The 50,414-nt window shown below is 42.9% G+C and carries 43 protein-coding genes, 1 tRNA gene and 2 pseudogenes (1 of these 46 only partly in view); 21 read left to right on the top strand and 25 right to left on the bottom strand.

Annotated elements, in window-relative coordinates:
• The 6 genes from B1A85_RS24870 to B1A85_RS19285 all read left to right on the top strand — a co-directional run.
• The coding region (locus B1A85_RS24870) for a hypothetical protein (RefSeq protein ID WP_210404595.1) at positions 1-225 on the top strand (225 nt) is incomplete at its 5' end.
• Between the two features lie 6 nt (positions 226-231).
• A complete protein-coding gene (glyQ, locus tag B1A85_RS19305; RefSeq protein WP_104548361.1) occupies positions 232-1,125 on the top strand; it encodes a glycine--tRNA ligase subunit alpha in 894 nt (297 codons plus the stop codon).
• Positions 1,118-1,597, top strand: a complete 480-nt coding sequence (locus B1A85_RS19300; RefSeq protein WP_104548360.1) for a DUF4079 domain-containing protein — start codon at positions 1,118-1,120, stop codon at positions 1,595-1,597. Before glyQ ends, B1A85_RS19300 begins: the two co-directional genes overlap by 8 nt.
• On the top strand, positions 1,597-3,741 hold the full coding sequence (locus B1A85_RS19295; RefSeq protein WP_371681691.1) for a ComEC/Rec2 family competence protein: 2,145 nt from the start codon (positions 1,597-1,599) through the stop codon (positions 3,739-3,741). The genes B1A85_RS19300 and B1A85_RS19295 overlap by 1 nt, the downstream gene beginning before the upstream one ends.
• A 54-nt stretch (positions 3,742-3,795) precedes the next feature.
• Positions 3,796-3,882, top strand: a tRNA-Ser gene (locus B1A85_RS19290).
• A gap of 63 nt (positions 3,883-3,945) precedes the next feature.
• Positions 3,946-4,383, top strand: a complete 438-nt coding sequence (locus tag B1A85_RS19285) for a secondary thiamine-phosphate synthase enzyme YjbQ (RefSeq protein WP_104548358.1) — start codon at positions 3,946-3,948, stop codon at positions 4,381-4,383.
• Position 4,384: 1 nt separating this feature from the next.
• Here the strand turns inward: B1A85_RS19285 and B1A85_RS19280 are convergent, their stop codons facing one another.
• From B1A85_RS19280 to B1A85_RS19250, 7 genes and pseudogenes are all read right to left on the bottom strand, one after another.
• Positions 4,385-4,846, bottom strand: coding sequence for a DUF4174 domain-containing protein (locus B1A85_RS19280; protein ID WP_104548357.1), 462 nt, complete (start codon positions 4,844-4,846; stop codon positions 4,385-4,387).
• 81 nt (positions 4,847-4,927) lie between these two features.
• Positions 4,928-5,674 carry an ABC transporter ATP-binding protein gene (locus tag B1A85_RS19275; RefSeq protein ID WP_104548356.1) on the bottom strand — a complete coding sequence of 249 codons (747 nt, stop codon included), beginning with the start codon at positions 5,672-5,674 and terminating at the stop codon, positions 4,928-4,930.
• Positions 5,674-6,447, bottom strand: coding sequence for an ABC transporter ATP-binding protein (locus B1A85_RS19270; RefSeq protein WP_104548355.1), 774 nt, complete (start codon positions 6,445-6,447; stop codon positions 5,674-5,676). Before B1A85_RS19270 ends, B1A85_RS19275 begins: the two co-directional genes overlap by 1 nt.
• Positions 6,447-7,409 (bottom strand): branched-chain amino acid ABC transporter permease, encoded by a 963-nt coding sequence (locus tag B1A85_RS19265; protein WP_104548354.1) that lies wholly within the window; start codon positions 7,407-7,409, stop codon positions 6,447-6,449. The genes B1A85_RS19270 and B1A85_RS19265 overlap by 1 nt, the downstream gene beginning before the upstream one ends.
• 190 nt (positions 7,410-7,599) lie before the next feature.
• Positions 7,600-8,961, bottom strand: coding sequence for a (Fe-S)-binding protein (locus B1A85_RS19260; RefSeq protein WP_104548353.1), 1,362 nt, complete (start codon positions 8,959-8,961; stop codon positions 7,600-7,602).
• Between the two features lie 22 nt (positions 8,962-8,983).
• A pseudogene (locus B1A85_RS19255) lies at positions 8,984-9,566 on the bottom strand (Uma2 family endonuclease).
• Between the two features lie 51 nt (positions 9,567-9,617).
• Positions 9,618-10,913, bottom strand: a complete 1,296-nt coding sequence (locus tag B1A85_RS19250; RefSeq protein ID WP_104548352.1) for an FAD-binding oxidoreductase — start codon at positions 10,911-10,913, stop codon at positions 9,618-9,620.
• Positions 10,914-11,399: 486 nt separating this feature from the next.
• On the opposite strand from B1A85_RS19250, the gene B1A85_RS19245 reads away from it, so the two are divergent.
• Positions 11,400-12,770 (top strand): PAS domain-containing sensor histidine kinase, encoded by a 1,371-nt coding sequence (locus B1A85_RS19245; protein WP_104548351.1) that lies wholly within the window; start codon positions 11,400-11,402, stop codon positions 12,768-12,770.
• Positions 12,771-12,790: 20 nt separating this feature from the next.
• On the opposite strand, the gene glcD is transcribed toward B1A85_RS19245, so the two are convergent.
• A complete protein-coding gene (gene glcD, locus B1A85_RS19240; RefSeq protein ID WP_104548350.1) occupies positions 12,791-14,263 on the bottom strand; it encodes a glycolate oxidase subunit GlcD in 1,473 nt (490 codons plus the stop codon).
• 126 nt (positions 14,264-14,389) lie between these two features.
• Here glcD and B1A85_RS19235 point away from each other — a divergent pair, with 126 nt between their 5' ends.
• Positions 14,390-15,091: a Uma2 family endonuclease gene (locus tag B1A85_RS19235; RefSeq protein ID WP_104548349.1), complete on the top strand. Its 702-nt coding sequence runs from the start codon at positions 14,390-14,392 to the stop codon at positions 15,089-15,091.
• 48 nt (positions 15,092-15,139) lie between these two features.
• On the opposite strand, the gene miaA is transcribed toward B1A85_RS19235, so the two are convergent.
• Positions 15,140-16,075, bottom strand: coding sequence for a tRNA (adenosine(37)-N6)-dimethylallyltransferase MiaA (gene miaA / locus B1A85_RS19230; RefSeq protein WP_104548348.1), 936 nt, complete (start codon positions 16,073-16,075; stop codon positions 15,140-15,142).
• Between the two features lie 132 nt (positions 16,076-16,207).
• On the opposite strand from miaA, the gene gyrB reads away from it, so the two are divergent.
• A complete protein-coding gene (gene gyrB, locus B1A85_RS19225) occupies positions 16,208-18,148 on the top strand; it encodes a DNA topoisomerase (ATP-hydrolyzing) subunit B (RefSeq protein ID WP_104548347.1) in 1,941 nt (646 codons plus the stop codon).
• Positions 18,149-18,258: 110 nt separating this feature from the next.
• Here gyrB and B1A85_RS19220 read toward each other — a convergent pair whose 3' ends face one another.
• From B1A85_RS19220 to B1A85_RS19210, 3 genes are all read right to left on the bottom strand, one after another.
• Entirely contained in the window at positions 18,259-18,846 is a 588-nt protein-coding gene (locus B1A85_RS19220) for a Uma2 family endonuclease (RefSeq protein WP_104548346.1), read from the bottom strand.
• A gap of 69 nt (positions 18,847-18,915) precedes the next feature.
• Positions 18,916-19,677, bottom strand: coding sequence for an amino acid ABC transporter ATP-binding protein (locus tag B1A85_RS19215; RefSeq protein WP_104548345.1), 762 nt, complete (start codon positions 19,675-19,677; stop codon positions 18,916-18,918).
• On the bottom strand, positions 19,643-21,103 hold the full coding sequence (locus B1A85_RS19210) for an ABC transporter substrate-binding protein/permease (protein ID WP_104548344.1): 1,461 nt from the start codon (positions 21,101-21,103) through the stop codon (positions 19,643-19,645). Before B1A85_RS19210 ends, B1A85_RS19215 begins: the two co-directional genes overlap by 35 nt.
• A gap of 170 nt (positions 21,104-21,273) precedes the next feature.
• On the opposite strand from B1A85_RS19210, the gene B1A85_RS19205 reads away from it, so the two are divergent.
• Complete coding sequence (locus B1A85_RS19205; RefSeq protein ID WP_104548343.1) at positions 21,274-22,317, top strand: ABC transporter substrate-binding protein; 1,044 nt, start codon at positions 21,274-21,276, stop codon at positions 22,315-22,317.
• 219 nt (positions 22,318-22,536) lie between these two features.
• Here the strand turns inward: B1A85_RS19205 and B1A85_RS19200 are convergent, their stop codons facing one another.
• The 3 genes from B1A85_RS19200 to B1A85_RS19190 all read right to left on the bottom strand — a co-directional run bounded on the left by B1A85_RS19200 (position 22,537) and on the right by B1A85_RS19190 (position 24,629).
• Positions 22,537-23,127: a cysteine hydrolase family protein gene (locus B1A85_RS19200; protein ID WP_104548342.1), complete on the bottom strand. Its 591-nt coding sequence runs from the start codon at positions 23,125-23,127 to the stop codon at positions 22,537-22,539.
• 305 nt (positions 23,128-23,432) lie between these two features.
• Positions 23,433-24,017, bottom strand: a complete 585-nt coding sequence (locus B1A85_RS19195) for a cupin domain-containing protein (protein WP_104548341.1) — start codon at positions 24,015-24,017, stop codon at positions 23,433-23,435.
• A gap of 36 nt (positions 24,018-24,053) precedes the next feature.
• Positions 24,054-24,629 carry a sigma-70 family RNA polymerase sigma factor gene (locus B1A85_RS19190; RefSeq protein ID WP_104548340.1) on the bottom strand — a complete coding sequence of 192 codons (576 nt, stop codon included), beginning with the start codon at positions 24,627-24,629 and terminating at the stop codon, positions 24,054-24,056.
• 323 nt (positions 24,630-24,952) lie between these two features.
• Between B1A85_RS19190 and B1A85_RS19185 the strand changes: the two genes are divergently transcribed.
• The 4 genes from B1A85_RS19185 to B1A85_RS19170 all read left to right on the top strand — a co-directional run bounded on the left by B1A85_RS19185 (position 24,953) and on the right by B1A85_RS19170 (position 29,848).
• Positions 24,953-25,762 carry a DUF4394 domain-containing protein gene (locus B1A85_RS19185; protein ID WP_104548339.1) on the top strand — a complete coding sequence of 270 codons (810 nt, stop codon included), beginning with the start codon at positions 24,953-24,955 and terminating at the stop codon, positions 25,760-25,762.
• 211 nt (positions 25,763-25,973) lie between these two features.
• Complete coding sequence (locus tag B1A85_RS19180) at positions 25,974-27,140, top strand: DUF4331 domain-containing protein (protein ID WP_210404594.1); 1,167 nt, start codon at positions 25,974-25,976, stop codon at positions 27,138-27,140.
• Between the two features lie 105 nt (positions 27,141-27,245).
• A complete protein-coding gene (locus B1A85_RS19175; RefSeq protein ID WP_210404593.1) occupies positions 27,246-28,583 on the top strand; it encodes a tetratricopeptide repeat protein in 1,338 nt (445 codons plus the stop codon).
• 20 nt (positions 28,584-28,603) lie between these two features.
• Positions 28,604-29,848, top strand: coding sequence for a nickel/cobalt transporter (locus tag B1A85_RS19170; protein WP_104548336.1), 1,245 nt, complete (start codon positions 28,604-28,606; stop codon positions 29,846-29,848).
• Here the strand turns inward: B1A85_RS19170 and B1A85_RS19165 are convergent.
• Positions 29,845-30,681, bottom strand: coding sequence for an ABC transporter permease (locus B1A85_RS19165; protein WP_104548335.1), 837 nt, complete (start codon positions 30,679-30,681; stop codon positions 29,845-29,847). The genes B1A85_RS19170 and B1A85_RS19165 overlap by 4 nt on opposite strands.
• 150 nt (positions 30,682-30,831) lie before the next feature.
• On the opposite strand from B1A85_RS19165, the gene B1A85_RS19160 reads away from it, so the two are divergent.
• The gene (locus tag B1A85_RS19160; RefSeq protein WP_104548334.1) at positions 30,832-31,641 is read left to right on the top strand and encodes an ABC transporter ATP-binding protein; all 810 of its coding nucleotides are present in this window, start codon (positions 30,832-30,834) and stop codon (positions 31,639-31,641) included.
• Between the two features lie 3 nt (positions 31,642-31,644).
• Here the strand turns inward: B1A85_RS19160 and B1A85_RS19155 are convergent, their stop codons facing one another.
• From B1A85_RS19155 to B1A85_RS19125, 7 genes are all read right to left on the bottom strand, one after another.
• Positions 31,645-32,169, bottom strand: a complete 525-nt coding sequence (locus B1A85_RS19155) for a GAF domain-containing protein (RefSeq protein ID WP_104548333.1) — start codon at positions 32,167-32,169, stop codon at positions 31,645-31,647.
• 4 nt (positions 32,170-32,173) lie between these two features.
• Positions 32,174-33,208, bottom strand: a complete 1,035-nt coding sequence (locus B1A85_RS19150) for a fatty acid desaturase (protein ID WP_104548332.1) — start codon at positions 33,206-33,208, stop codon at positions 32,174-32,176.
• A 102-nt stretch (positions 33,209-33,310) separates the two neighbouring features.
• The gene (locus tag B1A85_RS19145; protein WP_104548331.1) at positions 33,311-34,090 is read right to left on the bottom strand and encodes an MBL fold metallo-hydrolase; all 780 of its coding nucleotides are present in this window, start codon (positions 34,088-34,090) and stop codon (positions 33,311-33,313) included.
• A 92-nt stretch (positions 34,091-34,182) separates the two neighbouring features.
• On the bottom strand, positions 34,183-35,886 hold the full coding sequence (locus tag B1A85_RS19140) for an iron uptake porin (RefSeq protein WP_104548330.1): 1,704 nt from the start codon (positions 35,884-35,886) through the stop codon (positions 34,183-34,185).
• A 109-nt stretch (positions 35,887-35,995) separates the two neighbouring features.
• Entirely contained in the window at positions 35,996-36,889 is an 894-nt protein-coding gene (locus tag B1A85_RS19135; RefSeq protein ID WP_104548329.1) for a hypothetical protein, read from the bottom strand.
• Positions 36,890-37,669: an ABC transporter ATP-binding protein gene (locus tag B1A85_RS19130; RefSeq protein ID WP_104548328.1), complete on the bottom strand. Its 780-nt coding sequence runs from the start codon at positions 37,667-37,669 to the stop codon at positions 36,890-36,892.
• On the bottom strand, positions 37,659-38,816 hold the full coding sequence (locus B1A85_RS19125) for a branched-chain amino acid ABC transporter permease (protein ID WP_104548327.1): 1,158 nt from the start codon (positions 38,814-38,816) through the stop codon (positions 37,659-37,661). The genes B1A85_RS19130 and B1A85_RS19125 overlap by 11 nt, the downstream gene beginning before the upstream one ends.
• A gap of 312 nt (positions 38,817-39,128) precedes the next feature.
• On the opposite strand from B1A85_RS19125, the gene B1A85_RS19120 reads away from it, so the two are divergent.
• The 3 genes from B1A85_RS19120 (at position 39,129) to sfsA (ending at position 42,391) form a co-directional block, all read left to right on the top strand.
• A complete protein-coding gene (locus tag B1A85_RS19120) occupies positions 39,129-40,715 on the top strand; it encodes a glucose-6-phosphate isomerase (protein WP_104548326.1) in 1,587 nt (528 codons plus the stop codon).
• Between the two features lie 322 nt (positions 40,716-41,037).
• Positions 41,038-41,484: a cupin gene (locus B1A85_RS19115; RefSeq protein WP_104548369.1), complete on the top strand. Its 447-nt coding sequence runs from the start codon at positions 41,038-41,040 to the stop codon at positions 41,482-41,484.
• Between the two features lie 196 nt (positions 41,485-41,680).
• The gene (sfsA, locus tag B1A85_RS19110; protein ID WP_104548325.1) at positions 41,681-42,391 is read left to right on the top strand and encodes a DNA/RNA nuclease SfsA; all 711 of its coding nucleotides are present in this window, start codon (positions 41,681-41,683) and stop codon (positions 42,389-42,391) included.
• Positions 42,392-42,445: 54 nt separating this feature from the next.
• Here the strand turns inward: sfsA and B1A85_RS19105 are convergent, their stop codons facing one another.
• Positions 42,446-43,606, bottom strand: coding sequence for a serine/threonine-protein kinase (locus B1A85_RS19105; RefSeq protein ID WP_104548324.1), 1,161 nt, complete (start codon positions 43,604-43,606; stop codon positions 42,446-42,448).
• Between the two features lie 165 nt (positions 43,607-43,771).
• Between B1A85_RS19105 and B1A85_RS19100 the strand changes: the two genes are divergently transcribed.
• Positions 43,772-44,266: a cupin domain-containing protein gene (locus B1A85_RS19100; RefSeq protein WP_104548323.1), complete on the top strand. Its 495-nt coding sequence runs from the start codon at positions 43,772-43,774 to the stop codon at positions 44,264-44,266.
• A gap of 78 nt (positions 44,267-44,344) precedes the next feature.
• Positions 44,345-44,863 (top strand): annotated as a pseudogene (locus tag B1A85_RS25345) (Uma2 family endonuclease).
• Between the two features lie 7 nt (positions 44,864-44,870).
• Here B1A85_RS25345 and B1A85_RS19090 read toward each other — a convergent pair.
• Entirely contained in the window at positions 44,871-47,747 is a 2,877-nt protein-coding gene (locus B1A85_RS19090) for an EAL domain-containing protein (protein ID WP_104548322.1), read from the bottom strand.
• Between the two features lie 544 nt (positions 47,748-48,291).
• Here B1A85_RS19090 and B1A85_RS19085 point away from each other — a divergent pair.
• Positions 48,292-50,414 carry the 5' portion of a sucrose synthase gene (locus B1A85_RS19085; protein WP_104548321.1) on the top strand. Its footprint extends 283 nt past the window's final position, so 2,123 of the gene's 2,406 nt are visible here — the first part of the coding sequence; the start codon lies at positions 48,292-48,294; its stop codon lies beyond the right edge, outside the window.

The raw sequence follows: 50,414 nt of genomic DNA, 5'->3' as shown, positions 1-50,414 counted from the left end.
GCTTTCTTTGGCTTTCAAACTATCTTCTTTTCTTGGTTCGGTCGCCGCGCTGGAAGCCTTGTCGCTTGCCTCCCTCACCGGCGCTTTACTAATATATCTAACCTAAATCAATATTGTCAACCGGTTGGAGATTTTTTTTTGAAATTCCTGAAGACTTGGTTTTACAAGGCATTTGAGGGCAACAATAAGGCAAACTTTGAAAAGGAGTTATCAAAAAAGGTTTGAATACAGGTGAATTTTCAGTCAATCATTGCTGTGTTGCACCAGTTTTGGAGCGATCGCGGTTGCTTGATCGCCCAGCCTTACGATATCGAAAAAGGCGCAGGAACAAAAAATCCACATACTTTTCTTAGGGCTCTAGGTCCTGAACCTTGGGCAGTTGCATATGTTGAGCCGTGTCGCCGCCCTACTGATGGGCGTTACGGCGAAAATCCGAACCGCTTTCAGTATTACTATCAGTACCAAGTTTTGATTAAGCCTTCACCAGACTACATTCAAGAAACTTACCTTGATTCTCTCAGGGCATTGGGAATTTACCCAGAAGATCACGATGTGCGGTTTGTTGAGGATAACTGGGAAGATGCGACTGTTGGCGCTTGGGGTACTGGTTGGGAAGTTTGGCTAGACGGAATGGAAATTACACAGTTCACTTACTTTCAACAGTGTGGAGGACTTGATTGCCGTCCAGTTTCGATTGAAATAACTTACGGACTAGAAAGACTAGCAATGTATCTTCAGGAAGTAGAGGCGATTACAAAGATTCAGTGGACGGATGACATTACTTACGGAGATGTTCACTTGCAAGGGGAAATAGAACAATGTACGTACAACTTTGAAGCATCAAATCCAGAATTATTGTTTACTTTATTTAGTTTGTACGAACAAGAAGCGCAGCAACTTACTGAAAGAGGGTTAGTTTTACCGAGTTTGGATTATGTATTGAAGTGTTCGCATACATTCAACTTATTAGATGCGCGAGGAGTGATCGCTGTCACGGAACGAACTCGATATATTGCTAGAATCCGTAGCTTAGCAAGAAAAGTTGCGCAGCTTTATGTACAGCAAAGAGAAACCCTCGGTTTCCCTCTATTGAAAGGAAAAGGAGGCGTTGCAGCTCATGTTTAACTTGATGGAAGTGCTAGAAGCGATCGCCAGCTGGTTTCGTGGTTTAGGCATACCAGAACCGATTGTGCATTGGGGACATCCAGCAATGATGGCAATTGTCATATTTGTTATGGGTAGTTTTGTCGGCTATGCTGGATGGCGGGGACGAGTCGCGACAAATCGAGTTGTGGCAAGCAAAAGTTTAGCAGACCACCGCACATTAGCACCGTGGATGTTTTTATTTATGGCGCTTGGTTATACGGGTGGTGTACTGTCTTTAGTCATGCAACGTCAGCCGATTATGGAAAGCCCGCATTTTTGGACAGGTTCGAGTTTGCTGCTGTTGTTGCTAGTCAATGCGGCGATCGCGCTGTTTGGCTTTGGACGCGATAAAGGTACGCTACGCACAATCCATGCATATTTAGGAAGTACCGCCCTCGGTCTAATGGTACTTCATGCTCTTTTCGGATTGAAATTAGGGTTAGCAATTTAATAACGCAAATGAATGCAGCTATTCTGTGCTTAGCTTTTATTGCAGGCTTGCTATCTACAGCTTTTGTGGGAGGAGGATATGCAATATTAGCACTCGGGATAGTTGCTTCGGTTTTCGCTAAACGTCTCTGGCGTGGTAGTCCTAAATCACAGGTTTGGTTAATTGCAGGACTTGTTGGCTTGTTAGCAAGTTTTTACTTTCAAGCACGAACGCCACAGCCAGCAGCAAATGATATTAGTCAATTCTTTGCAAATGAACAGCAAGTAGTCACTGTTCAGGGGAAAATTACAAGTATGCCGCGTTTGACTCGAAGTCAGCGAGGACAATTTTGGTTAACCGCGAGTTGGTTAGACGGAAATAGAGTTACGGGAAAGGTTTACGTCACTGTCCCGCTGCTACAAGCAACCGGGCTGTATCCTGGACAAAAAATTGCAGTTACTGGTGTTCTATATCAACCTGCAACGGCAGTAAATCCAGGAGGTTTTGATTTTCGGGCGTATTTAGCAAGAGAAGGTACGTTTGCAGGTTTGAGTGGGCGACAAGTAGAAGCCCAAGAACAAGAAACTCCTCGATGGGGATGGTGGAAAATTCGCCAAAAGATTGTGCGATCGCAAGTACGATGGCTGGGTAGTCCTTCTGGACCACTCGTCAGTTCAATGGTCATGGGTGGAAGAGCGGTTGATTTACCTTATGATATCCGCGATCGCTTCGTACAAGTGGGGTTAGCCCATGCTTTAGCTGCATCAGGATTTCAAACTTCGTTGATTTTAGGTGCGATCCTGGCACTGTTAAGGCGGTTTTCAGTAATGGTGCAAGTGGGTTTTGCAGGAGGTGCGTTAATACTCTTTTTAGGGTTAACGGGCTTACAGCCATCGGTAATCCGCGCTGTTGTTATGGGATTTGCGGTACTTGTAGCGATTGGGACGAAGCGGAAAGTCAAACCTTTAGGTTCATTGCTGGCTGCTGCAACATTATTATTGCTCTTCAATCCGTTGTGGATTTGGGATTTAGGATTTCAGTTGAGTTTTTTAGCTACTTTAGGATTAATAGTTACAGTACCGCCAATAGTCAAACATCTAGATAGGCTACCTGTTACGATCGCAACTCTCATAGCAGTTCCTGCTGCGGCGACTTTGTGGACTTTACCCTTACAACTGCAAGTTTTTGGTGTAGTTCCGCTTTACAGCTTGATTGTTAACATTTTAAGTACACCACTGATAGCGATCGTTAGTGTTGGTGGGATCGTTAGCGCGATCGCATCGCTCATTTATCCACTAGCAGGTAGTGCTTTAGCTTGGTTGTTATATTACCCGACTCATTTTTTGATTAAGCTAGTAGAATTTTTTACGCAATTACCTGGGAACTCAATTGCGGTAGGTAAAATTTCTGTTTTGCAGTTGCTCATCGTTTATAGCTTAATTGTCTTAGCTTGGTTACAACCTTGGTGGCAAAAGCGCTCTTGGTTAGTTGGCATCATGGCAATTGGTATCGTTTTGATCCCGATGTGGCACGCAAAATATACAGTATTTCGAGTAACAGTGCTAGCAACAAGCGAACCTGTGTTAGTACTGCAAGACCGAGGTCAAGTTTTACTTGTGAATAGTTGCAATTCCAACACTGTGCAATTTAGTATATTGCCATTTTTACAACAGCAGGGTGTCAATCATATAGATTGGGCGATCGCGACTAATAGCCAGACAAGTCGCCGTTGTTGGGAAGAACTTAATCAGCGCTTGTCAGTTAAGAATTTTTACACTTCAACTGAAAAACAAACATTAGTTGCAGGTGATACAAAGGTACAAATTGATGATGACTTGTTGCAACTAGAGATAAAAGAACAAACATGGTTATTACTTAATAATGTTGCCCCTGAGAAGCAAAAGCAGCTCGCGTCTACAAAACAACTGCCACGCGCGCAGGTTCTGTGGTGGTCTGGAGAAGTTTTAGAAGAAGTGGTTGAAGTGGTGAAACCAAAAGTTGCGATCGCTTCTGCTGCTGATGTAGATTCGCCCATTATATCGCTACTCAACCAAAGCAAAATCCCACTTTCGCGAACGCTTAACGATGGCGCAATGCAGTGGACACCCACTGAAGGATTTAAAACGACAGTGGATGAAGTGGAAAATAGTGCTGCGTTGCTGTAAAAAGACCTTGGTTCGTGATATTGTTATTTATAATAAGGCACAAGTCTGCCTATTGGAGAGGTGGCAGAGTGGTTGAATGCGACGCACTCGAAATGCGTTATGGCGGCAACGTCATCGTGGGTTCAAATCCCACCCTCTCCGTTCGATAATAACTTGATGTGAGTTATTGAATTATGACACCACAAAGTTAGGTGGTGTGAAATTATGCTGATTAAGAACGAGCTAATTGAAGTCGAAACGTCTGAGGGCATTAGTATATACAACATTACGCCTCAGATTGAAAAGATCCTCGCTGCTACCGCGATTGAAAATGGTCAAGTTTTAGTTTTTTCGCGACACACAACCACAGCTTTAGCAATTAATGAGAATGAGGAGAGATTGCTGCACGATGTCAAGGTGCATCTAGAAAAGTTAGTGCCTCCTTCTGGAAAATATCTACATAATGACTTGCATTTGCGGGTTGTACCGCCGGACGAACCGATGAATGCACACTCGCATTTGATGGCAATGATGCTCAGTAGTAGCGAAGTCATTCCTGTTGTGGATGGAAAACTTGCACTCGGAACGTGGCAATCAGTGTTATTTTTTGATTTGGATGGTCCGCGGAGAAGAAGTGTCATGGTACAAGTTAGCGGCGAGTAATTCATTGCGATCGCATTTCTCGTTGGCGCATAGGCATAGCATCGATCTGCTGAAAGATGGCTGTGGGCTCGACAGGAGTCATTTCGCGGCGCTTGGCTGTACCGTCTTTGCCGACGAGAATTACGCTGAATTCGTCGCCGATATTGAATTGTTGTTTGATTGAAGTGACGTCTTCTGGGTTGATTGGCTTGCCGTTGATGCGGCTTGTACCGTTGGAGAAAAGTTCGATCAAAAGCAAGTCTCGGTCTACAAATTCTGCGGTTTGATTTGAAAACAGTTGCATCTGCTGTTGATATTCAGGGGTATTTTCTGAGGGGGCAAATACAAGCAGTAGGCGATTTTTCCATTGGTAAGATTGAAGATTGAGCATAAGTGTATTGGGTGTAGTGGGTGTTGTAGAGGTGACAGATAAGTTGGCAGAAATAGTCAGGAGGGTTAGTAAAAAGGGAATGAGTTGGGTCATGCGTTTGAGATAACGAACCACATTGGCGCAGATTTTCCGCGGGGTCGACGTAAAATGAAGAATTAGGGAGGTGTTGCGATCTTACCCTAGGTAAGCTTTTTTGACTTGTTCGTTGTTGAGGAGGTTGGCGGCTTTGTCGGTGAGGGTGATGCAGCCCGCTTCTAAGACGTAGCCGCGATCGGCAACTTGCAGGGCGAGGTTGGCGTTTTGTTCGACAAGGAGAATCGTAACGCCGGTAGTACGAAGGTTTTGGACGATCGAGAAGATTTCGCGGACAACCGCAGGAGCAAGTCCAAGGCTAGGCTCGTCTAAGAGGAGTAGTTTGGGTTTACTCATGAGGGCGCGCGCGATCGCCAGCATTTGTTGTTCGCCACCGCTGAGGGTTCCTGCTAGTTGATTGCGGCGTTCAGCTAGGCGCGGGAAGATCTCGAATTGACGGTCGATATCGGCTTTGACGGTTGCAAAGTTAGGGCGGATATATGCACCTAGTTTCAAATTATCAAGCACTGTTTGTCGGGCGAGTATTCGTCTTCCTTCGGGACAGTGCGCAATTCCGCTTTGCACAACTTTGTATGCAGGATAACGAGTAATGTCGCATTTTTCGTAATAGATTTGTCCGCTGTGACATTTGATTAGTCGAGAGATTGCACGTAGTGTAGTAGTTTTTCCTGCACCGTTTGCTCCAATTAGGGTAACAACTTCACCTGACTTAACAACAATATCGATGTTTTTTAGTGCTTGAATACTGCCGTAGCTAACTGACAAGTTTTTGATTTCTAGCAAGTAATCAGTAGGATATATTATTTCTTTGGAATAACTCAAGCTCATTATCCTGCTCCTAGGTAAGCTTCGATGACAGCAGGATCAGTTCTAACTTTTTCTGGTTGACCTAGCGCAATTAACTGACCAAAATCTAAGACAGCGATGCGATCGCATAATCCCATCACCAGTGGGACGTGATGCTCGATTAAGATAATAGTTAAATTAAAATCTGTAGCAATTTGCCGAATAAATTTGCTTAAGGCTTGTTTTTCGTAGGGGTTCATTCCCGCTGCAGGTTCGTCAAGAAGTAAAATTTGCGGTTCTATGGCTAGGGCACGAGCAATTTCTAATCTGCGCTGATCGCCGTAAGGTAAATTACGGGCTTTTTCTGTGGCACGATCGCTTAAACCAACTAAGGCGAGTAACTCCAAGGCTTTTTGTTTGTTTTTCTGCTCTTCTTTTGGTGCAGGTGGTAGTCCCAAAACTCCAGTCAATATATTACTATTGATATGAATATGTCGAGCAACGATAATATTTTCTATTGCGGTAAGTTCGCCAAATAAACGAATATTTTGAAATGTTCTAGCGATTCCTTGCGAGGCGATTTGGTGCGGGCGGAGTTTAATAATTTCTTTACCTGAATACAGTAACTTTCCACTTGAAGGTTGTAGCAAACCTGTCATTAAATTAAACAGTGTTGTTTTGCCAGCTCCATTAGGACCAATTAAACCAAAAATTTCATTTTTATTAACAGCAAAAGAAACGTTGTTGACGGCAACTAAACCACCAAAACGCCGCGTTAGCTGCTGTGCTTCTAAAATAGTAATTATCTCATTCATTACTTTATTCCTCGCCCCACTCTCCGAGAAGGGCTTTGTCCACCCTTCGCTTTTCGCCTCTTAAATAATTCTGGCGTGACTAAGCCTTGAGGAAAAAATATTGTCCCTAGGACAATCAACAAGCCGAATATAATTAAACGACTGTCTCGGAGAAATTGTGCCAGTGCAAGTGGTAATCCAGGGGTATCGGCGATCGCTCTTAAGACTTCGGGAAGTGCTGTGAATACCATACCGCCCAACACAGGTCCAATAAAGCTTCTCGAACCACCAATCAAAACGAACGTTAAGTAGATAATACTTGCATCAAATGTTCCCTGACGTGCATTCCAAGTATTGAGAAAATGCGCGCTAACTGCACCTACCATTCCTGCTAGAATTGCGCCCAGAGTAAACGCTAGCACTTTGTAGTAAGTCGGGTTTATTGCCATTGCATCAGCGGCGAGTTCATCTTCACGAATCGCAGCGAAAGCCCTGCCAATGCGAATCTTTTCTAAACGATAGAGAAAAAACATACTCACTACGAGTAAAGGGAGGGTAATCCACAGGTACTCAATCGCGGTTCGAAACGGTTGCGGAATACCAAAAATACCGACTGCACCGCCAGTAATTTCCAGATTTAAAGAAATAACCCGTAATATTTCCACAAAAGCAATCGTCGCGATCGCTAAATAAATTCCGCGTAGCCGCAGCGCAGGAATTCCAACAATAACGCTCAATATCCCACAAACTACCCCAGCAATGAGCATTTCTAAAAGTAACAAGGGAACGGGAAATAAGCTTGCGGAACTAGAAAAGACTTGCGTTGATAAAATTGCGGCAATATAACCACCTAAAGCATAAAAGCCAGGACTTGCTAAAGATAGTTGTCCTGCCATCAAGGGTAAATATAATGATAACCCTAGCATTGCCCCAATCATCATTGAGACAATTAAAAACCCATAGGTATCAAAGAAACCAACCATGAGTATTTGTACAGTTGTTATTTAAACGAGAAATGGATGTTGTTTCTTCTGAAAGTCGATCCATTTCTCATAGATTCTATAGCAATTGGAGGAATGCTTAGGACATGAGAGAAGCTTAAAATCATTGGCTTTTCTAGATTCTAACCCTGACTTCTGACCTCTAATCCCTGTCTCTTGCTATATGTAAAAACTACAACTGCTCTAATTGAATTCCACGAATTGAGTAATCTAATAACTCCATTGGGTGCATCACTGCTATCTTTTTATTCTGTTGTTGCATGTGTTTGGTAATTTGCAGCGTACAGCCAGGATTTGCCGAAGCAATCAACTGTGCACCTGTATTTAAGAGATTATGGACTTTCTGCTTACCTAACTCCTCAGCAACGTCGGGTTGCAGCATATTGTAGACGCCCGCGCTACCACAGCACAATGCTGCATCAAGGGGTTCTCTTAGTTGTACTCCAGGAATTTGTCGCAGTAACTGGCGTGGCTGGATGCTAATTTTTTGCCCGTGTAGTAAGTGACACGCATCCTGATAAACCAAGGTTAGCGGTTTTTCGCACAAGGGCGAAAGCTTTACTGTTAAACCAATAGTAGCCAAAAACTCTTGGGCATCTTTGACACTTGCGGCAAAGGCTTTGGCGCGATCGCGGTATTCTGGATCGTCTTGCAGTAAATGTCCGTACTCTTTCAAGGTATGACCGCAGCCAGCTGCGTTGATAATGACTGCATCTACACCAGTATCAGCAAAGCTATCGATCATTTGACGTGCTAGGGCTTTAGCTTGTTCTTCTTGTCCTTGGTGATGCGGTAAAGCAGCACAACAGCCTTGCGTTTTGGGAATCACAACTTCGCAGCCATTTGCAGTTAAGACTCTTACAGTAGCTTCGTTAACTGGAGAGAAAAATAGTCGCTGTACGCAACCCAAAATGACACCTACGCGATAGCGTTTTTCGCCTTGGGCAGGAATAATTGTTGGTAATTTGTCTTGAAAGGAGCTAATAGTAATTTTTGGTAAGATGGATTCCATCGCGGCGAGGCGAGGTGAAACGCGTTGAAGTAACTTAGTGGAACGTACAAGTTTTTGCACGCCCAACTTTTGATAGAGAAGTAGAGGTGCAAGTAACACCCGCAGGCGGTTGGGATAGGGAAATAAGGAAAAAATGAGTTGACGATATAAGCGATCGCCTAAAGAGCGCGGATAGTTGCGTTCGACTTGGGGACGTGTCGCAGAAATTAATTTGTCGTATTGCACGCCTGAAGGACACGTTGTCACGCACGCGAGACATCCTAAACACGAGTCAAAATGCTGTACAGTAGCTTTACTAAGTGGAATTTCACCTTCGTTGACAGCATCCATTAGATAGATGCGTCCGCGTGGAGAATCCATTTCTTTACCAATGACACGGTAACTTGGACACGTTGATAGGCAAAATCCGCAATGAACGCATGTATCAATTAACTTCGGATCGGGTGGATGTTGGGCGTCAAAGCTAGTTAAATGACTTAAACTAGCAGGTATTGCATCTTTTGAAGGATCTGAAGTTTGCATTATATTCTTGTTTCCTCAAAAACTAATTCCAAATTTCTGCGAAATCTAAAATAAATTCTGGTAAAGTTTCTCCACCTGAAAGCGTTTGTGGAGACGTTATTATTTCTACGTCTTGATGTTGTTTATATATTTCTACTTGTTGGTTTTGTGGATCAATTAACTAACCAGCCTAAAGCCATACCTTTTTTAAGGTATTCTTGCATCTTAGCGCGTAAATCTTTAAGGCTATCTGATTCTGATTTTAGCTCAATGATAAAATCTGGACAGAGTGGCGGAAACTTTTTTTTGGCTTCGTCACTAAGCGATCGCCAGCGTTCTAGTTTGACCCATGCAGCATTTGGAGAGCGATCGCTGCCTAAGGGTAACTTAAACTCGGTTGAAGAGTCAAAGACAACGCCTAGTTTCTTTTTTTTATTCCAAGCAACTAGTTGGTAATTAATATCTGAGTTTTTTCTTCCTGTTTCTCCTCCTGTAGGTGGCAGAATAATCAGTTGACCTGCTCGATTTCTTTCTAATTTTAAATCAGGATGTTTTCGACATAATTCATAATATTGATCGTCAGTTAAAGAAAGAAAAGGTTGTAAATCTAAAATAATGGCATTCATTTTAACGAACCACTTTAGACACAGAGCTTACAGAGGAAAGAGAAGCGTTGATTAAATTCCTCCGACAAAACGAGATGGACTTAAAATCTTATTTGGATCAAACTGTTGTTTAATTCGCTGCATTATCTCTAAAGCACTACCTTGATAACCCCAAACATCAATTGTTTCTTTTATTGTTTTTGGTGCTGCTAAAACTGCGAGAAAACCTCCTTGAGACTGACAAAAATCTCGCATTTTTAGAATACTTTGCTTGTCCGCATTCGTATCTAACCGCAATAACCCTAAACCACTACCTGTGTGAATTAAACCCATGTGTGGCTCAAAGTGCGTAAGCGTTGCAACAGCCTTTGTTGGTAATACCCCTATTTTGCAAGTAATTTCAGTAGGTTGAGCAGGCGATCGCATTTGTTGTTGTAATGTCTGCCATAACTTAGTCTCATTATCGGTTGTATAGACTGCGCCTTGTAAATTTAACTGTTGTCCTAGTTCTAAAAGTGATTTAGCTTGTTGTTGAACGCTTGCACTGAGGCTTTGAAACTGCACAACTAAGCCCAAGCCTTTACCAAGATCTAAACTTGTGACTAATTGCGGTGAGAGTAAATCCGACGCTACTGGAGTTAAAGCTGATGCGCGTAGATTTGTAACAGAAGAGGCAATTGCATCTGCACTTCCAGTTAGTACTACTGTACTTGAAGTTTCTGGAATAGGATAGACGCGGAAGGTAACGGATGTAATGATTCCTAGCGTGCCATACGAGCCAGTAAATAACTTCATCAAGTCGTAACCAGCAACATTTTTAACAACTCTACCTCCAGCTTTAGCAATTTTCCCATCCGCACGGACAAAACTAATTCCTAGAAGTTGATCGCGCACTCCTCCATAACGTTGGCGCAGCGAACCAGTATCCGCAGTGGCGACAATTCCTCCTAATGTAGCGAATTCAGGGGTGGTAGGATCGAGGGCGAGAAATTGTCTTGCAGCTGCTAAAGTTGCTTGCAAGTCGGCAAAGCAAATTCCTGCTTCTGCTGTTACGGTTAAATCTCCTACGGCGTGTTCAATTAATTGATGAATGCGTTCGGTACTGATGACAATTTGTACGTCTTGGGCTAAGCCACCCCAATGTAGTTTAGTTGTGTTTCCACAGGGTAATATTTTCCATTGATTTTGGTAAGCACAACTAACAACTTCTGCGAGTTCTGCTTGCGTTTGGGGATAAACAAGACACGGATAATTTTCTGTGGCGATCGCTTGTTGGATCTGTTCGCGACGCACAGCTTCAATAGCATCCCATGCTATGACTTTAGAATTTCCAACAATGGTTTTTAATTTTTGGGCGATCGCACTCATAATGTCAACTAAATCTAATTGGTATTACTTTTAACGTGGATTTCTTATCCTCTGCTTATTTTCACATTGTTATTTATATTCAACTTTATACTTTACATATAGCATTTTATCGATTGCAGTACTTACTTTAAGTAGCTTTTGCTTGAATAAAAAGCTTTGATATGTTGTATATACGAATAAACTTGAAAGCCCAACTACCAGTTTCAGTATTAATACTGGTAATTGTAAAATCTATTTGTATTATATTTAACTAAGACACGTTACGAGCTTACTATTATGATTCTCAATCAATACTGAAAAATATTACATTTACTTAAAAAATCTATTGGTACATGCAAGAAAGTAAAAAAAACTATGATACACAAACACCAAGTAACAGCAAGTAGAGTGAGCCTAAAAATCAAAAGCTAAAAAAGTTGCAAAGTTTTCTAGCAAACAATATATATCTGTGTTTATCCATAAGAAAAGAGCTTCAATTATTTTAATATGAATAATGTTATTTTACTATGCTTAACTACAACAATTTTGCTAGGATTTTTTATAGTCTTGTATAATAGTTTTGTTAAGCTGTCACGCAACTTAGTATTTTTTTGTACTAATATATTAAATCAACTTAAGAAGAATTTAGTAAGCGCTTGGCAGGCAGCTAGAATTCAGCAAGTTAATCAAACTTTAGAGCAACAACTTCAAGAACAGGCTCAACAACTATTACAAACTAATCAAAAGCTAGCTAATAAAATTCTCGAGCAACAGCAAACAGAAATAGCCTTGCGCGAGAGTGAAGAAAGGTATAGAGACTTATTTGAAAATGCAAACGATTTAATTCAGTGTGTTACACCAGACGGAAAATTTGTTTATGTAAACCAAGCTTGGAAAAATACTTTAGAATATAACGATAGCGAGCTAGAAAATCTGACAATATTCAATATTATTCATCCTGATTGCCTAGAACATTGCTTAGAAATCTTTCAAAGAATAATGTCAGGAGAAAATATTAATGAAGTTGAAGCTAAGTTTATTTCTAAAAGTGGTAAAGAAATTACAGTTGCTGGAAGCATTAATTGTAAATTTGACCAAGGTCAACCAGTTTCAACAAGAGGAATTTTTCGTAATATAACTGAACGCAAGCAAGCAGAAGCTGAGATCTACTATGCTTTAGCAAAAGAAAGAGAACTTGTTGAACTTAAATCGCGGTTTGTGACTACAGTGTCGCACGAGTTTCGCACGCCACTTACCGTTATTATGATGTCAATTAAATTACTCGAAAAGTTTGGCGATCAAATACCAAAAGAAAAAAAGCAGCTTTATTTTGAACGCATTCAGGTTGCAGGTAACCACATAACAAACTTACTCGACGATCTTTTAACAGCGAGCAGGATCGAATCTGGAAAGTTACATTTTTCTCCAACTTATTTAGATTTGGAAAAAACTTGTCAAGAAATTATAGAGCAATTACAACTTAGTACTACTAGCAAACATACAATTAACTTTACTTGCATAGGTCAAGTAAGTCAAACTTACTTAGACGAACAATTAATCCGTCATATTCTTATAAATTTGCTATCTAATGCTATCAAGTATTCACCTCAGGGTGGAGATATTACTTTTTACTTGACGTACAATCCACAAGAAATTATTTTCACAATTCAAGATCGAGGCATTGGCATTCCTGAAGAAGAACAAAAATACTTATTCGATTCTTTCTATCGTGCTAGTAACACAAGTACAATTCCTGGAACAGGGTTAGGAATGTCTATTGTAAAACAGTGTGTAGAGTTACATAAAGGTAGCATTTATGTAGAAAGTCAGGTCGGAGTTGGAACTACAGTTACTGTTGTTATACCAAGACAAGATTAATACTTTGCTCGCCTTGAATATTAAAATCGCTCTACTGATGCAAACTTCTTGGCTGCTTCAGCCCTTGCAGCTTCTCCGCAAGTGCGTGGGGTAGGAAATATTTTCCCAGGATTTGCTAATTCCCGTGGATTAAAGGCTTGACGGATATACTGCATCGTTTCTAAATCAGTTTCTGTAAACATATCGGGCATATAGCATCGCTTATCAGCGCCGATACCGTGTTCGCCTGAAATGCTTCCACCAACCTTAACGCAAAGCTTAAGAATTTCCCCACCTAATTCTTCAACTTTTTCTAATGCACCAGGGACAGAGTTATTATACAAAATTAACGGATGTAAGTTTCCATCACCAGCATGAAATACATTAGCGATACGATAACCATATTGTTTACTTAAACTTTCAATTTCTTGCAATACAAAAGGTAGTTGTGTTCGAGGAATAACTCCATCTTGAACATAATAATCGGGGCTAAGATGACCTGCAGCAGCAAAAGCAGCTTTGCGACCTTTCCATAATTTTAAGCGTGTTTCTGGATCGCTTGCTGTCGTGATATTGCGCGCGCCATTTTGTTTGCAAATATCAGCAATTCGTTGTTTATTTGCTGCAACTTCTACGGCTAAACCATCAATTTCAACGAGTAAAATGGCAGCTGCATCTCGCGGGTAACAACCTGTAGCAACGACATCTTCAACAGCATTAATGCTAAGGTTATCCATCATTTCCATACCAGCTGGAATAATTCCTGCACCGATAATGTCTGAAACAGCAGCACCTGCAGCTTCCACACTGGTAAAATCTGCTAAGAGAACGCAAATAGATTCGGCGGTTTTGAGGATCTTTAGGGTAATTTCGGTGGCAATTCCCAGCGTACCTTCGGAACCAACAAAAACACCTGTAAGATCGTAGCCAGGCATTTCGGGGACTTGTCCGCCGACTTCAGTAATTGTGCCATCAGGAAGCACGAGTTTCAATCCTAAAACGTGATTTGTGGTGACGCCATATTTAAGACAGTGAACGCCACCTGAATTTTCTGCAACATTGCCACCAATCGAGCAGATAATTTGACTCGAAGGATCGGGAGCATAATAAAAACCAGCACCACTGACAGTTTGCGTTACCCAGTTGTTAATCACTCCGGGTTGGACGATAACTTGCTGATTTTCCAAGTCTACCTTGAGAATTTGCCGCATCATGGCGGTCACAATCAACACGCAATCTTCGATTGGTAATGCACCACCTGATAAACCTGTACCAGAACCGCGTGCAATGAAGGGAATCGAATTGCGATCGCATATTTTCACTACCTCTGCAACTTGTTCTGTTGTGCGCGGTAACACAACCACCGCAGGGCGCTGACGATAGCTAGTTAAACCATCACACTCATAGGTAATTAATTCTTCCTTGCGCTGCACTACGCCATTTTTACCAAGAACAGCCTCAAATTGCTTGATAATTGGTTTCCATTTGCTGTGCTGCTGATTTCTAAGAAGCATAGGTAGCTTGTGTTTAACGAAGGGCTTTAAATAATATTCTGGCAAGATTTGTTATCACCTGTACCCCTATACGAGCAAATCATATCTATCAACTAAGCTAAAGATAACGTTTTTCAAGTGGTAATCATGGTTGAGCAAACTTTTATCTGTGACGATGACTACTACGTACCAGATGCTAATCAGCTAGTGACTGAAGACGATACACCAGTGGATGATTTTGCTTCTGAAAAACAACAACGGCTTCTAGTTAGTTCGATTTATAGTGCTATGCAAAAGCGCACTTTAATTGCAGCCGCAAATGTCGGTGTTTACTATACAGACTTGCAACCCGCGATTGTCCCCGATGTCTTTCTTAGTTTTGACGTACAAGTACCACAAAACTGGTGGGACAAGCAAAATCGTTGTTACATGGTGTGGCGTTTTGGAAAACCACCGGAAGTTGTGATTGAGATTGTTTCTAACAAAGAGGGCGATGAACTAGGAAAAAAACTCAGAACCTACGAGCATATGCGCGTTAGCTACTATATTGTGTACGATCCGACTGAGCAGTTTGGACAAGTGCTGCGCGTGCATGAACTCCGAGGAATGCGATATTCCGAAATTAATGAAACTTGGCTCGAACAAGTTGGACTGGGTGTCACAATATGGCAAGGAGAATTTGAAGGTAGGCAAGATACCTGGTTGCGCTGGTGCTACCAAGATGGAAGTATTTTACTGACTGGAGATGAACGCGCTGCACAAGCTGAACAACGCGCTGCACAAGCTGAACAACGCGCCCAGATTCTTGCTGAACAATTGCGAAGAATGGGAATTGAGCCTTCTGACTGAAGTTGGGGCTATATAAGCCAAGTGTGGTACCCTGCACGCATTATGATATTACTTGTATTCATACAGGTTTAAAAATGCTTGCACTCGCTGGTAAACTCGTTCAAACAAATCAGGCGCATCAGCATCAAACCATTCAATTTGCGGATAGGCGCGAAACCAAGTACGCTGTCGTTTAGCGAATTGTCGGGTGTGCACAACGGTTAATTCTTTTGCTTCATCGAGGGTAATCTCATTAAATAGATACTGCTTGACCTCGTGATATCCCAAAGTATTTAACAACGGTAAGTCAGCACTGTATTTTTGACAAAGATATTCCACTTCAGCAACTAAACCGTCTGCAATCATTTGTTCAGTGCGTTGCATAATGCGATCGCGTAAACTCTCTCCACGACAATCTAAGCCAATCTGTAAAATCGGATAATTTGGTGGGCTCTCTCCTTGTTGTTCTGAGATTGGACGCCCTGTGACATAAAAGACTTCTAACGCGCGTAGTGTTCGTACTGCATCATGCGGGTGAATTTTCTGCGCTGCAACCGCATCAACTTGTTGCAAAATGCTGTAAAGTTGCGTTTGACCGAGTGATTCTAACTGCGATCGCAATTCAGGATGCGGCGCAACTCTTGGGATCTTCAACCCTCGTACCACTGCGCGAATATATAACCCAGTACCGCCGACTAATAGCGGAATTTGCCCTTGCTGCTGAAACTGAGCAATTAAAGTCTGTGCTTGCGCTTGGTAATCTGCAACAGTAAGAGTTTCGGTAGGCGTGCAGATATCAATTAAATAATGCGGTACTAAGTTTTGTTCGGTAACTGATGGCTTGGCTGTGCCAATGTTGAATTCGCGGTATACTTGGCGCGAGTCGGCGCTGAGAATGACAGCGTTGAGTTTTTTGGCAAGCGCGATCGCCAGTCTTGATTTTCCCGTTGCTGTCGCCCCGCAAATTGTGATTAAGCAAGATCGATAAAAATTATTTGGGTACATCCCCCTGAAAAATTTCCTCTAAAATCCCTCTACAGCCGTCTTTAAGGCTTTTATGCTACAATTTAGGAGTGTTTTTCTATTTTTTGAGTCGGATCGCGGCTCAAACTTTAATTTTCGTGGAGAATACCTTGCATGACTAGCAGTTACAGCGCCGATCAGATTCAAGTTCTGGAAGGTCTGGAACCGGTGCGCAAAAGACCGGGTATGTACATTGGCTCCACTGGTCCGCGAGGACTCCATCATCTAGTTTACGAGGTCGTAGACAATTCGATCGATGAAGCTTTGGCGGGATACTGCACGCATGTGGAGGTGGACTTAAATGCGGATGGTTCTGTAACAGTTACAGACAATGGTCGAGGCATTCCGACAGATACACACCCCCAAACTGGTAAATCAGCATTAGAAACTGTAATGACAGTATTACATGCCGGAGGGAAATTTGGTGGTGGTGGTTACAAAGTTTCTGGAGGATTGCACGGAGTCGGAATTTCGGTCGTAAACGCTTTGTCTGAGTGGGTTGAAGTTACCGTATGGCGCGACAAGCACGTTTACGTCCAGCGTTTTGAGCGGGGCGTACCAGTAACAGAATTGCAAGTTAAACCTAGCAAAGAAGTAAAAACAGGAACTTCTGTCACCTTTCTACCAGATGCCACAATTTTTACTACGGGAACCGAGTTTGATTACATCACACTAGCTGGTCGTTTGCGCGAGTTAGCATACTTAAACGCTGGGGTCAAGATTACATTTAGCGATCGCCGCTTAGATCTCCTCAAAAGTAGCGAACCGAAAGTCGAGACCTACGAATATAAAGGTGGAATTAAAGAATACGTCGCGTACATGAACCGCGAAAAGCAGCCGCTACACGAAGAAATCATCTTTGTGCAAGGCGAACGCAACAACGTTCAAGTTGAAGTCGCTTTGCAGTGGTCAGCGGATGCTTATACTGACAATATTTTAGGTTTTGCAAATAACATTCGTACGGTTGATGGTGGAACGCACTTAGAAGGATTAAAAGCTGTACTGACACGGACACTTAATGCGATCGCCCGCAAGCGGAACAAAATTAAAGAAAACGAACCGAATCTTAGCGGCGAACATGTCCGTGAAGGTTTAACAGGAGTCATTTCGGTTAAAGTTCCCGATCCTGAATTTGAAGGACAAACAAAAACAAAACTTGGTAACACCGAAGTGCGCGGAATTGTAGATTCCCTAGTTGGCGAAGTTCTCACCGAGTACCTTGATTTTCATCCTAGTGTCGCCGATGCAATTTTAGATAAAGCAATTCAAGCGTTTAAAGCCGCAGAAGCTGCGCGTCACGCCCGCGAATTAGTACGCCGCAAGTCAGTTTTAGAATCTTCACCCTTACCTGGTAAATTAGCCGATTGCAGTTCTAGAGACGCCAGCGAATCAGAAATCTTCATCGTTGAAGGAGATTCAGCAGGTGGAAGTGCCAAACAAGGACGCGATCGCCGCTTCCAAGCCATCCTCCCCTTACGCGGTAAAATCCTCAATATTGAGAAAACTGACGACGCCAAAATCTACAAAAACACCGAAATCCAAGCTTTAATTACAGCCCTCGGATTAGGTGTCAAAGGCGAAGAGTTTGATGCTTCGCAGTTGCGCTACCACCGCATTGTGATTATGACTGACGCCGACGTAGACGGCGCGCATATTAGAACCTTATTACTCACGTTCTTCTACCGCTATCAACGCGAACTGATCGATCAAGGTTACATTTATATTGCGTGTCCGCCGCTGTATAAAGTCGAACGCGGGCGCAATCATTACTACTGCTATAGCGATCGCGAACTTCAAAATCTCATTCAGCACGAGTTCCCCGATAATGCTAACTATACAATTCAACGCTTCAAAGGTTTAGGCGAAATGATGCCCGAACAACTCTGGGAAACAACCATGAACCCAGAAACGCGCACGATGAAACAAGTAGAAATCGAAGACGCTGCGGAAGCCGATCGCATTTTCACAATTTTGATGGGCGATCGCGTTGCGCCTCGTCGTGAATTTATCGAGACTTACGGTTCGCGCCTAAATCTTACAGAACTCGACATTTAAGCCCTCCGATTGAATTCAGGGCTACATATTTTTATAAGCAAGTCCACGCAGGTGGACTTTATTTGTTTAGCTGCGAATTTATGCACTAAGCTAGTACGCCTGATGATATCTTACCCTTGTGTATCTGCTAAATTAAAGTTAACGTTTTCGTAGATTTCTGCAATTGTCATTTCTACATTGATTGAAGCAAAAAAGATTTTTTCTGTATCAGATTCATAAGCGCGAAATAGCCAAGAATCTCGATCGGATTTTAGATATTGCTCAATTTCAATCTCGTATTGATTAATTAGTATATATTCTTGAAACTCTGGTATGGAACGATAATAGCGAAATTTATCAGTTCTGTCGCGATCTTTTGTTGATTTGGATAAGACTTCAACGATAAAGCAAGGATTCAATATTACATCTGTACGTTGGTCTTGAAAAATAGGTTGACCTTGTATTAAAAATACATCAGGATAAGTATACTGCCGATAACGAGGAATCCATAACCGCAGGTCGCCAATATATGGCTTGAAATCAGTTTGGCGAAGCATAAACTTCAAAAAAGCATAAACGTTTCCTGCAATCTGATTATGGTTAATCGACCCACCCGTCATCGGCACAATTTCTCCATCGCGGTATTCGCTGCGAAACGCTGCAACTTCCTCTTGTGCCAAATATTCTTCGGGAGTGTAGTAATGTTGTTGAGTTTGCATTTTCAACTCCCTACTTTGCAGTTAACTTGTTTCATTTCCAAGCTAGCACGAGAAATATACTAACCTGGTTTACAGCATTTTTTCGAGAAATTGTTTCGCGCGATCGCACTGCGGATTGCTAAAAAACTGCTTCGGAGTTGCATCTTCAGCTAAACGCCCTTCATCTAGAAATAAAATTCGGTGCGCGACTTCTCTGGCAAAGCCCATTTCATGCGTTACAATTGCCATTGTAATGCCTGTTTGCGTTAAGTCTTTCATCACCTCTAACACTTCTTTCACCATTTCAGGATCGAGTGCAGAAGTTGGTTCATCAAATAGCATTACTTGCGGTTTCATTGCTAAAGACCGCGCGATCGCGACACGTTGTTTTTGTCCTCCTGATAGTTTAGCAGGATAAACATTTGCTTTCTCTGCTAATCCTACTTTAGTGAGTAAATCCAGCGCTTCTTGTCGCGCCACCTCTTTATCAACGTGCTTAACTTTAGTAGGCGCATACGTGACATTTTCTAGCACCGTCATGTGCGGAAACAAATGAAAGTGCTGAAACACCATTCCTACATTTTGGCGAACTTTCATGATATCGCATTTGCGCGATGTAATATCGACACCATCAATGTAAATCTTCCCTGATGTTGGTGTTTCTAATAAATTCATGCAGCGCAAGAAAGTTGATTTTCCTGAACCACTAGGACCAATAATGGCAACAACTTCGCCTTTATTAACTTTAGTAGAAATGCCGCGTAAAACTTTTAGATTGCCAAAGGATTTATGTAAATCTTCTACATCAACCGCAACATCAACTGCTACGTTGTAATCTTCTTTCAAGCGCATAGCCCCCCCAAGTTAAACTCATTACCATCAAGTAGTAAATAACGCCAGCTACGATCAGCGGTTCAAAGTATATATACCTTTCTGCACCAACAATTTGAGCGCGACGCAATAAATCTGCTACACCGATTGTCGAAACTAAAGCTGAATCTTTCAGTAACGCGATACTTTCGTTTACCAATGCAGGCAAAATATTTTTGATTGCCTGAGGTAGGATAATATCTAACATCATTGGTTGATAAGGAACACCTAAAGAAAGCGCTGCCTCGCGTTGTCCTTTATCAACTGCCAGAATACCACCGCGAATTGTTTCAGAAATATACGCACCCGAATTAAGGGTAAATGTAATTACCCCAGCTAATAGTGCAGGAATGTTGTATCCAGTAATTTGGGGCGTGGCGTAGTAAACTAAAGCAATTTGCAACAGTAACGGCGTACCGCGAAAAATTGACGTGTAAGCCGTTGCAAACCAAACTAATGGTTTAAAAGTGGAGATTTTAAATAGGGAAAGAATTGTTCCCCAAATAAACCCAAAAATTGCGGATAAAGCAGTGAACTGTAATGTTATTAAAATGCCGCGTAAAATAAAGGGAATACTCGGCGCGATTTGGGCAAAAGAAAATGGAGAATCATTCGCTGTTGCAGTTGTTTCAGGTTCGCCGCCAAACCACTTGTTGACTAACCTTTCCATTTCTCCACTGCTTTGCATTTGTCGCAAGACGCGGTTAAAGTCATCAACCAAAGGAGAACCGCGAGGAAATGCGATCGCCGAACCGCCTTCGCCCGCATCAATCGTGTTAAATTCTAAGTCAGGGTTATTTGCAACAAAACCTCTAGCGATCGTATCTTCAATAATTGCTGCATCAACACGTCTTGCCTTGACTTCTTGAATGATCTCACCAGTGCGATTCAGCGGTACAACAGTAACATTTTCAAATTCTCTTGCTGTCGTTTCTTGAATCGAACCGAGTTGAACGCCGACTCTTTTGCCTGCTAAATCTTCAGGTTCTCGTAAATTACTACCTTGAAGTGCAACAATTGTATTCTTCGCTTCGTAATAAATATCAGAAAAATCTACATTTTGTCGGCGTTCCTCTGTTGGTGTCATTCCCGCCATCGCAAAATCTGCTCTTTGCGATTGTAGCGCTGGAATTATACCATTAAAGTCTGTATCTTGAATTTTTAATTCAAACCCTAGTTCGCGGGCAATATAATTGGCAATGTCAATATCAAAACCAATGATTTCACTACCGGCGGCTGTATCTCTAAACTCGTAAGGCGGGTAATCGGCTGATGTTACCATCACCAAAGTGCGCCCAGCGTATTGTGATTGAGCAGCAAGTTTGTTATTTATGCTATCACTGACGACGATAATTAAAGCAACGATTGCTGCTAGTGAAAGTGTAAATAATAGCCTAAGTTTTTTCATTGCAAGTAGTTTAATAAAGCAGCAATTTGTCTGCTAATTCGTAGATGCTACTAATAGATACCTAAAAAGTTATAGAATTATAACTAGGCAAATTGTATTTTTATTAACATTTTTTCACCAAAATAAATCGCTTAATGGTGCGATAGAGCAATTTAGGGATAGAGATACTCATGAGTATGAGTAATCATTCGCATTGGACGCGCCGTCAAGCATTGTCATTATTCACAGGATTTGCAGGAAGTTTGGCGCTACACGCGTGTACTCAGCAATCAGGAACGCTATCTAACACATCATCTACGACAAACCAAGTTTCGGCGACGTCAGGAAGTACGCTGTGGATTGGTTATACGCCTTTGTATATTGCATTAGAGAAAGGCTTTTTTCAAGAAAACGGGTTAAACCTCAATTTTAGAGATTTTAGTTCAGCTACCGATGCGATGGCGGCTTTTGGCGCAGGACGACTTGACAGTCAAGCCGTCGTTACTTCTGAAGCTGTATCTTTAGCTGCTAAAGGCGTAGACTATCGCATTATTATGGCAGCGGATAACTCGCTAGGCGGCGATGGAATTTTAGCGCGTAATAGTATTACTAGTATTGCTGACTTTAAAGGCAAAGAAGTTGCTGTCGAAGTTGGCGGAGTCAGTCATTTCTTCTTACTTCAAGTATTGAAAGAAGCAGGCTTGAGTGGTGATGATGTCAAACTGATAAACGTCACTCCTGATGCAGCAGCGGCGGCGTATCAAGCAGGAAGAACCGAGATTGCGGTGACTTATTCACCATTCTTGCAAAAAGCCGATCAAGCGCAGCCAGACGGCAGAATTATTTACGATACTTCTAAAATGCCAACCGCGATTGTGGATGTGTATTTATTTGGTACGAGGTTCATCGAAGCAAACCCCAACGCTGTGACAGGTTTTATTCGAGGAATTTTGCAGGCGCGCGAATTTATGGAAACAAACCGCGATGAAGCACTAGCGATCGCAGGTAAACGCTTGCAACTCACACCCCAAGAAGTCGAAGAACAACTCAAAGGCGTCAGACTCATCGATTTACCAACGAACTTAGAAATGCTGGGTAATCCCCAAAGTGATATGTATTTACTCGACCACATGAACGACTTGTCACAATTTCTCGTTTCCCAAAAACAAATTCCTCAAGCCCCCGATTTGAGTAATATCCTAGAACCAAGATTTTTACGCGAAGTGCAAGCATAAACAACTCTACTGAAGTAAGTGGTGAAAATAAACATAATTTAAGGGCTGGTAATTGGTAATTGGTCATTGGTTATTAGGAAAGTCTCCGATTCCTTCTTTTGATGGAAGTAGACGAACAGAACTGGTAATTGGTCACTGGTCATTGGGAAAGCGGAAAGAATTTCTATTACCCATTACCTATTACCTATTACCCGACAAATGTTATTTAATTATGCCCACCTACTTAACGGCGACGGAATGCAAAGCGGCAATAAAATCAGTGTGGAGAATACGCGCGCCTGTTTGTAAATATTCCATTGCTGTTAAAGCCGCCCAGTGTGCATCCCAATCGGAACCAGCGCAGCAATCTTCTATAACATGAAAGTGGTAGTCGCGTTGGTGCGCATCAACTGCGGTGTAATGAACGCATACATTTGTCATTGTTCCCATTAGCACAACAGTATCAACTTTCAACCCACGCAAAAGAATTTCTAAATCTGTACCAAAAAAGCAACTGTAACGTCTTTTAGCAATAGCAAACTCGCCATCAATTGGTGCGAGTTCCCAATAGTAGTTGGTGCTAGCCCAAGTTTCTAAACAATGCACAGGTTCAGCACCATCTAATTCTCTACCAAAATCTACCATCTCTTTACGATGGACTTCTTGAAAGTGAATGATTGGTAGTTTTGCTTCTCGCGCTGCTGCTAAAACTTTTTTCGCTTTGGGGAGAACTTCAGCAGTTCCAACATGTGGTAAGTTTCCTTCACCTGTGAAAACTCCTGCTTGCATATCGACGCAAATTAATGCAGTTTTTGCTAAATTGATTTTCATATGTAAAAAAGTTTTGAGTTAACTGTGATAATAGAGCTAGTCAATAGAACAATTTGTAACTAACTCCACACTTAACGTTTGTGAGTCAAACTTTTATTGATGAGACCTCCTGCACGACTCACGGAGACCCTCTAATTGAAGTCAGGGCTGTTGAGGCAAAGTGTACCTTCGTACATTAAAACAAGATTTTTATGAAAAATTACATGGAGTAGACTTTCTTTTATTAAACGGCAGATTCATTCGCACTCGCATTTAAATTACGTTTATTTTTTCGTATTTAATGGTCTAAAAACATCAGCTAAGCGTTAGGATAAAATCCGATCGTCTAGCGAAGTACGCAAGAAAAGTAAGCAACCACCAGAGGTTTTTGGTTTATGCGCCGAACCTCTATGTGACAAAATACACTCACCAGTTCGATAGACGCGATCGCCAATAATAAGATCGCCTTCTAACACGACAATTTCTTCATTTCCAGCATGAGAGTGATAAGGAAATTGCACGCCAGCTTCAGCGCGAAGAAAACACGCAATTTCTCTGCGATTTGTGTCAATGTGGAGTGTACCAACGATAACGCCAGGTAGCGAGTAAGGTTGCCAAGTTACGCGGCTTGCTTGTTGCGTTAAATGTGCTAAATCAGGTGAAGTGGCTACATCTTCAGTATTCTCAACTGCTGTTGCAATACGTTGAAATAGACGTTCTTTGAGATCAGAAGCCATCGGTACAATCGGGGCGCTATAGCCGATCGCTGCGGCGGCGTCCTGTAATTGAGTTAACTTCTCTCCCAGTTCTGGAGATTGCGCGATCGCATCTTCAAGTACACCGCACTCAGATTCGCCTAAAAGTTCGAATGCGGATAAAGCTGCAAGTTCATTCAAATCGTCGTGGTTCATTATATTTAACTTGCTTATTGCTCCATCTTAACTTGCCTATTCCCAGGTGCCGAGGATCTGACGTAATTTACTTAATCCTAGGCGAATGCGGGTTTTAACCGTACCAAGACGTTCGCCAGTTTGTGCAGCAATCTCTACATGCGTGAGTCCCTTGTAGTAAGCCATTTCAAGCACTTGTCTTTGTGCTGGTGGAATCTGGCTCAAAGCCGCTAATACTCTAGCGCGACGTTCGCCAATCAGAACATCCTCCTCTGGATCAATCGTTAGAGGTTGAGTTGGTAGTGTTTTAGTCAATGCAGCAGCTTGTGCGATTCGCTCTAAAGCACGTAATCGATCGAGCGATCGACTGCGAGTTAGCATAAAAAGCCAAGTATCAACTCGCCCGCGTTTAACATCATAGCGTTGGGCTGTTTTCCATACTTGGTGAAAAACATCAAGCACAACTTCTTCAGCCTCCTCGACAGTACCCACAATCTTAAAAGCGACTGCATAGAGAACTTGGGCGTAGCGATCGTAAAGTTTAGCGAGTGCAGTTTGATCTTGCTGCGCAATTTTGGCAAGCAGCGCTGCTTCTTCATCTTTTGCCGATTGGTCATCCACGGGTAATAACATCTTGTTGATGTTTTGCACTTTAGTTCTGCTCAATGCATTGCGTTTTTGCCAGCCCAAAATAAGCTACGTGTTGATGTCACCCCATTCCATACTTTTATCTATTTGATTTTTAAATACCACTTATCCACAAAACCTAATGGTATGTACAGGGTTGCAGAGATGTCCTCCGCCAAAAATATTTTTGCCTGCATGAATCCAAGTGCTGATATTAGACGTATACCCCTTTAGAAAGCACCACTGTTGCAATAACCAGTCAATTTTCTGGTTTTGTTTGACGTAGCTGGTTATTGCTCAGAAATATAACTAATAATTATTGGAGGCTCATGATGCAACTTAGCTTGAGCAAAATTGTCACTGCGATCGCTGTAGCGACTAGCTTGTCACTCGTACATACCCAAAGCCATGCAACTCCAGCATTTACAATTATTGGCTTAACCTCGAATAATGTTTTAGTTCGCTTTGGTTCAGAGCAGCCGACGCGGATTGTAGTCAGCGGTATTGATGGTAACTTACAGTGTATCGACTTTCGTCCCGCTAACGGATTGCTGTATGGTTTGACAGATACTGACAAAATATACACTATCAACCCCAAGACGGGTAGTGCAAAGTTGCAAAAAACTCTCTCGACTAGCTTCAATGGTGGATTTCAGTCGGGGTGTGATTTCAATCCGGTTTTAGATCGTCTGCGCGTTGTTGGTAGCAATCAACAAAATTTCTCTGTCAATGTCGATGACGGTACCGCGACATCTCAAACAGCCTTAGCCTACATTGCTGGAGACCCCAACTTTGGGATAGAACCTAATATTACCGCAGGTGCCTACACAAATTCTCGTATAGGAGCATCTACACCTGCTTCTACGCAGCTTTTCGACATTGACTACGATCGCGATGTTTTAGTATTGCAAGATCCACCCAACGGAACTTTAACGACAGTAGGTGCGCTTGGCGTTAACTTTGCCCCGATCGCAGGAATGGACATCTTGACTGATACCAATGGCAGAAATTTTGCCTTTGCCATTTCTGGCTCAACATTGTACAGCATTAACTTATCCACGGGCGCGGCGGCTAAATTAGGCAATTTTCCAACGAGAGGTGGCTTTGTTGGTTTAGCGGTCAACCTTCGCAGACGTTAGTAAAAGAATTTCTTTAACGCAGAACTCATAACTTCTGTGCATCTCTGCGTAGCTATGCAAAAGATGTCATTGAACACATTCAAAATTAATAATCCAAATCAAAAAGGATCTAACCCACATGGCAGATAAAACAAATCTTGCATCTTTGTGTTTGAGGTACTTTAAACATAGAAAACGTAAAAAAGCAATTATTCTACTAAGCAGCATCAGCTTGAGCCTAGTAGGTTTAGTGACGTTTGTTCCACAGTACATCGAAGCATCAGACCATGACGATGGCGAAGTCGATACTAAAGGTCGCAACGTTAATTTGACTGATTTGTATGTATTCCGAGAACAAGACCAAAACCCTACTACTGGTCCAAATAATTTGATCTTCGTGATGAACACTAATCCGCGATCGCTTGCGCGTCAGCAGTATTTTTTCAGCAACACTGCGCGATATGAATTCAAAGTGACGCGCGTTACTGATAGAAACGCAACTCCGACGGGGATACCTAACCTCATTCTTCGCTTTGAATTTGATGCACCTAATGCTTTCAACCAACAACCTTTCAAACTGACGGCGATCGCTGGTAATGGTAACGTCCTCGGAGTCGCCAGAGGAAAAACGACGCATCTCAACCCTAACCCCGCCGCGCCGCCAATTATTAACAATCTGGCGCTGGGTGGGTCGCAACTTACGGTATTTGCGGGATTGCGTGAAGATCCCTTCTTTTTTGATGTCGAGCAATTCTTTCGCGTCCGTGCAGGCGCTTTGGGAATAGGACCTGCGGTAGGTTTTCGCCCTGCTAATACAGCATTGGATTTTGCCAAAGGATACAACGTCAATGCGATCGTTGTGCGAGTTCCTATTAATTTCTTGCGCGGTTCTACTTCTGCAACGACGTTCGATGTTTGGCAAACAATCTCGGTTAGAGATCCCCGTAGCGGTCAGTTTAAACAATTTGAGCGGCTAGCACAACCAGGAATTAATGAAGGTTTGGTTGTTACCAACGATTTTTTAAATGCCTTTAACAGTATTCCGCCCAGTCAAGATTTAAGTCCTAGTACTGCACTTGTCCGGCGGGAAGCCAGAAACACGCTGCTGGCGCTTGGCAATTCTTCAGTACAGGCGGATGCTCTACTTGCTGCCTTTTTACCTGATGTGATGCGAATTGATACAACTATACCAAGTGGTTATGCAAGTGCTGTCAATACTCAGAAAAGACCAATTGCTGGACGTAAGCTACTTGATGATGTCATTGATACAACCTTGAGTGTACTCACCAATAAAGCGGTAACAACTGATAACGTGTCGTATGCTGGTACTCCTGGAAATCCTGCACAAGGTCACAAACCTTTAGTGAACCAGTTTCCTTACTTGGCACGACAAAACTAAAAATGATAGCCCCTTTGGAGAAGGGGGACTTTGCAGCTTATGAAAGATAAGTGTAGCTACGCAGCTACGACGAGTTTCAAGTGGCTGTTGGTTGTAGCAGTATCAATGACAACTATTGTGTTAGTGACAATCTTTTTTAAGCGCCTGTGGATAGGGATGACGCCGCACAATTCTCATCTTACTGCTCCTTATCGTTATCCCTTTAGGCAGTCCTTAGAAAAAGAGACGAATACAACAACTCTTGTGCAGCAGGAAATTGCTTTTTATCAAGAACGAGTTCGTCAAGACCCTCAAGGCGGTTTGAACTTAACTTCACTTGCGCGCGCTTATCTCAAAATGGGGCGTGCAACAGGAGAAGGTAGCTGGTATTTACTTGCAGAGCAAGCCGCAGGGCGATCGCTAACGCATTTACCCTTCAACAACGAAGGTGCAATTTTAGTCTTAGCGCGGGTAGCAGAAGCGCGTCATGATTTTTCTGGTGCGATTCGTCTTGCGCAACAAGTGCTGAATTCGCAAGCGCATAACGAAGATGCGTTAGCAATTATGGTGACATCGCATTTGGCAATCGGAAAAGTTGCACAAGCCAGTCGCGCTGCTGATACCTTAGTCGAGCAAATGCCCAGTTTAGGAAGTTTAGCATTGCAAGCTTTGGTTAAAGTTGCACAAGGAAAAGACCAAGAAGCCATACAAGCTTTTCAAGCTGCTTTAGCTGCTGAGGAACCAGGAGAAAAAGCCAGTTCAGCATGGGTACGAACATTGTTAGGGCGATTTTATTTGCAACGCGGACAACTCGCACTCGCAGAGGATCTGTATCAGGAAGCTTTGCAAATCTTACCTGGGTATTCTTTCGCACTCGTACAACTTGGCGAACTGAAAACAAGACAAGGAGACTACAACAATGCTGCAAACTATTACAACCAAATCACTGCATATTCGCGTGAAGCAGCAACGGTGTTCGATCGCGTTGTTGAACGGAGTAAAGCTAGACTCATGCTACTACAAGGTAGACAAAATGAAGCGATCGCACTTTTTTGGCACCAAGCGGAAATTTTATTACGTCAACAAAATGCTAGCGGACATCACGACGGTGCGTTTGGACATCGACGCGAATTAGCACAACTATTACTCGAACGCGGGCGAAACGAGGATTTACCAGAAGCATTGTCATTGATGCAAACTGAACTGAGTCTGCGCCGCGATCCTCAAACTCTCGATACTTTTGCGTGGGCGCTATCGCGTTCGGGGCGCTGGCGGGAAGCACAAGCAGCAATCCAAGAAGCACTAAAATCGGGCGTTCGCGATCCCGTACTCTTTTATAGAGCCGGTGAAATCGCCAAAGCACAAGGCAAACAATCACAGGCGATCGCTTACTTTCAACTGGCGCAAGAAATTGACCCAACTTTTAACGAACAAGCACGCCGCGCCCTGGGAATGGGTTTGTAATCCTATCGCCAATAAATTCAATGAAGACTAAGTGGCATAAATTCAAGTTTGGCATCATCCTAGTTTCACTATTGCTTGTCTTGCTACCAACTGCTAGCCGCGCGCATTGGACTGATGTTGCTGTTGCAGAAATTGTTGTGGGCGAAACGCAAACGCAAGTAACGCTGACGTTGCCTACTGGTTTGGTGACAATGGCAGATGATAATCAGGATGGACAACTATCGACTGCGGAAGTTCATACGCATCAAGCAAAACTAGAAAAGTTTCTGGGAAATCGCTTTCGTTTGACGAACGCCAATCATCAGCAAGGAATTCTTACCGTTGCACCTTTGGCAACAAAAATACCGTCAATCCAAGCTACCGCAACAACTCACACTACTTTGCAACTGACCTACAATTGGACTTCTCCAGTACAAGGGCTAAAAATTGACTACAATTTGTTTCTACCAGAAGCACCTGAAGCGCGGTGTTTTGCCACTATCTTCAACGCTGGGCAAACGCAAAACTATATATTTAGTCCAGACAATCGTCAGCTATCACTGATGCCATCAGTTATACCGCTTAAGGGGTCATTTTTGGCGGCGATCGCCGGTGCAATCGTTTGGGGTGCGATGCACGCCATGTCTCCTGGGCATGGTAAGACTATCGTTGGTGCGTACCTCATGGGTTCCCGTGCTACTGTTTATCATGCAATATTCTTAGGGCTAACAACAACAATTACGCATACGATTGGTGTTTTTGCGTTAGGGCTAGCGTCGCTATTCGCCTCGCGCTTGATTGCACCTGACCTGCTTTACCCTTGGCTCAGTCTTTTATCAGGTTTAATGGTAGTCTTCATTGGTATAAATTTATTCTGGCATCGGTTGCGGCACGTGCAGCAGCAGCGATCGCCTGCGCATACTCACAAACACCACCATCATTCGCACTTACCGACTACCGCATCGCTTCACTGGCGCAGTCTATTTGCGCTAGGAATTTCTGGCGGACTTGTTCCGTGTCCGGCAGCGTTAGTATTACTATTAAGTGCGATCGCACTCGGTCACATCAGTTGGGGGTTAGTTTTAGTCTTAGCGTTTAGTTTGGGTTTAGCAGGGGTTCTCACAGCTTTAGGCTTACTTCTTATTTATGCCCAAGGTTTATTTAAAAAGCTACCTACACAAGTAGGATTGTTAAAAATATTACCTGTTGTGAGCGCTGCCACGATCGCGATTATAGGTTTAGGGATAACAACGCAAGCCCTCATTCAACTTGAAGTTGTGATTTAGCTACGCGTTTGATCTGCCCAAGGTGTTAAAGCTTTAGAAAGTAATTTCAAGCTGTAATCAATGAGTAAACCGATGACTCCGATAACTGCGATCGCAAATAAAACTTTGTCAGTTTGCAAAAACCGCTGTGATTGCACAATGCGATATCCCAAGCCATTTTGCGAGGCAATTAATTCAGCAATGACTAAATAATTCCACGCTCCCGAAATATTAACGCGCAATGTATCTAAAACACTCGGAAACGTAGCAGGAATGATAACGCGAAATAACACTTCTCGACGATTAGAACCTAAAGTATAAGCCACATTAAGCATTTCATTCGGAATAAACTTCACCGCATCCGCAACCATCATTGCGTTGTAAAGAACAACTCCCAAAAATATAATCAAAACTTTTGCCGCTTCACCTAAACCAACCCAAATAATAATTAAAGGTACAAACGCGACAACTGGCATATAACGAACTGTACCAACAATTGGACTAAATAAACTTTCCATGCTATAGAAAGTTCCCATTAAAATTCCAATAGGTACGCCAACAAGCGCCGCAACTAGAAACCCCGCTGCAACGCGCAAACTACTTGCAATAATATCTAAGTGTAAATCTTCTTCGGTAAACATCCGAATTCCTGCATCAATTACCGCTGTAGGTGTTGGTAAAAAAACAGGAGTTGTTAATCCGCTGTAGCTAATTAATGCCCATAATAATAAGGGTATAGCCAAGGCGATCGCTGATAGCAAAAGACGCAACCATTGCGGAAATCCTTGCCGCAAACTCCAAAATGTTGAAGGGGGAAGATATCTTTTACGCGGTTGGGGAAATACTTGAGTCATCACTAAATGAAATTGTGAGCTAAATTAATCAGATTCGAGAAAATTATGCGTGTTATTCAACCGACAGCATTGTATCTTAATTAACAGTTTATGACTTTGTTATTTGCTTGAATAAAAAGTATTTCTGCCTTGCACTAAAAAGTAAATGTAATGACTCAAATTTCGCTAGAAACTCATACAACACAAGCTGGCGATCGCAGCAAACAACCAAAATTAGAAGTGAGTAATTTAAGCAAAAGCTTCCCTACTCAAGGTAAATCGCTCGCAGTTTTACAAAACATTAATTTTCAGTTGTACGAAAGCGAGTTTGTTTGTGTTGTTGGGGCTTCTGGTTGCGGTAAATCAACATTAATTAATATTATTGCCGGATTAACGCAACCAACTTCAGGCGAAGTCAAAGTTGATGGTGAAATTGTGCTTGGTCCAGGACCCGATCGCGGTATGGTATTTCAAAATTATACTTTGTACCCTTGGCTAACTGTCGCTGGCAATATTGGCTTTGGTTCGCGACTGCGATCGCTGAGTGCAAAACAACGCAATGAACGCATCGCTTACTTTTTAGACGTTGTCGGATTAACTCGATTTGCCAAAGCGTATCCTAAGCAGTTATCAGGAGGAATGAAACAACGAGTAGCGATCGCCCGTGCTTTAGCAAATGAACCAGATGTATTATTAATGGATGAGCCTTTTGGTGCATTGGATGCTCAAACAAAAGAGCAAATGCAGCAATTTTTACTCGATTTGTGGCGACAAACACGGACGACAATTTGCACGATCACGCACGATGTTGAAGAAGCTGTCTTTTTATCGCAGCGCGTGTTTGTCATGAGTGCGCATCCAGGAGAAATCAAACAAGAGATTATTGTCGATCTACCACAAAATCGCGATGTTGAAATCAAGTTAACTGCTGAATTCACCGCCATCAAACGCGAAGTGATGCACTGTTTGCGCAGTTGTTAAAAATTACATCCCTACAGTCTTGACGTAAGTTATGGCTAGTGGTGTCAATCTTTGTTCTAATTCTGTAATGATAGCGCGATCGCTTTCACTCCACGCTCTGGGTTTACCAAAAATACACGGTTGCAAAATTCCCCATAATAAATCATCTTCGCACAAGTGAGCGTGAATTAAGGCGCGATGACCAAAATGTTTGCGTTCAAATGCTAAATTGACAACTTCCGGATTTGCCGTTTCGACATCTTCTACATAAACTGAAGGCTTAGCTTGTAACGCGGCGGAAAATAACGGATCTTCTGCGGCGAGTGATTCAGGTTCTTTACTCCATTCTGAATCTGTAACATCAGGAATTTCCGCACTGCGTCGCCAGCAGTATGCTACTTTTCCCTTTTGATTGTGCGGATTGCGCAGATACAGAAAACACCGATCCGTTTGCAACTCGTTACATAATGCAGGTAATAACGCCTGAAAAATTGCATCAGGTTCGCTATTATCTGCAAAAACGGTTTCCAAAGCTGCGGGTAATTGCATGAAATTAAAACTTCACTAAGAACGACACACCGATCGCACCATAAAACTTTTCTAATTGCAAGTTACCTTCTTCGTCAATTGCAGTACCTTGATCCGAGAAAATTCGCGCTATCCGAAAGCGATGGTAGTTTCCTAATAATTGCGGTAGCGTAACGTAGTGAACTTCTTCACCTGTAAATATCTCGCGGTCAAGTTCGTGTAAACTATGCCAAGGACATTTCATCAGTTCGTGATGCGCGTTGTGATAGCCGAAGTTTAAAAGTAGCAAGTTTAGCCACCAGTAACGTCGCGAAATCACGTTAGAAAACGTGTTGGCTTGTTCGTATGCATAATCTCGTTTTGGTAACGGCGAACCGACAGGAATTGCTTCATAAGTATGTTGAAAAGCATCAACAAATCGTAGCACTGTAATCATCCCAACATACCCCAGAAAATATAATGCTAGGGCTTTGAGAGAAATTACTGCTAATCCAGTAAACAGCAATCCGCGTACAATGAGAAGCGTAACAATTCTGCCGCGTTCATCGCGTCGTTGCGGTTCCCAAAATGGTGCAAAAATACTGCGCCACTGAAAGATAAAAGACACACTTGGAAAGTGCAGCCACTCTAGTCCTAAAATTATCTTGCGAATAAATGCGGGTAGTTTGTTCATCAAATCCGCAATATCAAACGCCGCAAAATCAACGCGATTGATGTGATGTGCAATGTGATCTTGCGTTAAATCTTTAAATCGCGCGTAGCAGCCACCGTTTAGCCACAGCATAACGTTACCACCAATGGCGTTCCACTTGCGATCGGCAAAAATCGTGCCGTGCATGAACTCGTGGGATAGATATGCTGAGATCACTAAGCTATGCGCGAGTAGCAATACTCCCAAGAGATTTAGCCACAAGTTGGAAGATAAGAATAAGGCGATCGCACTTCCATAACCACCTAAAGTGTATGCGATCGCTATTGCATTCCATAGGGGCTTTTTGTGATGCAAATAGTATGACGGATCGATTTTAGAAATTGCTTTGGCTGCGGTAGCGGACACCATAACAATGCGCACAATTACATATTATAACAAGTATAGTTGAGAGGAAATTTTGTTTTGTTATCAAGAATACAGAATGACGAACCGCAACAACACAAGAGATGTCTATTGAGGGTTGCAGCTAAGATGTTCTTGAGGACATCCTGGTTGACGTTTAGCTTCGAGATAGTCGGCAATGAGTTCGTGCATTCGTTGTTCGCCGAACATATGGTAATGTCCAGGGTAGACGATTTCTACGGGTAAGTGCTGTAGGTATTCGTAAGATGCAATGTAGGCGGAAATATCGCTACCAGGAAGTTGATCGAGTAAATCGCCGTCGTAAATGATATCGCCGGAAAAGAGTTCTTGGCTAAATGGATCGTATAAGGCAATGCAACCTGGAGAGTGCCCAGGCAGGTGTAAAATTTCAAAAGCGCGATCGCCTAAATCAATAACGTCTCCTGCTTGCAGTAATTGCGTTGGTTCGGCTGCATGAAATGTGTATTGTGTCGCGGTAAAACCTGGGTAAGGTAATTGCGAAAAGTGTTCGTCGAGTATCCAACCTGATTCAGGATTGCACAAAGCTGCGTGACAATCTCCGTGACGCAAAGCATCAGCTTCGGCGGTGTGAATCGCAATATCGTCAAATTCGTGAATTCCCCCCGCGTGATCGAAATGGATGTGCGAAGCGATCGCCAGCAGCGGTTTATCGATTAAACTTGCGATATATTGCCGCAGACTCGCAACCCCTAAACCTGTATCAATGAGTAAATCTTGCTTTTGTCCTTTGATTAACCAGATATTCGCCCGATTCCATTCCCAGTAGTGAATTTCGTTGATGCAGTAGAGGAGATCGCTAATTTTTTGAGTTGCAAACCAACTATCACATACTGATTTATTGTTCACAGGATTGATTTCATAGGTGAGTCAACATGGGCAGGCAAGATGCCTACCCCACATTTTATATTCAGTTAACTCAGATCGGCGATCGGTTTCCACTAGAATATGAATGAAGTTCTGATGACGCCAATCACAACATCAGGATTGCGCGCGTCGTGGTTTGGTGCAGTTAACCAAAAGACGCCAGGTGTAATTGAGATATTATCGGTCAATTGATAGCGGTAAAAGGCTTCGAGGTGTAAACCTGTATCGCGATCGCTTCTTTGCCCGTCGGGTAAACCAATCGCTGCGGCTAAAACTGCGTTACTCGTGCCTGTTAAGCGTGGTTGCATCCCTACCACAATACCACCGGCATTGCCTTCGCGGAATAAATCAGGAAAATGCAACGTTACAGCATAATTCCAGATATCAGCATCGCCTTTAATTTCACCCACAGCCCGCGCTGCAGTATAACCTACCCAACCACCGATTTCAAATCCTTCAAAAACGCGGAAATTGAGTTGTGCGCCGTAGACGTTAGCAACGATTGGATTATTCAAGTTATTTTCTGGGTTGTTGACATCGTTGACAACAATTACTTTCGCAGGATTGCTACCTGCAAGCGTATCAACGCCAAAATTACGAGAGTAACCATTGAGATAAAATAAACCAACTCTAGCGCGATCGCTGCTGTAAACTAACTGGGTAAACGCACTGTAATCGCCATTGAATAAACCTGAACCTGGACCTGGGTTGTTGGCGTTGGTTCCTCCTAAATAGCCAAAGTCTAAGCTGAGTTCTGGCGTGACTAAAAAGTTTGCCCCAATACCAGCACGATTGCCAATAGAGAAATACACTGGATTAAGTTGTCCAAAGTTAGATACTGCACCTGTTGCCGTAATAGAAAATGGACTAATTGGATCGGTAATGGATGTTGGATCGGTTCCGTTTGCTTCTAAGTAAATGCGCAAGCGATCGCTTACAGGAAACTGATACTGCAATGTAGTTAAGATAACTTCACCACTCTGGGCAATACTACTAGGTGCTACGCGCGTTTCACCTGTATTGCCAAACCCAAACAGTTCTGGTGGATCTGTAACGTCTTGTCCCTCACGAGTTCCTTGACTACCGCCAAAGGTTCCGCCTGAATCGAATAATCTTAAATTCGTCGCTTGTAGGCGAGTTCGCAAGCGATCTTGTCCGCTAAAACTAGTATCAAAATTGAGGCGCGCGCGATAACCCAACGTTGTATTATTAATATCACCCGCAGTTTCACCAAAAGCATCACCAATATAGGTAATAACTTCGCCTACAAGTCTTGTCGTGGTAGAAAACTGATTTGCTTCAAGTTCGGCGGTTTGGGCTTCTAAAGCATCGACTCTGCCGCGCAAGCTAGCTAGTTCAGCCGCAAATTCTTCTTGTAATCTTTGGAGAGTAGCTAAATCTTCCCGACTTAGTTGATCGCTTGTCGCTGCGGCGATCAGTTCGTTAACGCGATTCAAACACGCATTCAACCCCGCCGCAAATTCATAACGTGTCAATGCGCGATTACCGCGATAAGTTCCATCAGGATATCCTGCAATGCAACCATAACGCTCAACCAACGATTGTAACGCTTGAAACGCCCAATCTGTGGGCTGTACGTCGGAAAGTTGGGAAACCGACGTCACTTGCGCCATTTCTGGCGTTGATGCAGAATTAGACTGAGTTAAGAGGTTATCTGGATTTGCTTCTGAAGCATTCGCAGCGCTTGTGAATTGATACAGTAAAAAATGCAGTACAAATAGGCTATAATTCGCCATTCGGCGTAATACTTTTGACACAAACTCTCCTCACACACAATTTAATTTTGTATATAGCACGCTCTTTGACAGATTTTTCAAAGATATACACTACAAATAGCCACGATTTGTGTTTATTTATACTAATTTATTAAGAATTATCAAGACGTGAATTAATCGGTACATCTTGAGAAATCTTCCAATATTGATCCCAGCAAGGACCGTGACCAGGATAAGTTGTTTTAGTAAAAACAAAACCTGAGTTTGTAAAAGTATCTTTTTCAAGGATAACGTTACGGTTTAATTCTAATTCTATTTCTAAATCGCACGTACCAATAACCCCTGCACCAAACTCGCACACGCGCTTGAAATACTCTCGTTTTCGACTTTCCTCCCACGCCACATAAGCTGCGACTTTATCTTGATAACCAAGGTATTTGGCAAAGTCTCTTGCAGAGTGTTTACCATAAATATGACCTTTTGGTCTTAAAACAGTTCTTCCTGTTTCATCAATGTCTTCAACTAAAAAGTCAGGTGCGAGAAAGTCAATGCAACTAAAAGCATATTCTAAATCAGAGTAAGCATTAAACCACTGAATTCCTTGCGTTAGGAAGGCTATTTTAATATCGTGAATCGCGTCTTCTAAATTACTACCATCAGGTTCTATCCACCAAATATCATTTCTACTAGCTTCAGTAGAAGAACGCAGAGATTTTGTATATTTAGATTGGTCTAGTTCAGCTAAAACCAAATGATTTCTAACATGACACATCCATTCTTTAGGAATAAGTTTACCATCTTTATCAGTATCAACGAGTAATCTTCCTGGAATATCTGGAGAAATAAACTTATAGTAAATTCCTAACCAAACACTCACTGACACAGAAGGAAAATGCGGTTTTACTGCCCGAATATTTAAAACCCAAATACAAGGATCGCGGTCAGCCCAATTATTTCTGGTCTTGACTTTATCAAAGCCATTATCTCGCAGTACAGGAGATAAAATTTTTCTGATGATTTTGTTGACTTCTGGCGAACCGATCATCTAGTGACCTAAATACGCTGCTAAAACTTGTGGATTACTTTGAATTTCACTCGGAGTACCAACCGCCAGATTGCGACCTTCTGCAAGTACCCAAACGCGATCGCACAAGGACATAATCACATCCATATTGTGTTCGATAATCAAAAACGTCATTCCCTCGCGGTTCCAAGTTTGGATGCGATCGCAGATTTGATTAATCAATGTGGGATTCACCCCCGCCGCAGGTTCGTCTAATAAAATTAACTTCGGTTGCGTCATCAAAGCCCGCGCCATTTCCAGTAACTTGCGCTGTCCTCCTGATAGCGCCCCTGCATACTCATACGCCATATGCGCTAACCCAACCGATTCTAAAAGCAACATTGCCCGTTGTTGCAGTTGACGTTCTTGCTTTTTAATAATGTGCGGTCGTAACTGTACTTGCCAAAAGTTTTCCCCAAGTTGGTTTTGCGCTGCTAGCAGCATATTTTCCATCACCGATAGCCGCGAAAGTGTTCGGGCTACCTGAAACGTCCGCACCATTCCTTGTTGCGCAATTTTGTGCGATTGTAACTCTTGAATCGGTTCGCCATCAAAAATCACGCGCCCTTTATCTGGGCGAATAAAGTTTGACAACAAATTAAACAATGTCGTTTTCCCTGCACCATTGGGACCAATTAACCCTGTGATACTACCTGGTGCTACAGTAATTTCAGCATTGTCAACTGCTTTGATGCCACCAAAGCTTTTAACTAAACCACTTGCTGCTAGTAATGGTGTTTGTGACTGCGAATTACTTACCAAGTGTTAATTCCTCCTTCTTGCCTAAAATTCCTTGTGGACGCCACAGCATGAGTAACATCAAAATTAACCCAATCACCATAATCCGAAACGCACCTAAGCGCGCTTCATCGAGAGGGAAAATGGCAGGTAAAGCAAAGCGCGTAATCGCATCGTACGCCCAGTAAATCACCGCACCGAGTAACGTACCTACATTATTTCCTGCACCACCTAAAATGACCATCGTCCAAGCATCAAACGTAATTTGGGGTTGGAAATTATCAGGATAAATCGTTGTTAGTTGCCATGCTAACAATGCACCCGAAACTCCTGCGATCGCACCTCCCAACATCAGTGCTTGCAACTTGTACCAAAACACGTTTTTTCCCAACGCTGTCGCCACATCTTCATCTTCCCGAATTGCTTTGAGAACTCTTCCCCAAGGCGATCGCACCAACACTTCTAGCCGCCAAAATACCAACGCCAACACCAAAACCGAAATTAGCATCAACCCCGCATTGGCATAACTCGTGTAATTATAGAGTGCGATCGCTGCTGCAAGATACAACACTAAGATCAATCCCGCTGCCAAAATCCCTAACACCAATCGCAATGAAGATTTTTTGTCCTGCTTTTGCTTTTGTGCGGGTAAGGTATTGCCTTGTCTATTTTTTACCCATTTTCCCAAACGCCAATAACATACTCCAACAACAAACGTTAATAGCGCAATCATACCCAGTCGTGTCAGTAACGTCGGGTCAAAACTGGCGAGTGGTAAAGGATAGCCTTGTACGCCAAACGAACCTGGGGTAAACCCGTTTCCTGTGGGTAAATCCTGATTGTTGACAACTAATCGTAGTAGTTCAGAAACACCAATCGTGACAATTGCCAGATAATCTTGCCGTAAACGCAATGTAGATAAGCCAATAATCAATCCTAACAATGCGGCAGCCCCCGCCCCTGCAAGTGCGGCTACAATCAGAGGAACGCCGTGTAAGGTTAGCAAAACCGTCGTATAAGCACCCACAGTCATGAACGCAACATGACCAAAGTTGATGAGTCCGGTAAATCCCCACTGCAAATTTAAGCCCAAACTAAATAAGGCAAAAACAGCAGTTGAGATGATGAGAAAAATCAAATAACCAACCCAACCTGACAAATTCTGGATCATGTACTTTATAGTTGCAGCGTATTGATGTTAAGAAGAATCGGGGATCAGAGGTCAGAGAACTTTGACGTAGGTACTTAGTGAGAGAAAATCATCTCAAATCATCGTGATTCTTAAATGCCTTCAACAGCATTTCTACCTACAGATTCGAGGTCTTCCCCTAACCCCCGATCCTTGACCTCTGATCTCTTTAAAAAAGAATTCTACAGCACATTGCCAATTGCATAAAAACAATCTCACTGTAGAGGGCTGAACGTTTATCGTTGAACACTTAAATTAAACTGGTGTGATGATACGAGTAAGTAGAGATTGACTATGGATGCTGCAACGCTGTGGCAACGTTACCAAGACTGGCTTTATTACCATGCAGGTTTGGAATTTTATTTAGATGTCAGTCGCATGAGATTTGATGATGCTTTTGTCGCGCAATTGCAACCCAAGTTTGAAAAAGCGTTTCAAGATATGGCAGCTCTAGAAGGAGGCGCGATCGCCAATCCTGATGAAAACCGGATGGTAGGTCACTACTGGTTGCGCAACCCCGATCTTGCCCCAACACCGGAAATCAAACAAGATATTACGCAAACGATTGAACAAATCGAAACATTTACCCGCAAAATTCATAGCGGTGCAATTCACCCGCCACAAGCCCCGCGCTTTACCGACATTCTCTCGATTGGGATTGGCGGTTCAGCTTTGGGACCGCAATTTGTTGCCGAAGCCCTCGCCCCAGACTTTCCCCCACTGGGAATTCACTTTATTGACAACTCCGACCCCGCAGGAATTGACCGCGTTTTGACTCGCTTGCGTAACCGCCTAGCAAGCACATTAGTCATTGTCATTTCTAAATCGGGTGGAACTCCAGAACCGCGCAACGGAATGCTCGAAGTTAAAAGAGTTTATGCAGGGCAAAATTTAGATTTTTCTCACTATGCGATCGCCATCACCACTCCCGATAGCAAACTAGACCAATTGGCGAAATCTGAAAAATGGCTAGCCACCTTTCCCATGTTCGACTGGGTAGGCGGACGTACCTCAGAAATGTCCGCTGTCGGCTTGCTACCTGCGGCGCTACAAGGAATCGATATCCAAGCGATGCTAGCTGGAGCCAAGGAAATGGATGATGCAACGCGCGTCCCCGATCTAAAAAACAATCCAGCGGCTCTACTTGCATTGAGTTGGTACTACGCTGGTAACGGGCGCGGTGAAAAAGACATGGTAGTCCTACCTTACAAAGACAGCTTACTATTATTTAGCCGCTATTTGCAACAGTTGGTCATGGAATCGCTGGGCAAAGAAAAAGACTTGGATGGTAACGTTGTCAATCAAGGAATTGCGGTTTACGGTAACAAGGGATCGACCGATCAACACGCCTATGTACAGCAGTTACGCGAAGGCGTGCCAAATTTCTTTGTCACCTTTATTGAAGTTTTAGAAGACCGCCAAGGATCTTCACCTGAAATCGAACCAGGAGCAACATCCGGTGATTACCTATCAGGTTTCCTCCAGGGAACGCGTCAAGCCTTGTACGATAACCATCGCGATTCGATTACCGTCACAATTCCACAAGTCAATCCACGTACGGTAGGCGCGCTGATTGCGCTTTACGATCGCGCTGTTGGTTTGTATGGTTCTCTTATTAATGTCAATGCTTACCATCAACCAGGTGTCGAAGCTGGCAAAAAAGCGGCTGCTGCGGTTTTAGATTTGCAAAAACGTGTCTTACAAATTCTGGAAGACGAAAGTCGTTCAATTTCCATCGCTGAACTTGCAGAAAAAGCTCAAGCAACTGACCAAGTTGAGACTATTTATAAAATCTTGCGTCACCTCTATGCAAACAAACGCGGTGTAATTCTCAACGGTAACTTCGGCGAGCCTGGTAGTTTAACGGTGACAGTTAATTAGGAGCAGAGGTCGGAGGTCAGGGTAATAGAAAATTTAAACCCCAATTGACAAAGCTTAGCGAATAAAATCGCCGCAGTCGCAAGTCACTTTTGGTTCTAGAGGAGGACTATATCAAGTAATTTGTAATTCGTAGTTCGTAATTACTGCGCAAGATACCTATGGTTCATAGAGGAGGGTTATATTAAGAAGTCTGCTCTTTGAACCCTGTGCTCTGACATCTCACTCCATACCATACTTTGGTCACTTTTGTTCATTTGTAACAACTGTTTATAAAAAAGTGGCATAAACTTGAAAGGAAGTTTTGAAATCGATGGGTGCTGGTATGAGTTCGGTCAGGGGTGTCGAAATTCGTCTGCTATCAGCAGTAAAAGGGGGTATGACTGAATTTTATACCCCTCAGTCAAGTCACGAAACAATGCTGGTACAGATTCCACCAAATACAATTGACGATCTTTTTGTTCATAAAACACAAACTGACCAACTATTGGTAGTCAAAGGAAGTTTTGTATTAGTGGTGTTAGTGAATCGCCGTTATCAATACATACCCTTGAGCGATCGCAAACCTACGGTAGTCAAAATACCCCCAGGCGTATTGCACGGAGCAATAAATTTATCTCCTGAACCTTGCGTATTAGTCAATGCAGTATTGCGTCATCATCCTGCAGCTGATAAAGACTACCAACCGCACAAACCACCGTTTCCGTATGATATCGAAGCAGCAAAGGCAGTTTTAGCAAGAGATGCACAAGCAGATCGGGCGATCGCATAGAAATTCAGGAATTAGTTAAATCACCCAGGTGCAGCCTTTTCATAGGGTAGGAAAAAAAGAGAGTAAATCAAATCGCGTTAGCTATTATACCGTTTCACTTTAAAGTTAATACAAATAGGAAGCTTCAGGAGAAATGATTTGTAGTTTTCATTTAGTGAAATGGTATTACAGTAGTAACGTGGCTCTTGTTTAATTAATGATTCTTTACCGCTATCCAACGTTGTATCCTGGTGTGTTGCTGAAACGCTACAAGCGGTTTTTTGCTGATATTCAGTTGGAATCTGGTGAAGTTGTTACAGCGCATTGTCCAAATACTGGACCAATGACAGGAATTAGTCAACCTGGTAGTACTGTACAGGTATCTTATAGCGACAATCCAAAGCGATCGCTGAAGTACACCTGGGAAATGATTCTCGTCAACGACAATGAGCCTACTTGGGTAGGTGTGAATACAAGTTTACCGAATCGGATTGTCAAGTTAGCCCTAGAACAAAATTTGTTTCCTCAATTGGGAAGTTACGACCAAATTCGCTTTGAAGTTCCCTACGGTATAGACACCAAAAGTCGCGTCGATTTTGTGTTGACGGGCGATCGCACAACATACATCGAAGTCAAAAGTACCACTTGGGTAAACTGGCGAACCGCGTTATTTCCTGACACAGAAACAACACGCGGACAAAAACATTTACGCGAACTTACCGCATTAATACCAGCAAGTGATGCAGTGATGTTGTACTTTATCAATCGCGGTGATTGTACCGCGTTTGCACCTGGAGATAGCGCCGATCCAATTTACGGTCAACTATTGCGCGCAGCGATCGCATTAGGTTTAAAAGTACTACCGTGTCGCTTCAACATTACCCCCGAAAGTATCGAGTATTTAGGATTAGCTGAACTAAAAATCTAAACTCAAGTTGTCCATCATTAAACAAACACCAATTACCTGTTACCTATTACCACTTTAGAAAAGAGTTGAAAGTAAAAACAGGATTCCCAAGTGCCAAACGACAAGGTTAACAGCAATTCCTGTTGTAATTCCGGCGATCGCCCAGCGTTCTTGATACTTTTGAAAGTGTTCAATACTTTCCCAACGGCGACTTTTCCACGCCCATTCATTACCTTTAACACCAAGGGCGATCGCCATCCAAAATCCAAATAGCGGAACCCACGCCAACAGCCCTATCCACACGCGATTCGCGACTAACCAAAATGGTGCAAGTAAAAAAGCGCCCCAGTTCCAGCCTTGAATTTCTGCGGGTACAGTTATCGATGCATTAAATAAACCACCCTGACCAGAGTTATTTACTAAAGTAGTTGCATTAAGCACAATGTCTGATTCTAAAGCAGCTAGCGCTTGACGCGCACAACCAAATCGTTTTTCTAGTGCAGGTTCAGTCATTTTCTGCAACCAACTCACCAAACTAGGACTACAATTTACCAATTCTGCAAATTGCAGTTGTAAGTTATGTTGCGGCAATTCTGCGGGCGTTATCCCAGTAAGTAAATGAATTAAAGTTGCACCCAAAGCATACAAATCCGACGCAGGAATGGCTTTACCGCCAAATTGTTCTAGTGGTGTATAACCATAAGTTCCAATAATTGTGAAAGTTGCGCCTGGCGATACAGTTTGATCTTGAACTCCACCAAAATCAACTAAATAAACTTTATTGTCATCACCCCAAATTAAATTACTCGGTTTGATATCGCGATGAATGACTGGCGGATGTAACTCGTGGAGGTATGCCAAAATATCTAATACCTGTGTTGCAAGTTGGCGGATTTGTGCTTCACTCCAACGTTGTTGCAGTAAATGTGCGACTGATCTACCAGGAATGTACTCTTGAACGAGAACATAAGCAGATGCTTGCGGTTCCAACCAAAACTCATCTCGATATCTTGGAATTTGCGGATGATTCAACTGCTGAAGTACCTGGGCTTGACGTTCAAAGAGTTTTAACTCTTCCCAGTGTGTAGCTTTTGTGAAAGTTAGTAGTTTAATAACGACAAGCGTTGTTGGTCGTGTCGCCAGATCGACTGCTAGCCAAGTTTGCTTGAGTAGCGAATCTTTGAGTTTTCCTTGCAGTTGATAGCGCCCTTGTAAAATTTGTCTGCTATGCAGCATAAAGTCGCAATTCCTCAAAACCCCCTTTTCTAATGTAGTCACAGTTAGAACTACAGCCCTAGTCATAGAGTTGAACCTTGAGCCCTGACCCCTGCTATACAAGCGTATTTGTGCCAAGATTGCGAGTATCTTGAATTATTAAGTCAAAGTACGAGAGGAGTCATTATGGATCAGCAACCACCTTTCCTACTCAAAGCATCAGCCATCGACTCCATCGAGGAAATCGAATTTCATCACCCACTCAACCCGAATTCAGAACTCTATATGCGGACGATTAGTCGTATCGTTGGTCTTGAGCGGATAGGAGTAACAATCGCCCGCGTACCACCAGGTAAGGAATCATTCATATATCATTTGCATCGTCACGAGGAAGAATGGATTTATATCCTCGCGGGTAAAGGTATTGCAGAAATTGGCGACAGTGAATACGAAGTTGCAGCAGGTGACTTTATGGGCTTTGGGTTACCGCAACAACCACACCATCTCCGTAATCCTTTTAGTGAAGATCTTGTTTATCTTATGGGTGGTGAAAGAAAAGATTGCGATATCGGCATTTTTCCTCGGTTGGGCAAACGTGCGATCCGCGATGGTGATTTAGCCTACATTGTTGACGATTCGATGCTACAGGATTTTTGGAGTAGCAAAGTTAGTAGTGACTAAATATTATCTCTTAATTCTCAAATTGTATGAATACCACCACACGAACAGTACCCAGATGGCAAGGGTATTTTTGAACTGGTGGATGGAGAAGTTATTCAGGTAGAACCGACGAGGGCGCACAAAAATGTTGCTAGGTTTCTCATGTTTGCTTTAAGTGATGAAATCAGGCGGTTAGGACTTGATTATTATAAAGATATTATTATCCGAACTGTCACAGCATCTGGGAAAGAACAAGGAAGAAACCCTGATGTTGGTGTGGTTTCTAGTACATTATGGAACAGTAATGTATCGACTTACGGTGCGTGACGGAAGCGATTCAACTAGCGGTAGAAGTTATTTCTACAAATTGGGAATAAGTTTGATGAGTATCAGCGGCTAGGAGTTTCTGAATATTGGATTTTTGATTGTTTAGCGATCGCTTCGCGCACAATCTTAGGTTCGCCGAAAGTACCTACTGTTTTCATTCCCCAGTTAGTTGATAATAAGTATCAAATACAAGCTTTCAAAGATGCAGATAAAATTATCTTGCCAACTTTCCCAGAAATAAACCTTACTGTAGAACAAATCGTTGCAGCTAGCCAATTCGCGAAACTTTAATGAGCTGCTACCACTGTGGTTGCTGCGCAATCAGTGCGGTGGCGGCTTCGCTATCGACGGGTAATGAGAAATAATTGCCTTGTCCGTATTCGCAGTGGAGTTCTCTAATTCTCGCAAGTTGTTGTGCGGTTTCTATTCCTTCAGCGGTGACATCAACGCCTAAACTATGCGCCAATGTAACGATCGTCGCAAAAATATCTAAGCTATCTAAGTTCGTATCAGCTTGCGCAATAAATGAACGGTCAATTTTTAAAACATCGATCGGAAAGCTATATAATCGACCCAATGATGAGTAACCTGTGCCAAAATCATCAATGGCAAGTTGAATACCTAAAGCTTTTAGCTCCAAAAGCAGTGTCGTTGCCGATGCTGCATTTTCCAAAATGACGCTTTCGGTAATTTCTATTTTTAAACTTTGAGGATTTAGGTTAGTTTCCTCAAGCACCGTTTTCACTTGTCCGACTAAATTCGTTTGTGCAAAAAGTTGACTGCAAAAATTTACGCAAATCGCTAACGGTGCGTTATTAGAAAACTGTTGTTGCCATTGTTGCATTTGTTGGCAAGCTTTCCGCAACACCCACAAGTTTAAGGCTACGCTTAGTCCTGTTTCTTCTACAACGGAAAGAAACTCATCTGGTAGTAGTAAGCCGCGCTGAGGATGTCGCCAGCGGAGTAAGGTTTCAAAGCTACTTATCTTACCACTTTTGAGGGATATAATCGGTTGATAGTAGAGTTGAAACTCCCCACGTTCTACAGCGCGACGTAAATCACTTTCCAATTGCAAGCGTGCCATCGCTTGTGCGTGCATTTCAGTATTAAAAATCTCGTAGCGCGCTTTGCCATGCGTTTTTGCGCGATACATTGCAATATCAGCGTCGCGTAATAAATCAGAGGCACGATTGTAATTAGAATCACTTAAAGCAATGCCAATACTTGCGGTTGTGAAGACTTCGTACTCGCCTAGTGTAAAAGGTAACTTGAGTTCGTTTTGAATGCGATCGGCAACGCGAGTTGCATCTGTGATATTCTTAATATCTTCTAAAAGAATCGTAAATTCATCGCCACCAAGGCGCGCGGCGGTATCGGTAGGGCGCAAACAGCTTTTGATTCTATGCGCGATCGCAACAAGTAATTGATCGCCATAACTATGCCCTAAACTATCGTTAATAATTTTAAAGCGGTCTAAATCAAGAAACAAAACGGCAAATAGATAATCTCGATCGCGTTCGATTTTATGCAGTGCGTACTCCAAACGCTCCATAAACAATGTTCGATTTGGCAATTTTGTCAAGGTGTCGTGAAATGCATATTCGCGGAGTTGCGCCTCGGCGCGTTTGCGTTCGGTGATATCGCGGGCGATCGCCGTGTAACCGATGGGTTCCCCCGTACCATCTTTGAGTACCGCAACCGCTTTTTGAGCAGGAAAAAGAGTACCATCGAAACGTTTGTGTCCAATTTCTCCAGAGTCAGCCCCTAATCGTTGCAATGTTTCCATAAACGGTAAAACTTCTTGCTGCATCTGTTCTTCGGTGTGAAAGATGCTAATGTGCTGCCCAATGACTTCAGTTTGGTTACAGCGGTGCATTTGTGCCCAAGCCGGATTAATAAAGAGTATCTTGCCTTCTAAATCGCTGACGGCAATGCCATCAATTGACTGATCGATGGCGCGTTCCAACATATATAACTGTTGCTGTTGCGCTTTGCGATCGCTGATATCCCGACACGTAGCGACAATCCCCGCGATATCCGCTTCGGCAAGTAGGTTATTGAGAATCACCTCAAAATCGCGCCAGTTACCATTTATATGTTTCAGACGTAACTCTGTTGTAATATTGACGTTAGGAGTATTTTGTAGTTGCGCGTGTAATTGCTGTGCTTTGCAAACATCGTCTGGATGTAAGAGTTCCGAAGCATTTTTGCCAACTTCTTGTTCCGGTTCTAAGCCTAAAATTCGGCTAGCAGATGGACTAAGGTAACTGATGGTGCAATCTGCTGCAATAATGACAATAATATCAAAAGCGTTTTGTACAAGCGCGCGAAATCGAGCTTCACTTTGGCGTTGAGCTTCGAGTTTGGCTAACTTAGCAATCGATTGCTGCCCGAAGAACGAAGCCAACAGCGTCAAAATTAAAATGATTAAAGTTGCCACTCCAACTAAGAGTGCTAACTGACCATTATTGACTTCTGATGACACTTGTGAGGGCACTTCTGTGCGGGGGTTCCCCCTGTTGAAGAAAGTGTCCGGTGCTTCAATCTGCGCATTAGGTTGGAAGTTAACAGCAGTCATGGCAGTGTAGTGCATTCCGACAATGGCTGTTGCAAGTAGAAATGTACTGCTGATTTTTCGGATACTAGAAGCGATCGCCTGTATCGTCCAAGGGTGAAATTCCAACCATAAAGCACCACCCGAACACGCGACAGCCGTAGTAGCAGCAAGCATCATCAGTTGTGGACTATACACCGGAACGGCAGCAACGCGCATCGACGCCATCGCGGTTAAGTGCAAACCAACAATACCTAATCCCACAAATAGTGCGCCTGCTAACAAAGATAACCGTTGTAGAGGTTGCTTATTAGTAACAATAAATAATCCTGCACCTGCACCTGTAATTGCGATCGCCATCGAGACAAAGACAACCGTCAAGTCATATACCGCCGGAATCGGTAACTGATACGCAAGCATTGCAATAAAGTGCATTGCCCAGATGCTCATACCTAGGCACACTGCACCGCCAATCAGCCATAATTTTTTTGCCCATCCTTGCGCCGAGGCAATTTGCCCTGCGAGATCTAAAGCAATGTAGGAACCAAATAGCGCAATAACTACCGAAAGCGCAACTAAACGAACATCATAAGTTGCTATCAGCGCGAGCGTTGTTGTCATTACTATAGTTACCGGAATGCCCCAGATATGCCATCGTATCGCAGTTATGTCGGATGTGCTATGGCACAATCCTGGAAATCACTGTAGCGGTTAGGGTTTTTAAGTTGAAGGAAAGTAAAAGTGGCTAGTTACTCTTAACACTAACCAGGGGTTAAGGTTAAAAGCGAACAGTTCAATTGCTTTTGTTGTTGCCAATTTATCTGCCTAGCTTTATAGAAAAAATTAAGAATACCAAATGAATCTACACCCTTAGTTTGTGGTAGATTCTGCTTTCGAGGAGGCATAATTAGGTCACTTCTAGTCACGTCGCTATTTGATGAAGGGAGGTATGACATTGTTTTTCAAGTGATGGAAGCATTCAAGTTGATGATTTGATACCTAAAGCAAATTCAGTTAACAACAGGTGTTGACAGCGGTAATGCTTCTTAACTGAGAACTGATGTCATAGTTAAACTGCAGTGAAGCGGTCGATCCAAACCTCTTTGTGCAGAGCGGTTAATATCCTGACTCTGTGCTAGCGATGGGCAATTGCCAGGAGTCAATTATGGAAACGCTAATTCGGGCAGTTTTAGAGAGTGAAGAGAAAAAGGATTTTCAGCAGTTTATTGAGCAATTGTCTGCAATTGATCGCCTATATCTGCTGAGGAACGAAATTCTCCATGCCTTTGCCAACTATTGCCAAGAACAAGAAAAACCCGTTTATTTCTTTCGCTCGTCAGCTATTGGCGAACTCATCCATGCGATTCATGAGATGCTTTTAGAAGACGGCGCTATTTGGTTGATGCTACGCACGCGTATTGCCAGTCAAGAATGCTGGTGGTTAAGTGCGGATTTATCGCAGTTTAAACCTGTTTCGGTACGCGCGCTCCTTGATGTCCGCGATCGCTTCGTCCACAGCGAACAACCGCAAATTCTGAAGATTAACTTTCAGCCGTTTCATCGCGACACGCCCAGCATCGATGACCCGCGAAACATTGGTCAGGGGTTAACATTTCTCAATCATTATCTATGCGATCAACTATCGGCGAACCCAGACTATTGGGTACAAGCGCTATTTCAAGTTTTACAACGCCAAGAATTTGACGGTATTCCATTGTTAATTGGCGATCGCATTTCATCAAGGACGCAGCTGCACGAGTCAGTGGCGCAAGCCTTGAAAAAAGTGAGTCAATACCCATCCGATACGCCTTATACTACGTTACACCCTGCTTTGCAGGAATTGGGTTTTGAACCAGGATGGGGCAATACCGCCGGACGAGTTTACGAAACACTCGAATTGCTCGATCGCCTGCTAACGATGCCATCGCCTGCGTTACTCGAAGCTTTTGTATCGCGTATTCCTGCCTTTTTACGCGTTGTGCTAGTATCCATTCACGGCTGGGTAGGGCAAGAAGAAGTTCTAGGACGCGCTGAAACGATGGGGCAAGTTATTTATGTTCTCGAGCAAGCTCGACACTTAGAACAACAACTGCAAGCGGATGTTCAACAAGCAGGACTCGCATGGCTAGGGATTCAACCGCAGGTCACAATTTTGACACGGCTTATTCCCAATTGCGAAGGAACTTATTGCAATCAACGCGTTGAAAAACTCGAAGGCACCGAAAACGGCTGGATTTTGCGCGTCCCTTTTCGAGAGTTTAACCCGAATGTGACGCAAAACTGGATCTCGAAGTTTGAAATTTGGCCTTATCTCGAATCATTCGCCCTCGATGCTGCACCGCAACTTGTCAAGCATTTCGGGGGACAGCCCCATCTTGTCATCGGTCATTATAGCGATGGCAATTTGGTATCATTTCTCCTTGCCCGCCAATTCAACGCGATTCAATGTAATATTGCGCATTCGTTAGAAAAATCAAGATATTTATTTAGCGATCTTTACTGGCAAGAATTTGAGCCATATTACCATTTCTCAGCGCAATTTACGGCTGATCTGATCAGTATGAACGCGGCAGATTTCATTATCGCTTCGTCGTATCAAGAAATTGTGGGAACTCCGGATGCGATCGGTCAGTATGAATCTTACAAATGCTTTACAATGCCGCAACTTTACCACGTAGTAGATGGTATCAATTTATTTAGCCCTCGGTTTAATGTTGTTCCGCCAGGTATCAATGAAGTGCGCTATTTTCCCTACTTCCAAACTGAACTGCGCTCGCGACGCGATCGCGTTCGCGATTTGCTGTTTCATCGCCAAGACGCTGCGATCTTTGGAACCTTAAACGATGTGGAAAAATGCCCAATTCTAGCAGTGGGTTCGGTTAGTCAAACGAACAATCAAACAGGATTAATCGCTTGGTTTGGGCAGTCGCCAGAACTGCGCGATCGCTGCAATTTAATTTTGATTACGAATAAACAACACGTTACCGAAGCCAGTACTGCTGAAGAAGCACGCGAAATCGAGAAACTTCATGCACTGATTGCGCAATACCAACTCGAAGGGCAAATCCGCTGGATTGGGATGCAACTCAATAGCGAGGAGGTAAGCGAAATCTATCGCGCGATCGCAGATAAGCGGGGGATATTCATCAACTTTGCGCGCTTTGAGGCATTTGGGCGCAGTGTTCTCGAAGCGATGCGATCGGGCTTACCCGTCTTTGCTACTGAATTTGGCGGCATTGCCGAAATTATTCAAGATGGCGACAACGGTTATTACATCAACCCTACCAA

The organism is Chroococcidiopsis sp. TS-821, from assembly GCF_002939305.1.
In the GTDB taxonomy this organism is placed as follows: Bacteria; Cyanobacteriota; Cyanobacteriia; order Cyanobacteriales; family Chroococcidiopsidaceae; genus Chroogloeocystis.
This window is presented reverse-complemented; position numbering and strand designations above follow the sequence as displayed.

What these genes read in the sequence shown, in the direction of transcription:
- B1A85_RS19205 (WP_104548343.1), top strand. Translation starts at nt 21,274, where the DNA reads ATGAGTATGAGTAATCATTCGCATTGGACGCGCCGTCAAGCATTGTCA.
- B1A85_RS19185 (WP_104548339.1), top strand. Translation starts at nt 24,953, where the DNA reads ATGATGCAACTTAGCTTGAGCAAAATTGTCACTGCGATCGCTGTAGCG.
- B1A85_RS19250 (WP_104548352.1), bottom strand. Translation starts at nt 10,913, where the DNA reads ATGAGTGCGATCGCCCAAAAATTAAAAACCATTGTTGGAAATTCTAAA.
- B1A85_RS19260 (WP_104548353.1), bottom strand. Translation starts at nt 8,961, where the DNA reads ATGCAAACTTCAGATCCTTCAAAAGATGCAATACCTGCTAGTTTAAGT.
- B1A85_RS19285 (WP_104548358.1), top strand. Translation starts at nt 3,946, where the DNA reads ATGCTGATTAAGAACGAGCTAATTGAAGTCGAAACGTCTGAGGGCATT.
- B1A85_RS19275 (WP_104548356.1), bottom strand. Translation starts at nt 5,674, where the DNA reads ATGAGCTTGAGTTATTCCAAAGAAATAATATATCCTACTGATTACTTG.
- B1A85_RS19235 (WP_104548349.1), top strand. Translation starts at nt 14,390, where the DNA reads ATGGTTGAGCAAACTTTTATCTGTGACGATGACTACTACGTACCAGAT.
- B1A85_RS19190 (WP_104548340.1), bottom strand. Translation starts at nt 24,629, where the DNA reads ATGTTATTACCCGTGGATGACCAATCGGCAAAAGATGAAGAAGCAGCG.
- glcD (WP_104548350.1), bottom strand. Translation starts at nt 14,263, where the DNA reads ATGCTTCTTAGAAATCAGCAGCACAGCAAATGGAAACCAATTATCAAG.
- B1A85_RS19165 (WP_104548335.1), bottom strand. Translation starts at nt 30,681, where the DNA reads ATGACTCAAGTATTTCCCCAACCGCGTAAAAGATATCTTCCCCCTTCA.
- B1A85_RS19215 (WP_104548345.1), bottom strand. Translation starts at nt 19,677, where the DNA reads ATGCGCTTGAAAGAAGATTACAACGTAGCAGTTGATGTTGCGGTTGAT.
- B1A85_RS19120 (WP_104548326.1), top strand. Translation starts at nt 39,129, where the DNA reads ATGGATGCTGCAACGCTGTGGCAACGTTACCAAGACTGGCTTTATTAC.
- B1A85_RS19300 (WP_104548360.1), top strand. Translation starts at nt 1,118, where the DNA reads ATGTTTAACTTGATGGAAGTGCTAGAAGCGATCGCCAGCTGGTTTCGT.
- B1A85_RS19125 (WP_104548327.1), bottom strand. Translation starts at nt 38,816, where the DNA reads ATGATCCAGAATTTGTCAGGTTGGGTTGGTTATTTGATTTTTCTCATC.
- B1A85_RS19220 (WP_104548346.1), bottom strand. Translation starts at nt 18,846, where the DNA reads ATGCAAACTCAACAACATTACTACACTCCCGAAGAATATTTGGCACAA.
- B1A85_RS19170 (WP_104548336.1), top strand. Translation starts at nt 28,604, where the DNA reads ATGAAGACTAAGTGGCATAAATTCAAGTTTGGCATCATCCTAGTTTCA.
- B1A85_RS19280 (WP_104548357.1), bottom strand. Translation starts at nt 4,846, where the DNA reads ATGACCCAACTCATTCCCTTTTTACTAACCCTCCTGACTATTTCTGCC.
- B1A85_RS19150 (WP_104548332.1), bottom strand. Translation starts at nt 33,208, where the DNA reads ATGGTGTCCGCTACCGCAGCCAAAGCAATTTCTAAAATCGATCCGTCA.
- B1A85_RS19160 (WP_104548334.1), top strand. Translation starts at nt 30,832, where the DNA reads ATGACTCAAATTTCGCTAGAAACTCATACAACACAAGCTGGCGATCGC.
- B1A85_RS19100 (WP_104548323.1), top strand. Translation starts at nt 43,772, where the DNA reads ATGGATCAGCAACCACCTTTCCTACTCAAAGCATCAGCCATCGACTCC.
- B1A85_RS19105 (WP_104548324.1), bottom strand. Translation starts at nt 43,606, where the DNA reads ATGCTGCATAGCAGACAAATTTTACAAGGGCGCTATCAACTGCAAGGA.
- B1A85_RS19090 (WP_104548322.1), bottom strand. Translation starts at nt 47,747, where the DNA reads ATGACAACAACGCTCGCGCTGATAGCAACTTATGATGTTCGTTTAGTT.
- B1A85_RS19115 (WP_104548369.1), top strand. Translation starts at nt 41,038, where the DNA reads ATGAGTTCGGTCAGGGGTGTCGAAATTCGTCTGCTATCAGCAGTAAAA.
- B1A85_RS19265 (WP_104548354.1), bottom strand. Translation starts at nt 7,409, where the DNA reads ATGGTTGGTTTCTTTGATACCTATGGGTTTTTAATTGTCTCAATGATG.
- sfsA (WP_104548325.1), top strand. Translation starts at nt 41,681, where the DNA reads ATGATTCTTTACCGCTATCCAACGTTGTATCCTGGTGTGTTGCTGAAA.
- B1A85_RS19175 (WP_210404593.1), top strand. Translation starts at nt 27,246, where the DNA reads ATGACAACTATTGTGTTAGTGACAATCTTTTTTAAGCGCCTGTGGATA.
- miaA (WP_104548348.1), bottom strand. Translation starts at nt 16,075, where the DNA reads ATGTACCCAAATAATTTTTATCGATCTTGCTTAATCACAATTTGCGGG.
- B1A85_RS19210 (WP_104548344.1), bottom strand. Translation starts at nt 21,103, where the DNA reads ATGAAAAAACTTAGGCTATTATTTACACTTTCACTAGCAGCAATCGTT.
- gyrB (WP_104548347.1), top strand. Translation starts at nt 16,208, where the DNA reads ATGACTAGCAGTTACAGCGCCGATCAGATTCAAGTTCTGGAAGGTCTG.
- B1A85_RS19155 (WP_104548333.1), bottom strand. Translation starts at nt 32,169, where the DNA reads ATGCAATTACCCGCAGCTTTGGAAACCGTTTTTGCAGATAATAGCGAA.
- B1A85_RS19195 (WP_104548341.1), bottom strand. Translation starts at nt 24,017, where the DNA reads ATGAACCACGACGATTTGAATGAACTTGCAGCTTTATCCGCATTCGAA.
- B1A85_RS19200 (WP_104548342.1), bottom strand. Translation starts at nt 23,127, where the DNA reads ATGAAAATCAATTTAGCAAAAACTGCATTAATTTGCGTCGATATGCAA.
- B1A85_RS19135 (WP_104548329.1), bottom strand. Translation starts at nt 36,889, where the DNA reads ATGATCGGTTCGCCAGAAGTCAACAAAATCATCAGAAAAATTTTATCT.
- B1A85_RS19270 (WP_104548355.1), bottom strand. Translation starts at nt 6,447, where the DNA reads ATGAATGAGATAATTACTATTTTAGAAGCACAGCAGCTAACGCGGCGT.
- B1A85_RS19245 (WP_104548351.1), top strand. Translation starts at nt 11,400, where the DNA reads ATGAATAATGTTATTTTACTATGCTTAACTACAACAATTTTGCTAGGA.